Source organism: Brasilonema octagenarum UFV-OR1 (genome assembly GCF_963888615.1).
In the GTDB taxonomy this organism is placed as follows: domain Bacteria; phylum Cyanobacteriota; class Cyanobacteriia; order Cyanobacteriales; family Nostocaceae; genus Brasilonema; species Brasilonema sennae.
This window is the reverse complement of sequence record NZ_CAWPKW010000219.1, coordinates 1-57671: the sequence shown is the minus strand read 5'-3', so window position 1 is coordinate 57671 and position 57671 is coordinate 1. Positions and strand designations below refer to the sequence as shown.

Here is a 57671-nt window from a genome sequence, read left to right as displayed (position 1 = left end):
TTAGGTATTATGTGCGTCTATAAGATAGAATATCAGACTTACTTTTTATGTGTACCTATCTTAAGAAAGATATTGGGTATACACAAAAAGCAGTTTTTTTTAAAATCTCATACCAAAAGAGTATTTTAGATATATTCAGTCAAGTATTTATGACTAACAAACTATGAGTATCGGAAGAAAGCGCCGGAAAAATGTCTGGAAAAACGAGATTAATGACATTATTCGGGGTGCTTGTGGAGGCTTTTTATTTGGTATCCCTTTGCTGTACACAATGGAGGTTTGGTGGATAGGATCACTGGCAAAACCATCAATGATCATGTTGGCGATCGCCTTGATGTTTCTGGTAGTTTTCTTGCTGAACCGGACAGAAGGTTTTCGTAGAAGCAAACGAAACTCTCCACCCTATGGATCACTCACAGATACTATAGAAGCAATGGGAATTGGATTGGTTTGCTCCGCCTTCATGCTGCTGTTAATGCAAGAACTAACACCTGAAACTTCGATGAAGGAAGCTTTGGGTAAAATCGTCTTTGAAGGTGTACCATTTACCTTAGGCGTGGCATTGGCAAACCAGTTATTAGGAGACACTCGTGATGGTGATGGGCAAGGGCGAATAGGTGATTCAACAAGCGACGGAAGCCGAAGGAAACCAGATGAGTTACACGCTACCTTTGCCGATGTAGGTGCAACCTTGATTGGTGCAACTGTCATTGCATTTAACATCGCGCCAACAGACGAAATTCCTATGCTAGCAGCAGCGGTAACACCGCTCTGGCTTTTGGCAATTATTGCGACGTCTATACTTATTTCCTATGGCGTTGTGTTTCAGGCAGGTTTTTCAGATCAGCAAAAGCGCAGACAGCAACAAGGAATTTTTCAAAGACCATCTAGTGAAACTATTATGGCATACTTAGTGTCGCTAGTAGCAGCAGCTTTTATGCTGTGGTTCTTTCAAAAGGTAACCTTTAGCGATCCCTGGACAATTTGGCTGGAATACACTTTGCTGCTGGGATTACCTGCGAGTATCGGAGGTGCAGCAGGACGGTTAGCAGTATGAGTCAAGCAAATGAATCTAATGATCACAAAAAAGAACAACAGCAACCGAAAAGAACACTTGCAGAATGGGTAACTTTCGGTGCTGCTTCATTGATCCTGGCAGTTATTGTGAGTTTGGTAGGCTATACTTGGCTCAACGAAAAACATCAACCTCCTGTCCTTGGTGTTAGTAACAAGACAATTCGGGAAGCTGATGGACAATTTTATATTCCTTTCGAGGTAGTTAATACTGGAGGAGAAACAGCCGAATCTGTTCAGGTTATGGCCCAGTTGGAAATTAACGGCGAAGTAAAAGAAACGGGGGATATACAGATTGACTTTTTATCTAGTGGTGAAAAAGAACGAGGAGCGTTTATCTTTAAGCGTGATCCGCGCCAAGGTCAGTTAACAATAAGAGTGACTAGTTATAAATTACCTTGAAAAGTAGGTTAAACTCAAGAGTCAAAAGTCTAGAGTATTTTACTCATGACTAATGACTCATAACTATTTGCTAAACAGTTGTTTTTGCCTTTGACCAGACACCATTTTCATCTTCATCATATTGTTGATGAATAGTTTCCCAGGCTGCTTGTTCAGCCTTAGATTCATCATTTGTCTCTTTTATTGCAGTGTTATAACGTTCAATGAATGTACTCTGAGCTTCAGCAGAAAGATGAGAGCGAATTTCTGGAGATAAATCCTCTGGACCGTTGCAGCCAGCAGTACAAGCACGAGGTAGCGCTTGTTCAATTGTGTTGACTTCTTCACCACCAGCACTTTCAATTAGGATTTGGTATTCTCCAGAGCGATCGCCAGGCACTTCTGCCATCAGTAAGAACTCACCAGCCTCTAAGCGGGTTTGGTAAACTGCTGCTTTGTCTTCTGGCATTCCCAATGTGGTCAAAACAGATACTAAACCTGCGCCTGCACTTCCGGCGATCGCACCACTTGCAGCTCCTAACAGCACTGCACCAATCGGCCCTGCTGCGACAATTGGACCGACAAAAGGAATAAACAGTACGCCTACACCTGTGAGCAAGCTGAGGAAGGAACCGAATAAGGAACCAAAGATTGCTCCGCTTCTCAAGCCTCCCAGTATGACATCTCTTTTGCTAATAAAACCAGCAATTCGGGTTTCTGATTGAAAATTTCTGCCCATAACCGAAATATGGTCTCTGGACACACCCCGGTCTAATAAACGCCGAATTACATCATCGACTTGCTTCTGTTCTTTAAAAACAGCTGAGATAGTACGCTCTGCCTTATATGCTTCCACCACTTGAAGACTCCTTTTTGCTTTTCCAGTTGGCAGACTGAGGGGGTAGATGCAAGGAATTTATTCATACCTCAATCTGCCAATTTAAACTCACACCTTAGATTTAACAGTTATTAGTAAGCGAGGGAGTAAACGTATCTTCACTCTATCTAACAATCTGCATTCATTGCAGCAGATTGTCTCACAATACGCCGCAAAACTCTTCACTGTTCACTGATTTATGCTAAATCTGCCAACACAGATTACACACCTACAGGAGTTTTTGTTTGTCCTAATGCTTGTGAACCATCTGGCTGTAGGTCTTGCCCTTCAATAAATGAGCGTAGCATCCAAGCCATCTGTTCATGCCCTTCCATCAATCCAGTTAGGAAGTCAGCAGTTCCCTCGTCATGGAATTTCTCACTCGACTGATCTATATGCTCCCGCAAGTTGCGAATTACCTGCTCATGGTCTTCCACTAGTCGACTGACCATACCAGTTGCTGTGGGAACGGTACCACCTTCTTCCTTGAGACTGGCAACTTTGAGAAATCCTTCCATTGTGCCAATAGGATAACCGCCCAAAGCACGCACTCGCTCAGCTACAGAATCGATATTTTCAGTCAGTACTTGGTAGTGCTCTTCCCAAAGCTGGTGAAGGGAGCGGAATTGAGGCCCGACCACGTCCCAGTGGAACTTTTTAGTTTTTACTAACAGAAGATAGGCATCTGCCAAATCTTTGTTCAACAGATCAATTACACCTTGACGCTGTTCATCTGTCAAACCAATGTTTAACTTGCGCATAACTTTAAGTCCCTTAGCTCGCTTCTTCATTAACCTTTACAAATTAAACTCGTACCATCATCAATCTAAGGAAAGATTGTTTTTTCTAACTAAATATAAATAGACATCTCAATATACAAATCGAGATGTCTACCCAATGGTGAAATCAAAAATGAATTGCTCAAAACCCCAGAACATTGAGCAATAATTTACTTTTTACACCCAATTTTAAAAACTACACCTTGGTTTAATGAAAAGGTATGGAAAGTAAGAAATATTGCTTACTTGTTACCTGTGATTTTTTCCAAAAAACTCTCAACTTTATCTTCTGCTGAAACTGCACTCTGGGAATTTTCAGGACGATTCATTTTATTCAAATCTGCAGCTCCCTGAACTTCGTTCAGTCCCTCGTTTGCTTTTCTTGTTGTCTCTTCCAATCCAAGAGGTGGTTTTGCAGTAGCTTTGTCAGTTTCCTTCTGAGTTTCTAGTAGCTGATCAGTAGCTTTTTGCGGACTGCTCTGTTTGGTACCAATTGCAGCAGCAGGAAACGCATTAGAGAAAATCAGCAAGGCACAAGTGAATACAACAATAAGAAAGCGTACGGGACGCAACACAGATAAACCAAAACTAATATTCTTCATTGAAACTCCTCCAAAGTAATCGTTATCCAAAATACACGCGTAGTTTTAAACATTGGCAGGGTAGCATTATAGACGCAGCCTGTCATGAATCTTCGATACACTATAGCTTACCTGATTTGGTATCTATCGAAAAAGTTTTGAGCAGTGGTTGCAAACCAATCTTAACTTTTAAAGAAAAGCCTCTGCTTTAACTTAGCCCAACAAGAGTGTCAAAAAGTAGCTGTACTTGTGTCTTTCAAAGCTTGATTGCAACCACCATTTCAATTTCGTCAAGATTCAGCCTCATACTTTTTCTACTTTCAATACCACAAAGATGAATCGTCCTGTGGGCTGAAATCTTTTTTTAGATTAAATTATCTATGATCAATCTACAGATAGATAAATTTTTTACTTTTTTGGGAAGTGAAGCAATAATGGTTTGGTGGATTAGCTGTGAATTATTCTTAATATACTAATTATTTTTACAATTAACAAAATGTAAGAATTCAGGTGTTTAAAACCTAGTCACAGAGCCAGTTTCAAAATAGACTTTGGCTTATTAATATACCTTTAGTCGCAATAAAGTACGAAAATATAGGCGTCATGTAATTTTTATTGAGAATATGAAGTTTCACATGGCGTTTTTTGGGGTACGGCATACTGTTCAGATTCAAGTATTAGAGGTTAGGAAAGGTTGCCAGTATATCAGTATTAGATTGGAGTAATTTGCTACATATGATATTTTAAGACAAATCAGCAAAGCGCTTTATTGGTAGTTGCTCCCCCACCAGAATCACTGCTGGCAACGCACTATCTCTTGTTAACTCTTGACATAACCTTTAATCAGCATGATTTTTTAGTTAGAAGCTCCTGCCAAAGGAAAAATGATTTCATCCAAAGTTTTCAGTAATTCTTGCTCATTGTAGGGTTTGGAGAAGTAGGCTCTAGCACCTAATTGCATTGCTAATTGACGATGTTTATCGCTACTGCGAGAGGTTAGCATAGCGACTGGTATATTTCTAAAGTCAGTATTTGATTTGATCCGACCTAAAAAGCCATAACCGTCAACACGAGGCATTTCAATATCACAAATAACAGCCTGAACTCTTAAACCACCCTGAAGTTTTTCGAGTGCATCTTGACCATCTTTAGCTTGCTCTACTTGATACCCTCCTTTTTCTAGAGTCAGGGCTAAGAAGCGCCGGACATTAATTGAGTCATCTACAATTAAAACGGTACCTTTTTCATTAATTGGCAGCAGTGATTGGTCATCAGCTGGCGTCAGGAAAACGGTCTTTAACCTTGGCGATGGTAGTTGATTTGTTTTAGGCGTGCGTTGGTTGGTAACAATCCAGTAAAGTAACTCGCTGGCATTGACCAGTGGGACTACCCGACCATCACCCAGAATCGTACAGTTGTTAAAGCCACTGGGTAAAGGTATATTTCCTTCAACTTGACGGATAGCAACTTCTTGCTCACCCCAACAACGATCTACTTGCACCGCCACTGGTTGATTGCCTTGGTTGACGATAAGTATACTAGCAGCATTAATTGCAGGGGGAGTTTCTAAATTCGGGTTGTCGTAGCGGGGGCAATTAAACTCTAAATGCCGACCCAGACGAACCAACGGTAACATGTTTCCTTGCCAATTAAGGACTTCGCTGGTTGCCATTGTGAACACTTGCTCATGATTCAGCAAGAATATTTCTGAAACCACATCTGTGGGAAATGCTAAAAGCATTCGGTTGCTTTCTATTAGTAGGACTCTTGCTACTGACAGTGTAAACGGCACTGATATAGTATAAGTCGTCCCTTTGCCTGCTACCGTATCAACTTTGATATCTCCCCGTACTTGTTTGAGGTTACTGCGAACCACATCCATACCAACACCGCGACCGGACAAGGCTGTGACTTGCTCAGAGGTGCTAAATCCTGGCTCAAAAATCAGCGATAGCAGTTCTTCATCAGTAGCTTGTGCTATTAGACTAGGCTCTAACCCCATAGCTATAGCACGAGTACGGATTTTGTCTAATGGAATCCCACGTCCATCATCTCTGAGAGTAATGATTGTCCGATTGTCTTGATGTGTGCCTTTAATCTCAATTAATCCTTGTTCTGACTTACCGGAGGCGCGACGTGTTTCTGGATCTTCCATACCATGATCGAAGGCATTTCGCAACATATGCATCAAAGGCTCATTTAAAGCCTCCAAGATGTTACGTTCAATTAAGACACCAGCACCCTCAATTTTCAGTTGGACGTTTTTGCCGTACTCTACACACAGGTCGCGCAAAGCCCTGGGAAAGCGATCAACAATATCAGATAGCGGACGCATCCGTACTTGAGTCAGCTTTCTTTGCAACTGCTTGGATGTTTTGGTGAGTTTGCGGGCAAATAAATCTGTATCGTCAAGACCGAGTTGAATGTCACTTGTGACTTCTTGGACTTGAACGATGGTTTCCATCACTTCTTGAGATAGCAGGTTTAATTCGTTATAGCTATCCATTTCTAGAGAATCAAACCGGCGTTGTGTCTGGTTGTCATCGCCAAATCCGATGAAATCGTCCACGTTTTGACTCGGTGGCAATGCCAGGAATGGAACACTAGATGACATTACACTCTGAGTTGATATCCTGTCATAAGCTGTACGTAATTGCTGATTTTCCCTGCCGAGAACTTGCACTCGCTGATTCAAATTACGAATCAGTTTGCGTAACCTTTCAAGTTGTAGATTTAATCCGTTGCGCTGAATAATCAGTTCCCCGAACAAATCATTAATTTGCTCAAGTTGCTTGCTAGGAACTCGAACTGTATTTTCCTGAGGTTCACTCTTATTGTTGTTACCAACAGTTTGTTCCGCTTTCGGTTCAACAAATTTGTAATTTGTTGTGGGAATTTCTTGAGCAACAACTGGTTCCGGATTTTGTGGCACTTCAACTTGAGCGTTACTCTCATCCGCAAAAGCTGCCTCTAAAGCTTCAAAATCAGCTGCAATGATTTGACGATCCAACCAAGTTTCTTGTGTTTCCTCTGATTGCAGAATGTCTGTTTCAAAAACTTCTGTTTCTGGATCTAGCAGGGGTGCTACTTCTACTTGTAGCAGTTCTGTTTGAGTATATGCTGCAGCTTCAAAAGCCAAATCCTCTAGCTGAATTTCTGTTGGTAAGCTATCTAGTTGATTTGTCATCACCAACGCTTGCGATCGCCGCCATGCTTCCAATGCCACACGGGCAACTGTTTCAATCTCAGAGGAAGGAGCTGCTTCTAAGTGGTTTGCCACTGATTCGCAAAGTTGAGTAAAAGCTGGTAATTGCAGCATTTCACCCAAACCACCTAACTCAGCTGCCATAATCGCAACTTCTTCTTTTAAACAAGGTTGTTCGCTATCTGCCAACACGGATTCTAAGCGTTGCAAACATCCTTCTACTTCTGTCTGAAACAGTAAAGGAATGATGTCTTGCCCATCTTCGGGAGACAGCATAGTTGCTGCATCCTCAGGAGTTGGATCACCCAAACGCGCATGCAGTTCTTCAAAAACTGGATAACAGAAAGTCGATAACCACTCCTCCTCTATAACATTGCCTTCTGATAAAAATTCCACTATCTGACGTAGCCAATCTACTCCAGATAACAATAAACTTTGTAACTCCGTGTTAATTTCTAAAGAGTTTTTTCTAGTTTTTAAAACTTTAAAGGAATCTTCCAGACGGTGAGCCAAATCACTCAGGGCGCGAAATCCCATCATGCCTGCACCACCTTTAATTGAGTGGGCAGCTCTAAGTGCGGCATTGATTTTTTCTAGAGAAATACGACTGTTGGTATTGAGTTCCAGCAATATCCCTTCCAGGGTATTCAGGTAATCAGTCGCTTCCTCCAGAAACTGCATCTGGATTTCTAATTCTTTGTCTTGTGACATAATATTTGCTATCAGTCATGAGTCATGAGTCATTAGTACTTACGAGGCAGTGCGCCCTTGCGGGTCACCCGCGTTGTAGCATCAGCCGTTCATTAGTCATTGATCAGTTAGACACAAATGACATGGACGCCACGGCACTTACTCAAGTTGTGAAACTATGTACGACAGTCGCCTATCTTCGAGCTTACCTTCCAAAAAGCGGTGCCTCACCCTGGTGCTGCCTGTGTAGGGCGTCTTTCGGTAGAGTTAGACAAAAAACTGATGACTAATTCACCTTGAAAGTACCAACAGTCGCTTGCAATTGCTGGGAAATCTCCACAGTTTCGTGCAAAGATTGGGAAACCCTCATAGAAGAATCGCTTGTGCGTTGTGAGCTAGCAGCAATATCTTTCATCAATTGGCTGACTGTTTGCGAAGTTTGCGCCTGTGATGCTGTGGCGGTCGAAATCGACTGCACCAAAACGTCTATCTGACGTGAAATCTCCAAAATCTGAGCTAGATTTTGCTTGGCATCTTCGACAATGCGTGTGCCTTCGACAACAGTAGTGGTTCCCATCTCCATCGCTTGTACAACTTCGGTTGTTTCGCGTTGGATGTTCTCGACTATTTGTTCAATTTCTGTGGTGGCGGCGGCACTGCGGGCTGCTAATTCCCCGACTTCCTCTGCCACAACAGCAAAACCTTGACCTTCTTCTCCTGCACGTGCGGCTTCGATTCCAGCGTTGATCGCCAGCAAGTTGGTTTGCATGGAAATCTGATTAATTAATGCTACTACACGCGAGATTTGTTGGGTTGATTCTCCCAAGCGCTTGACTTTCTTGGCGGTTTCGCCGACTGTTTCACGCAAATACAAGATGTTTTGCACTGTCATATCCATTGCTACGCCGCTCTTTTTGGCAGTTTGGGCGGCGCTATTGGCAATGCTCGCTGCTTGCTGGGCGCTATATGCGACTTGTTGAATCGATTGACTCATGTCATCAACTGCATAGAGTGTGCGGTTGATTTCTTCGGCTTGAATCAGTGCTTCCTCTGTCAGTTCACCGATTGCTCCAGAGTTTGTCCAGATCGCCTGATTCACCTGGGTAGCAGTTTGTTGAACTTGAGTTACAATCAAGCGCAAACTTTCAACGATAGAGTTAAAAAAGTCAGCAACTGTGCCAATTTCTCCTGCTGTTACTTCAGCACGCACTGTTAAGTCACCACTGGCTGCACCTTCTACTTCACTAAGAAGTTCCAGAAGTTGCGTTTGTAGAGTTTCTTTTTGTTGGCGTTCGTCTTGTGATACTGTTTCTGCTACTTGCCGTGCTTTTTCTACCTCTTCAAGAAGTTGGGCTTGCTCTAGAGCATAACCAACTTGAGTGGCGAGTTGTCTAAACAAATCTATCTCAGTTTGTTGCCAATTTCGGGGACTGTCACAATGATGAGCAATCATCAAACCTATCAATTGCCCCGCGATAATAATTGGTGCTACCAAATTTGCCTTGACTGCAAATTTCTCCAACATTTTGGTGTAACAAGCTGCATTGCTCAGACTAGCATCTTGATAGATGTTGGATATTGCCCGCACTCGACCATCTTTATAACTTTCTGCATGACGTTCTCGAAAACACGGGTCGTCGATTTCCACGCCTAACATTTTTGGTAAACCAGCTGTGATCGATTCCGCGACTACATTTCCATCCAAGGTTTCTAAGTTGAATTTATAGATGATAACCCTGTCTGTCTTCATTGCTTGACGAACTTCTCTAACAGCTGTTTTATAAATGTCCTCAACTTTTAGGCTTCTACGAGTACGTAGGGTAATATCTGTAAGTAGTTTTGCCCTTTGCGTGTCGAGTTCTTGATCTTTGATTAGCGCTTGGAGTTGCGACGCCATTTGGTTGATGTTATGACTCAAAATGCCGAGTTCGTCTTCTGATTGCACCTCCAAACGGGTATCAAGTTCTCCTAACCCAAGTTTTGCTACTGCTGTAGTTGCTTTGACAATTGGTTGTGTGGTTCGTTTGGCTAACCACACAGCAATCAGGGCGACAATTAATGCTGTCAATCCTGTCCCGACAGCAACTGTTAGTAATAATTGTCTTTGAGGTTCAAATGCAGTTGCTGTATTTGTTGCTAGAATGAATCGCCAGTTCAAATTGGGCAATCCATCTTGCGTTCTGGATGAGTAGCTAACAAGTTGCTGTTGGTTATCAGCTTGATTAACACTAATAAAAGAATCGTCTTTTTTTTGTGCTTGCCGTTGTGCTAAGCTCGGAAAAGTTGCTATGGCACTTCTAGTTATATCTTTATTATCCGTTGCCAAGAAGATTTTTTCGGAACCATCAGTCAGATAGTATTTACGCCCTGATTCTGCATAATTTTTGACGATATTATCTAGAGCTTTTACAGCTATCCTAGCTTTGACTATGGCAAGAGTCTGTCCTGTGCTACGTTTAATAGGTGCTGCGATAATAACCGTTGAATTTCCTGTATTTTTTGTGACTTCTGGTTGACTGATATAAGAACGGTCGTTTTGCCGTACTGCTTTAAAATCCTGACTATTGCTTTGATTGGGAATTGAATTTCCCTGAGATTGTGCAATAACATCACCATTTAAATTAAGTACAGCAATGCTATCATAGACTTTGTAAGTATCTACTTTGTGAGTATCTACAAATTTATCCAGCAATTCTTGTTTCTGTTTTTGAGAAAAAGTGTTGCTAAAATTAGGATCTGTAAAAATTGGTAGACTTGATATAAGTTGAATATTGTTATACCGTTCTATCATGAAACGGTTGACTTTGTCAGCCAGACTATTGGCTTCTGCTTGCTGAATTTGAGTAATTTTATTAGTTAAGGAATTACTGGCCACTAAGTAAGCAAGCGCTCCAATTGCTAAGACTGGAAGTGTACCAATGGCGATCGCAACTAGTGTCGCTTTGGTTCCTAAACTTAACCGCTTCAAAGTTAAAGATGCAGGATATTGTGTATATTTCTCACGTCTTTCAGTATATCCTTTTGTAGGGTTACTTTCATCTGTGAAATCTTCCGATGAAGAAACAGATGATCCATTTTTAGTATCAATCTTCTTCCTAGCTGCATCAGCTTTATTAAACATAAAGATATTCTCCTAAGGTGGTGAATGAACATATGAAAAATCAGTGTTTTCTTTTGAGTACACTCTAATCACAGCGGAGAATAGAAGACTGTACAATTGCTTGTGCATCTAAAACAAGCAACATTTCTTTTTGTTGAAGAACGCAACCACGTAGATAGGGAGTTAAGCTTGATGCAACTTGTCCCATGGGAGAGCGAATCTCATCAGGCAAAAACTTAGTTGTACCTTGTATTTCTTGTACAACTAAGCCTAAAAGGACTGAATCTACCCGGATAATTATCACATTATACATCCGTTGCCTATTATCTAGATATTCAAGATTGAACATCCTTGGTAGATCGATCACCCAAACTATCCGACTGCGCCAGTTTATCAATCCTATGATACAGGCAGGCATATTTGGCATCGATGAAATCGTTTCAGGTGGCACAACAATCGCTTCTTGCGTGTGCCTCATAGGCAGGGTGGCAGCTGTATGTCTATTTAGCCTAAATCTAAGATAGCCATCCCCCAAGCTATTTTGATTTTGTTTTATAGAAAGTGCTAATTTGGATTTATTCATTTGATTCAAATGACCACTGATTTAATAGCTCGTAGGAGCTGCTCCCGAGTGTAAGGCTTTGTAACGTATGCATCAGCGCCTTGTCTCATTGCCCACAATCGGTCAATCTCCTGATTTTTAGAACTGCAAATAACAATTGGCACTTTTTGAGTAACCGGATTCCTCTTAAGAGAACGACACAACTCAAAACCGCTCATTCCTGGCATAACCACATCGGTAACGATAACGTCTGGGTTTTGTGATTGTGCTTTTTCTAAAGCTTCCTTTGCACCAGTGGCTTGAATAACGTTATAACCACTTTCTACAAGATAATGGCTCATCAGTTCCAATTCACTTAGAGAATCTTCAACAATCAAAATTGTACCAAGTAAAGTAATACTCACTTATACGTCTCCTTTATCAGTAAATTGTGTTTATCAAAATTTGTGACTCTTCCTATACATTTACCTCAATTATCAATATGTTTAAACACCATTTTCAACAAATCTGATTGAGAAAAAGGCTTCGTCAAATAGCCTGAGGCTCTTACCATTTTTGCTTTTGCTCTGTCTATCAATCCTGTTCTGCCAGTCACCATAATAATAGGGAGATTTTTAAAAGCTGAATGCCTTCGTAACAAAGAACATAGCTCATACCCATCTAAATTTGGCATCTCTACATCTAGCAAAATTAAGTCAGGTTTGCTGCGGAGAATTTGCATCAAAGCTTTAACAGGATCGTTGATCATCACAACAGAAAATGTACTTTCATCCAAAAAGTGCTTGATAGAATTTAATACTGTTGGACTGTCATCTATACAGGCAACTGTGTATGCACTCTTCTCACGAGATTGGTAAGAATCTTTGTTGTTCTTAATATCAGACGTTTCAAAATTATTCCGTTTTGGCAATTCTTCTGCTAGCTTGACTTGATGCCCCATTGGCGCAACCTCAGTGGTAGACTCGAAATGAGAGGCAAGTTGCTTATCAACGGTTGATTGGGTCTGTTGGCGATGGCGTAACTGCTTTTGACAATTTTCTACAAGTAATCTCAAGTCCAAACGACAGAACTTTGGTAGTTCATTTAAGAGAGTTTCACTCTTAAATTCATAACTACCTTGCTTTACAATTAGAAATGACTCCAGTACTTCTCTTGCCAATTCATCTATCAGAACTGCGGCTTGGGGAGGAGTGATGTATTCTTCGTTTACTAACCAGCAAATCGCCTGATAATCTGGTTGTGGTGTTGACTGATGATCTTTATTTTGGTCAAATATCAGTCTTACTCGCATAAGAGATGCACTGTTGAGAGTATGTGTTTGCTGCCTCAAACGCCCCAAAATATTTTCAAGCCGTTCAAACATTTTATCTGAAGAGGCATAAACCAGTTTACCGTCATCTAAATAGATTGACCAAGAAGCCGACTCTGTAAATACTTGTAAGCAGCCTGTAGCACGCCGACTTGTTAATTGTGCTAATAGAGATAGCGGATGTAGTTTCTGAAAAAACTTGTAGCTACCTAGAGGAGTTGTGCTCATTTTGCTTTTACTTAGGCTAAATTCTTGCTAGTGTGAGCTAAATTTATGCAGGGTTTTCCACAAGTCCGTTGAAACGGTTTATAGCTTTTGTTATCAAAAGTACAAAAGTCTAGCCTTAAGATTTGTTGGAAAACTCAGCGGCAGCACCCTTCTATCAAGATAGAAAAAACCTCAGATAACTCGCAAATTCCAGTTAAATTTACTAACTTATACTGAGATTAGCAGACATCTTTACATAACAAGTTAAAAAAATGTAAAGACTAGATGAAGCAAATCACCTCTAAGTAAGCCTTGTTTAATGCCAACCGAGATAATACTGCTTTTTATTGCCAGAGGAACCCTGCTATCTTTAGTACTCGTACCTAAGTATAATACGGTTTTTGGAACCGAGGTAAATCTCAGGTAAATTTTGCTAAAACGACAGTGTTTTTACTTGTAAAGTGTGTAAAGTTAACATAAATATCCGGGTAACAGAACAGTGTCACTGTCTGTTATATACCCCAAAAGTGAAATCTGCCAATCACATTCTTAATACAGCTTTGACATATGTACTTGTATGAATTATAACTAAATGATCAAGAAGAGAAAGAATGAAAAAAAATTGTAATGACTGTTGTGTATAGTGTACTGTCTCAACTGTCATTGTAGCGATTTCTACTTATAGAGATTCTTTTGTAGTACAAAAAAGACATTTAAGACAAGTGCCGTTTTAAAGAAAAATTATAGTCTCCAAACAAAGAGCAAAAAAATCTCTCATATCATTTGACGAAATGCTTGATACAAATAATTTTTCTACAATTATTTCCCCCGGTAAGAGACTACCCTCCACAAGATCCTGCCCATTTGTATCAACCTTAAAGTGATACGGATTATCACCTTTTATTTTTGCTAGATATTTTTATACTTTGATAAATTAATGTTTTCAGTTAGCAGTCTACATATTTCCGACTTTTTGGACAAATTCCTTGTGTATAGAGGCAAATACTGTATATATCTCCTCCACAAGATACCCTGGTTGGACTCGCGTTCGCTTAGCCTGAAGCAGGCATACACTCTCGCGAACGCATTGGTGAGGCGTATCTCACAATATACTTAGCCTCTCCAAAAAATACACGTTTTAGCGTAAACCTTAACAGCACTTCAGGGCAATAGGTTAGCGATCCGCGCTCCCTTGCGATCGCTCTCAGGCTATTCATAGGGGATCATAAAAAACAATTCCCCAACACCCTTAATCAATTCAAAATTGATCAGGGGGATTGGAGAATTAAGACTTACACATAACACGGGTGATAAAAAACACCTGCGAACATAATTACTCAATTACCATTCTTTTATAGTGCGGATGAAAGGACTTGAACCTTCACACCTTGCGGTACTAGAACCTAAATCTAGCGCGTCTGCCAATTCCGCCACATCCGCATCAGTTAGCTACTATATCATAACAAAGTTATGTCTTGCAATATCTAACGCTTAATTATTTCGTGGTTAGTTGTTAGTTGTTTAACTACCTGCTAAGGGGCTTGTGTCGGAATTAGCTAGGTCATCGCAACACGAGGCAAACGGTGCTTAAACCCGCAGAGAATTTCCCAAGAAATTGTATTTAACTGATTTGCCCAATCTTCAGCAGTAATTTGTTCTTTTCCCTCAGTTCCAAGTAGGGTGACGACTTCGCCTTCTTGCACATCTGGTAATGCACTCACATCTAGCATCAACTGATCCATTGTAATTGTGCCAATCTGCGACACCCGTTGACCGCGAATTAAGACTTGCATTTTGTTGGAAAGATTGCGAGGAACTCCATCTGCGTAACCAATTCCCACCACAGCAAGACGGAGTTCATCTGAGGCAATAAATTGATGACTGTAGCTGACGCCAGTTCCAGGAGGAATGGTTTTGACTTGCGTGACTCGTGCTTTGACTTGTAAAACGGGTTTCAAGTCTATGTTTAAGCGAAAATGAGCAGCTGGGTAAAGTCCGTATACAGCTAAACCCACACGCACAATATGGTAGTGCAATGCTTTATCGCTCAAGGTAGCAGCTGAATTTGCTAAATGTAGACAAGGCGGTTCTATCCCTACTGTTCTTAGTTGAGCAATCACTTGCTCAAATCGTTGTTGCTGTTGTTTCATTGTTGTAGGGTCCAGACTATCTGCCGTTGCTAAGTGAGAATATATACTAGCGATAGTCAGATGAGGTAAGCGTTCCACAAGCTGAACAAACTCAGCAGCCTCCTGCCAATTTGTTCCTAACCTGGACATTCCCGTGTCTAATTTAACGTGTACAGGGAGTGGAGTCTTACAATTGATGGCTTCTAGAGTATTGGAAAAAACTAAAGCTTGTTTGGGAGATATTAGTGTTGGTTGAAGTTTCCATTGAGCGATCGCATGAATTTGCTCTGGGGTATGGGTTGCACCTAGTATCAAAATTGGAGCTTTAATTCCTGCTTCTCGCAATTGAATTCCTTCGGGAACTGTAGCGACTCCTAACCAACTGGCTCCCGATTCTAACGCAGTTTGGGCGACTGTAACTGCTCCATGTCCATAAGCATCGGCTTTTACCACTGCCATCAGTTGGGTGTGCGCTGACAGTATCCTTAAAACCTGCTTGACGTTGTACGACAATGCTGACAAGTTAATTTCCACCCAAGCACGTTGGGATAACCAGGGGTAGGTATTTGACTCCTGATTAGAGGTTACACTGGACGTTTGCTCGTGGCTCAACATCTTGAATGACTCCTATCACACCAGTCTTTGGCTTCTAAATCATTTAGATCATTCTCACTCCTAGAAGCCTAATCGTGATTAATCAAGAAGTTTACCTCTGATTTCGCAATTGGCACAAGATCATGAACACGAGAATTAGGTAAAAAGGAGAATTCTTTTTAGATCTTGACTTTTTATTATTTGTAGTTTTTACTATTGGGATAGTATAATTTTTTTTCATCACCAAAGCTGAATATAATTGTGTTAATATATGTAAAAATAATAGCCTGAGCGCCTATCAATGGGGAAGGTTTTAGTTTTAAACGCCTCTTACGAACCGCTCAATATCACGAGCTGGCGGCGAGCTGTCGTGTTACTGATTAAAGGCAAAGCAGAGCGAGTAGAGTTTAATAACACGCAACTCTACTTAGACTTTCCGCTTCCGACAGTCATAAGGTTACGCCACTATGTGCGCGTTCCTTATAAGGAGATTCCTTTGACTCGTCGAAATCTACTACATCGCGACAGTCACACTTGTCAGTATTGCGGTTACACAGGCGATGATTTAACTTTGGATCATGTCATTCCACGATCACGTGGAGGCGGCGATACCTGGGAAAATATTGTTACAGCATGTGTCCGCTGCAATGTTAGAAAGGGTAGTCGTACACCCAACGAAGCTCACATGAACTTACGTCATAATCCACGCCGACCTTATAGTAGTCTTTACTTTGAGGTCACCAAGCACCTAAAAAGTGGTACTCACCAAGAATGGCAAAAATACGTTATAGGACTCTGACACCTTCTGCGAAATCTAAACAAGGCAGATAATTGTCAGTTTTTTTGGCTTTGCTTGATATTTGAGCTTGTTTACAGAGCTTTACATATCTCAACCTAAAAAGCTAACAAAAAAGCAGCAGTTAAGCGGTTTAATTGCCAAGGTCACTTTTGCTAGAATAACACATATCAACACCAAAAACAACAGGGTGCGTTCTAAATCTACCAAAAAATCAGGGGTAGGTATTAAAGGCGTTTTCCTGCCAAGTTAGCAACGATAAGTTCTTGACAAAAAAAGAGGCTCAGAGATAATATGTCATGCTCTGATATTTCTGCAAAGATCGTAATGTGTGGCTGAAGTGTTGAAATACAAACTGTAGTATCTATTGATGAAAAAAAGGAGCCTCACACTTATAAAAACGTTTCGTATGCACTTTAATTCTTCTGTGACTCAGATTTCGAGTTTGCCATTAACGGGTGATCCTACTCCAAACGATTTTGAAATAGACAACAAAGATTTAGCAGAAGTTCCACTCACTAGACACTCAGGTACAACATTCGTAGGTGATGGTTCTTTTGTGGGTCTGCGTAACAATTCATTGGTAAATCAAAAATCAGAAGAGCTGCACAACACGTTTCTTGCGCATAAACAAGAACGCCAGTTAATTATTCTTCAAGATTTTCCAGATCCTGACGCTTTATCGTGTGCTTGGGCTTACCAGCTCATAGCTCAGCAATATGACATCAAATGTGACATCGTTTACGCTGGTGCTTTGAGCCACCAAGAAAATATCGCTTTGGTCAAGCTGACAGGCTTACCCGCGCAGCGTTGGACAATACAAACACTAAAAAGCAAGGACTTATCTTCTTACCAAGGTTTTGTTCTTATAGACAACCAGGGAACGACTTCTCAGCTAGTACCTGTTGTTCAAGAGGTAGGGATACCAATAGTGGCGGTTATTGACCACCACAGTTTACAGAGTGACATGAAATCAGATTTTTTTGATGTTCGTCCCTCTGTACGAGCAACAGCAACGATTTTCACTCAATACTTACAGTACGGACTACTGACTCTAGATAGCAGTATAAATCAACATGTAAAATGCGCGACTGCCTTGATGCATGGCTTGCGATCGGATACTAATAGACTGATGCAAGCACAGGAAGAAGATTTTATGGCAGCAGCGTATTTGAGTAAATTTTATGACGCGCAGTTGCTGAACGCAATTCTACAGGCAAATCGTTCTAAGCGAGTCATGGATGTTATAGAGCGATCGCTCAAAAACCGCATCGTGCAAAATAACTTTTCTATTGCTGGTGTTGGTTACTTACGCTACGATGACCGCGATGCAATACCCCAAGCGGCAGATTTTATTGTGACAGAAGAAAACGTCCACACAGCTTTGGTGTACGGTATTGTTCACGATGAAGATGAAGAACTAGAGGTGGTGATTGGTTCTTTAAGAACAACCAAACTAACCCTCGATCCTGATGAGTTCATTAAAGAAGCCTTCGGTCAAGATAGCAGCGGACGCTTTTTGGTGGTGGACGGACAAGCGCAGGTGGGTTTGAAATTCCGATGGGTTTCTTATCAGGAGGTAATGAAAATTCTGCTTATGCGAAGATGAAATGGGAAGTTTTCGATTCTCAGATTAAGCAGAAGCTTTTAAGATTGGTGAATCCGAAAGATAATCCAATACAGTCGGAGTAGAATCATCAGGAGGCAGTGCTACAACGCGGGTTAAGCGCGTTATAGCACCTGCCATTCCTTAGTCCTTAGTAACCAAAGACAAAGGACTAAGGACTAAATATCCTTGGGATATTTCCTCCACTGTATGGGTAAAACACCACTTGCATCGACGAGCATTTATTCGCACTGCCTCGCCTCCAAACAGCTTACGCTCACAAAGGACATTCCGCCGTGGAACTGTATTTAATCCGTCATGGTATAGCTGAAGAAAGGCGACCAGATCTTAAAGACGAGGAACGCTCACTGACAAAAGAAGGTCGAGAAAAAACGGAGAAAGTAGCCCAGCGATTGCGAAAGCTGGGTTTGCATTTTGATTTGATTGCGAGTAGTCTCTTACTACGAGCTCGCCAAACAGCAGAAATTCTTATAGCCGCTGGACTGAGTTCCAAGGTTGAGGAATGTTCCTATCTCGCTCCAGATGGTCGGATTGAAAATTGGGCTGTAGACTGGTTGAGTCCAAGAAATTATTCACCCCAAACCCAACTTGCTTTGGTTGGACATGAACCAGATTTGAGCGCTTGGGCAGAAATTCTTTTATGGGGACAAGCAAAAGCAACGTTAGTTTTGAAAAAAGCGGGTATGATTGGGGTAAAACTACCAGAAAAAGGCTCCCCTCTGGGTCGTAGTCAGATGTTTTGGTTGACGCCACCCAAGTACTTGCTCTAACAGTAGAGTAACGTTTCTGAAAGAATTTTTAGGAGAACGGATACTGTTATGGTGATAACAATTTCTGGTAAGTTAGCCTGAAAAGATCTTTCAAAAAAAAAGCAGATGGTGTTGCCATGATGGTGTGCGAATATAAGCCTGGTTTGGATGGCATTCCCGCCGCTCAATCCAGTATTAGCAATGTTGACGGACAAAAGGGAATACTAGAATATCGTGGCATCCGGATTGAGGAACTAGCAGAAAAAAGTACATTTTTGGAAACTGCTTATCTGCTAATTTGGGGTGAGCTGCCTACATCGAAAGAACTCGCAGCATTTGAGGATGAAGTTCACTCTCACAGACGGATCAAATATCACATTTGCGACATGATGAAGTGCTTTCCAGAAAGCGGTCATCCGATGGATGCACTCCAAGCCTCAGCCGCAGCATTAGGCTTGTTTTATTCACGTCGTGACTTGAATAATCCTGCTTACATTCGGGATGCTGTCGTTCGCCTCATAGCAAAGATTCCGACAATGGTGGCGGCGTTCCAGTTAATGCGAAATGGGAATGATGCAATACGTCCCCATGCGGACTTAGACTATTCTGGCAACTTTCTGTACATGCTGAATGAGAAAGTACCAGACCCATTGGCGGCGCGGATTTTTGATATCTGCTTGATACTTCACGCTGAACACACAATGAACGCCTCCACCTTTAGTGCAAGGGTTACAGCGTCTACTCTAACTGATCCATACGCAGTGGTAGCTAGTGCGGTGGGAACGTTAGGAGGACCGCTACACGGTGGAGCGAATGAAGAAGTCGTTGAGATGTTGGAAGACATTGGCTGTGTAGAAAATGTCCGTCCCTACATAGAAGATTGTCTAGAACGCAAAGCCAAGATTATGGGTTTTGGACATCGTGTCTACAAAGTGAAAGACCCACGCGCCACGATTTTACAGAACTTGGCAGAACAGCTGTTTACCAAGTTTGGGCATGACAAGTACTATGACATTGCCGTAGAAATGGAAAGGGTGGTGCAGGAAAAACTCGGTCACAAAGGAATTTATCCCAACGTTGACTTTTATTCTGGTTTGGTGTATAGGAAGTTGGGAATTCCTACAGATCTGTTTACGCCAATATTTGCGATCGCCCGTGTAGCTGGTTGGTTAGCACATTGGAAAGAACAGCTAGAAGAAAACCGGATTTTCCGTCCTACCCAAGTTTACGACGGTAAGCATGACGTTTCTTACACTCCCATCGACCAGCGGTAGAGTGATCAGGGGATTATGAGGGAAGCAGAGAATTTTCCTACACTCCCTCACTCCCTGACTGCCACACTCCCACCACTAAGGGTTTTCTTCGTAAATCCCAATCCTTACCATCAGTAGAAATTCTCGTCTGGATAAAGGGGCGAAAACCATCCAACGATATACTAGGCATGGGAATTGCAAAAAATCTTAAATTTTGCATGATTTAGGCAGAAATATTAATGAGCGAATTTACAGTTATTAACAAGTGTGGATAGTTGTAAAGGACAATGATCTAAAGGACTTGAAGAGCAAAAGACATGAATTCAGGAATTGATCTGCAAGGAACTTTTATAGAATCCCTCATGGATTTGGGACTAAGCGCTGGTCTAGCCAAGTCAATTTGGATGCCAGTGCCGATGATACTAATGATTATTGGTGCTACAGTCGGTGTCCTAACCTGCGTTTGGTTAGAGCGGAAAATTTCTGCAGCCGCACAGCAGCGGATTGGTCCTGAATATATTGGTCCTTTAGGTTTGCTAGCTCCAGTAGCAGATGGTATGAAGCTGGTTTTCAAAGAAGACGTTGTGCCAGCTAAATCCGACGCCTTACTATTTACCCTTGGTCCAATTATCGTTGTGTTGCCAGTGTTTCTGTCCTACCTGATTGTGCCATTTGGACAGAATCTGGTGATTACAGATGTTGGGATGGGCGTGTTCTTGTGGATTGCTTTATCTAGCATTCAACCTATTGGCTTGTTGATGGCTGGTTATGCATCCAACAACAAATACTCTCTCCTGGGAGGGTTGCGGGCAGCAGCGCAGTCAATTAGCTATGAGATTCCGTTGGCACTTGCAGTGCTGGCGGTCGCCATGATGTCCAATAGCCTCAGCACCATCGACATCGTGGAACAGCAATCCGGTTATGGCATTCTTGGCTGGAACGTATGGCGTCAACCAGCTGGGTTTATCATCTTTTGGATAGCAGCCCTAGCCGAATGCGAACGATTACCCTTCGACTTACCCGAAGCAGAAGAAGAACTGGTTGCTGGTTATCAGACTGAATACTCTGGTATGAAATTCGCTCTTTTCTACCTGAGTTCCTACGTTAACCTGGTCCTTTCTGCCCTGCTAGTATCAGTTTTGTATCTGGGTGGTTGGGATTTTCCGATTCCCATTAACCTGATAGCGAGCACTTTGGGAGTCAGTGAAACAAATCCCGTGTTGCAGGTTGTAACCGCCTCCTTGGGAATCACCATGACTGTACTCAAAGCATACTTCCTGGTCTTTCTAGCAATTCTGTTGCGCTGGACAGTACCACGTGTTCGTATTGACCAATTGCTAGATTTAGGATGGAAGTTCTTGCTGCCTGTTGGTTTGGTTAACTTGCTACTAACTGCAGCCCTGAAACTTGCCTTTCCCTTTGCCTTTGGTGGTTAGTCATTAGCACGAAGGACAAATGACGCTGATAACTTCAAAAGAGAGAGACACAATATGTTGAAGTTCCTTAAGCAAGTTGGTGATTACGCCAAAGAAGCGGTGCAAGCTGGTCGCTATATAGGTCAGGGTCTTTCTGTTACCTTTGACCATATGCGGCGTCGTCCAGTCACCGTGCAGTACCCTTACGAGAAACTGATTCCTAGCGAACGATTTCGCGGTAGGATTCACTTTGAGTTTGATAAGTGCATTGCCTGCGAAGTTTGTGTTCGGGTTTGTCCGATCAACCTGCCAGTAGTGGATTGGGATTTCGATAAGGCAACCAAAAAGAAAAAACTCAAACACTATAGCATCGACTTTGGAGTTTGTATCTTCTGTGGTAACTGCGTGGAATTTTGTCCCACGAACTGTTTGTCAATGACAGAAGACTATGAACTTTCTACTTATGATCGCCATGAATTGAACTATGACAATGTGGCGCTTGGTCGTTTGCCCTACAAGGTCACTTTAGACCCAATGGTCACACCTTTGCGTGAGCTCGTTTATTTACCGAAGGGTGTTACTGATCCCCACGGTTTGCCTGCTGATGCACCTCGCCCTGGTGCGCGTCCAGAAGACCTTGTAGAGCAGGAAAAGTAAAGGTAATTAGTCAAGAGTCAACAGTGCATAGTTTTTGACTCTTGACCTTTGACTATTAACTTTTAAGTGAGGACAAAAAACGGTGAATCTTGCGGAAGGAGTACAGATTGTTTCATTTGGCATACTGGCAGTGATGTTGATTGGAACAGCACTCGGTGTGGTGCTGTTTGAAAACATCGTCCATTCAGCCTTTTTGCTAGGAGGCGTATTTGTTAGCATTGCTGGACTATACCTATTGCTAAATGGTGACTTTGTAGCAGCAGCGCAATTGCTAGTTTATGTTGGCGCAGTGAACGTGTTGATTTTGTTTGCCATTATGCTGGTAAACAAGCGGCAAGCTTTTGCACCCTTCCCCACTGCTTGGGTACGCAAAGCACTCACAGGTGTAGTCAGTTTGGGATTGTTTGCACTTTTAAGTACGATGGTGTTAGCAACTCCTTGGTCACTGTCTACTGACATACCTCCAAGCAACACTATTGTTTTAATCGGTCAACATTTCTTCACTGACTTTTTATTGCCTTTTGAACTCGCTTCCATTTTGCTGTTAATAGCAATGGTAGGCGCGATAATTTTGGCACGTCGCGAGTATCTGCCTGAACAGACCATTTCTTCAGAACAACAGCAAGTTTTGACGTTACCAGAACGTCCTAGAGAATTGGTCTCAATCGGTGAATCAAGCCGCAATATTCAGTAAACAGTTATCACTGTTCATTGATAACTGATAACTGACAACTGATAACTGACAATGGGGGAACACCAACATTCATGCAGCTCCAATACTTTTTACTACTTGCAGCAGCTTTGTTCTGCATCGGTATCTATGGCTTAATTACTAGCCGTAATGCTGTCAGAGTGCTGATGTCGATTGAGTTGCTGCTTAATGCCGTTAATCTCAACTTAATGGCATTTTCCAATTACCTAGACTCAGTAGCAATAAAGGGTCAGGTATTTACCGTATTTGTTATTACCGTAGCAGCAGCTGAGGCGGCGGTAGGTTTAGCGATCGTGCTTGCCATTTATCGTAACCGCGACACTGTTGATATGGAGCAGTTTAATCTCCTGAAGTGGTAATTCTGTGGAGCTCAAACAGGTCATTATTGCTTATAAAGCACGAGATTCCCAAAGTAAACGCTGGGCAGAAATTTGTGCAAAGCAACTAGAACATCGCCAATGCCAGGTTTTGATGGGACCAAGTGGACCCAAAGATAACCCATATCCGGTATTTTTGGCTTCAGCTGGACAACCCATTGACTTGGCTGTGGTACTTGGCGGTGATGGTACTGTTTTAACTGGTGCAAGACATCTAGCCCCGGCTGGCGTCCCAATACTAGCAGTGAACGTGGGAGGTCATCTGGGGTTTTTAACCGAGTCTGTAGACGAATTTCAAGACACCGAACGAGTTTGGGATCGACTCTTAGAAGATCGTTACGCTGTGCAGCGGCGGATGATGTTGCAAGCCTCAGTCTTTGAGGGAGATAGGACACATTTGGAACCAGTGTCTGAACGCTACCTGGCTTTAAATGAAATGTGTGTCAAACCCGCTTCCGCTGATAGGATGATTACCTCAATTCTAGAGATGGAAATTGATGGTGAGATCGTCGATCAATACCAAGGGGACGGGTTAGTTATTTCTACTCCCACTGGTTCTACGGGTTACACCGTTTCTGCGAATGGTCCGATTATACATGATGGTATGGAGGCGATTACTATCACTCCCATCTGTCCGATGAGTCTTTCTAGTCGTCCCCTCGTGTTACCCCCTGGTTCTGTCGTCAGCATTTGGCCTTTGGGTGATTACGATTTAAGTACCAAGTTGTGGACTGATGGGGTGTTAGCAACTTCGATTTGGCCCGGACACCGTGTTGATGTGCGGATGGCAGATTGTCGGGCTAAGTTTATCATTTTACGGGAAAACAACTCGTATTATCAGACGCTGCGAGAGAAGTTGCTGTGGGCAGGAACAAGAATTCGCTATAGTAGTGCGAGTCATGCGAATTGAGAGTTGTTTTCTAGTTTCTCAATAGACTTTTTGATCTCAACTACCAGACGAAGCCTGCTTCTGCAGGCTTTGTTTGTTTAGATAAGGCAGAACTGGCAGCAGAACACGGTTAAAGTCACAATAAACCCCTACAACGATATCACTGTTTCTGCTATTTGAGTTCCCGCATGACGGGGGCGAAGCTGCAGGGTGATTTCGGTATCGAGGCGCTTGAGGAAAATAAGCAGCTTACCCTCACTGAACTATTGAAACTCTCCTCTCATCAAATACGATACTTCTGGCTGGGGAATCCCAAGAAGTTTGCTGATTTCCCGCTGTTTCAGGTTACGTTGTTTTAACAGGTTAAGTACCACAATCCCAATCTTGCCACGGGTAAAAAGTTCTTCTGCATCCTCTAAGCCAAGATCAGCAAAAACGTTACCACTACTTTCTTCAAAAACGCTTTCTTCTGTCATGGTTGTTCCTCCCGTGCGTCTGTTACCAAATTTACAATTCAACAAGCGTTAGTCAAATTATCAATAAAACTTTGCTAAATTCTCTCCAGGCTAGATAATAGTAAAGTGCTTATTGCTAAGTTATGCACAACTTCATCCAGCTATGGCAATCCTAATTGAGTTGTGTTTGCGTAAGCGTACGCTGTCTTCGCTCAATTTTCTTAGTTTTCTGCCTTGTGTGTCCTCTGCGGTTCCTTATAAAATAGAAACCAAATTATGCGCCATATCAAACTCGCTCCAAATTGGTTGCGGTTTCTCATTGTCGTGGTGTTAGTGGTGGGTGTGTTTTTTCGCTTCTTCAATATTGATGGCAAAGTTTACGGACACGATGAAACTTACACCTCATTGCGAATTTCTGGATATACAAAGACAGAAATTAGACAGCAAATTTATAATAATCGTGTTGTTAATAAAGAAGCTTTTGCTAAGTTCCAGCGTCTTAATCCTGAAAAAAATTTAGGTGATACACTGAAATCTTTAGCGATTGAAGACCCTCACCATCCTCCGCTTTATTATGTCATAGCACGATTGTGGGCACAAATCTTTGGCACTTCGGTGACAGCCATCAGAAGTTTGTCTGTCATTATTAGCTTGTTGGTATTTCCTTGTGTTTATTGGCTGTGTCGAGAATTATTTAACGTACCTTTTTCAGTACCTTTTTTGGCGATCGCACTCACAGCAATCTCCCCAATTCATCTCATCTACGCTCAAGAAGCACGAGAATATATTCTTTGGGTTGTCACAATATTAATCTCTAACGCTTCTTTGCTAAGAGCTTTACGATTAGAATCAAAACCACAAGTAAGCGATCATCGCACTGTCACATGGGCAGTTTACACGTTTGCTTTAGCGCTCAGTCTTTATACATCTTTGCTCAGTGGATTTGTTGCGGTTGCTCATGGAATTTATGTCATGACAATCACAGGATTTCGCTGGACTAAAACAGCCAGACTTTATACAACAGCATCACTTTTGAGCTTTTTAGCTTTTACGCCTTGGATTTTAGTTATTCTAACCAACCTGTTGCAATTTCATCGTGGAATAACAGAAACAACAGGTAAATTGTCACCATTTACTTTAATTCAATCTTGGCTACTCAAGCTAAGTCAGATGTTTTTTGATTTCGACTTTGGCTTAGAAAATCCTTTCAGCTATTCCATAACCTATATTTTTTTGATTTTAGTTGGATATTCAATTTATTTTGTTTGTCGTACAACTCACCCAAAAATTTGGTTATTCATCGTGTTATCGATTGCTGTACCAGCACTACCTTTGATGCTTCCAGATTTATTTTTTGGAGGAACGCGGACAATAGCATATGAGTATTTAATTCCTTCTTATTTGGGAATTCAACTAGCAGTTGCTTACTTCTTTGCTTATCAGCTCTATGATGGGATTCTCGCACTCCGGAGAATTTGGCAAATAATATTTGTAGTAGTTATTGTCTGTGGTGTGCTTTCTTGTGCTGTCAGTTCTCAAGCAGAAACTTGGTTGAGTAAGGGTGTTAGTTCTGGGAATCCACAAATCGCCAAAATCATCAATCAGGCTTCTCGTCCGCTTGTGATCAGTGATTCTTTTGGAATGCTTCCTGGAAAGGTCTTTTCTCTGAGTTATCTTGTAGAACCAAAAGTACAATTTCTGTTGATGAAGGACAAAAATATTCCTAAAATTCCCAATGGTTATACTGAGGTATTTTTACTGAATCCTTCAAGCACTTTGCGTCAAGGAATCGAAAAAAAATATAAGTCTAAACTATATAAAGTTTATAGTCAAAAATATGACTCACTATGGAAAGTAGATAAAACTTCAAGGAATCAAAAATTTAATTAATATGTATCAATAAATACTAATGTATATTTTGCTGTGATGATTATCATAGAAAACGGAGGCTTACTGACCTGGATTTGGTATTATATGGACTCAGCTTAATTACTTAACAAGTATTCAAATTTATGATCTGAGCCTCCAACTAGCAGGTTCGGAGCCAGCAAAATATGACAGAAACACCTTTTTCACGCCAGATACCTACGGAGGGAGACCCTCCTACAGTACTGGCTCCCTTACACCCCTGTGCTTATTGAAACTTATGGTATACTATTGTAACACCAATTGCGTATTTGGAGCGATTTTACAGCCTAGATAAAGCTCCTAGTCATACTACTGGTAGTAGTGGTTTGGATTGATCGATAGTCAGCCAATTTTGGATTTGGGATTTGGGATTTTGGATTGACTCCACCCTAAAGGTGACTCGAATTTTGGATTTTGGATTCCCGAATTTTGGATTTTGGATTTTAAATTTTGGATTAAGGAATTGAAGAATTCCCGGATTAAGGGACTTTTTTGAGCCAACCTCAATTCTTTAATCGGCTTTTCTTTAATCTAAAATCGACGGATTAAGTTAACTCGTGGGACAACGAACCAACCCAATCTAAAATCTAAAATCGCAAATCTAAAATTGACGGATTGAGGAATTAATTCCGTCCTAGAAGGACGGGGCTTGTACCGACCAACCCCCAATCTAAAATCTAAAATTTAAAATCTAAAATCGTCCCGGTCAAGACTCTTGTTGAAGGGATGGGGAGTCGTGTGAAAGTCCGCTCCAAATAAAGACAGGGGAGGATTTTTAGTGTAATTTTAACTCTTTACTTGCAATTCTTGGTTGGAAATGGGATTATTGCTAATATTATCGTAATTCTTGTTTCGTTTTATTGACAAAATGACATATTTAGCCTATGGCATACTTTATCCTATAACTGCATGATAATATCCACCTAAAAACCAGCTTTCGAGTGTAGGGCAATACATAACTTCTTCAGAGAATTCCTTCAAAGGGAAGATACTTTGCTATGGAGAATCAGTATTAAATCAGGTTATACACTCAGTCCCTGTTGATTGATTTAACTTAATTTAGGTTTTCTAGGTGCATAACTAGTCCTTCAACTTCAATTCGTAGTAATAATTATTGAACTGACAAATGACACAAGAAATCGCTATCAAGAAAAAATGGGCAGTCAAACGAATGACCCTAAATTTGGCATCAACCGAAGCCGAAAAACTTCAAAAGTATTGTGATGAAACAGGAAGACCTGCAACAGATGTGATTCGAGAACTGATTCGAGGGCTGGAATCAATAGATCATTAGTAAGCACTTGACGGGTAAACTCCCCTTCATTTTTACCTACGGTAAATCTGGGCAAGCGTATCCAAAATTGCGAGTATTTAACGAATAGATCCTGTGGTTGGTGAGGGTATCACTACTCAAAAACCTACTCAACTACACGCGCACGTCACGTTACTCAGCAACGATTGTCCAGATTTTTACTGCTAATGGCGATGCATGACAAGGAGCAACCATTGGCGATCGCTAACTAATCTAGCTTATCAATGTAGTCACCTTCGCAGTTGGTATATACAACTTGTAGCGCTCCATTAATCGCCGTTTAACAGATGTCAGTTTACCCAGTTTACCCTAAAAGGGACTGGCGCACCAAAAGCCGTCAGACAATTTTGGATTTTGCGAAAAGTTTGAGCGGTGAGTCCAGCCCCCGTCTTGGTGAGTCCACTTGCCGTCTTGGTGAACCAGCACTGCGGGAGGGTTTCCCTCCGCAGGTGACTGGTGAACCCCGTAGGGGCGGTTCCCGTCACGAACGCGAGTGCGTCTGGTGTAGGAGTTTGGCAAAGTGGCGAACCCGTTAGCGTCCCTTGCGCGTGTCCCCTTGGGACTCAGCGTGCCCGCAGGGCATAGGGCGGTTTCCGTCACGAACGCGAGTGCGTCTTTGCAGGAGTTTGGGGGACTGGCGAACCCGGAGGGAGGTTTCCTCCGTAAGCGCAAAGCGCAGGCAATCATGCGTTCGCCGTAAGGCGTGCCGTTAGGCATACGCGCAGCGTCTCCAGAGGAGACTCAAAGCTTTTCAAGACGGATTAAAGAATTGATTCCACTGACGGGTGCGGAGGCTTGTACCATCAAGAAATCATTGGTCATTCGCGCGCGCGGCTTTACCATCATTCGGAGTCCTTGTTTCTTCTGGAGGGAAATAAGGACTCTGAACTGATCGCTGTCTGACTACCTACGTGGACTAAGAGAAAACCAAGAATTTGGAACTGAAAAGGTACGTTTTACTTATATAGCTGAGGATGTCAAATCCCTTCAGTACGAAAAATTCTATGTGCAACAAAAATGTCGAAGAAATCGTCCGGAACACTGTAGCTGGAGTTTGTAGTAATGAGTGTTCCCAAACAAGAGAACAAAAAAGAACTGCATAAGACAGACAACTGCTCCCTATAGATATATAGGAAAGGGTTCAAACCCAACAAACAAGACCAACTTTGCAACTATCAAGTGATGGTAATTCATTATGACTAGCTTTACTCAAGTCCGCCCACAACACGACCTTCTGCAACCTGTTCGTCAATGGCTTGATTCAATAGAAATTCATAACGCAAAATTAGCTCATTCACTCTGCAAACTAATTCCTGCTCAATGTCCTTTTGAACGTGACATTACACTATTTGGTCGCAAGCTATTTCACATTCCGCCTATGTGTAAGTTAAATCCTCTTTATGAAGAAGTGGTGACCTTGCGTTTCAAAGCTTTGTGTTATCTTGCTGATGAATGTGGTGAAGATGTAACAGCCTATTGCTAATAGTACGCCTGCTAGTTATATTATGCAGTTACTATAGATGATTGCACGCTGCTCGTGGTACTTTGCGCAAGATTTAATTTTATCAAAAGCTCTCCACTATCAACTTCCAGAATGTATTTGGTAATAGCAAGTCCGAACCCAGTGTCAAAATATTTTGTAGAGTAAAATTGCTGGGTTAGGTCGGGTAAAATCTCTGGAAAAATAGGTTCAGTGCCATTGTCAACATGAAAACAGACTTGATTGAAATTGGTGTTACTCTCAATTTCAGATTTAACAGTCTCTGCTTATGGAATTGCTTCAAATACATTCCGCACAACATTAATAAATACTTATTTTCATTTCTCTTTGCTTCTTCTACTTTCACCTCATTCATTGCTGGTTCAAAATCAACTTTCCGTCCTATAGCCCATAACATATTTTGCAGCAAGGGCAGAATTTAGGTAATGAATTCATCAATGTCTCTTTTTTATAACCGCAACATCTGCGGTTTTGTACATAGCAAGATTTATTTTAAGAACCTTTATAATCTGTTAGCTTCATCTAGTGCCAAATATAATCGCTCTTTTGGTGGCGTAAATAAATCAAGTTTTTGAAAAAAGTTTAACACAATTTTGATTGTTGTGTTGTGAAAGGGTTATAACGACTGCACGAGAGTCTCATCCAGATTTAGTAATATTGGACTGGATGCTACCTGGTTTACAGCATCAATAAGTTTTACATTCGCGACTTGCGGCTGAGATTGGAGGCGAATGAGGAAAAGCGTCTCATTCAAACTGTGCGTGGAGTTGGTTACGCACTACGAGAATAATCTGAACGCCCCATACTGCATTTGCTAGATAATTAAATTACCCAATTGATATGAAATTACCGATTTAGTTCCCGCTACACTTAAAGACGGTAGTCAACATCAGCGAGTGCAATGAGTTATCTTGAAACAGCGGCGCAGTTTTACAGTGAAGTCGCCCAAACACCGCAAGTCGGACTTTGTTGTGTGCAAAGCACACCCTTGCAATTACCAGGCTTGAAAATTCCTCGGAAAATGCAGGAAATGAACTATGGTTGCGGGACGACTGTTCATTCCACCGAACTCGGGAATCAACCCACGGTACTGTATGTTGGAGTTGGTGGTGGTTTAGAAGCTTTGCAATTTGCCTATTTTTCTCAGCGTTCTGGTGCTGTTATTGCGGTTGATCCAGTAGCAGAAATGCGTCAAGCTGCTGTACGTAACTTGGAAATTGCTGCTCAAGAAAATCCTTGGTTTGACACCAGCTTTGTAGAAATTCGTGAAGGCGATGCCTTTAACTTACCTGTTGGTGATAATTCTGTTGATATCGTCGCCCAAAATTGCCTTTTCAATATCTTTGAACCAGAAGATTTAACTCGTGCTTTGCAAGAAGCATACCGGGTGTTAAAACCAGGTGGAAAATTGCAGATGAGTGATCCAATTGCGACTCGTCCCATTCCACAACATCTGCAAAAAGATGAGCGACTGCGAGCAATGTGTTTATCAGGCGCACTCACTTATGAAGAGTATATTCAGCGTATTATAAGTGCAGGCTTTGGGCAAGTCGAAATTCGCGCCCGTCGCCCCTACCGTTTGCTCGATTCCCAAACTTATGACATAGAAGAGAATCTTCTTTTAGAAAGTCTAGATTCTGTCGCTTTCAAAGTTATCATTCCTGAAGATGGCGCTTGTGTTTTTACAGGAAAAACAGCCATTTATGCTGGTTCAGAACCATTTTTTGATGATGATGCGGGTCATATTCTTCAGCGTGGAATACCAGCATCAGTGTGTGATAAAACTGCAGCAAAACTTGCAGCGTTAATGCCAGATAAAATAATGATGACTGATTCAACTTGGTATTATAACGGTGGTGGATGTTGTTAATTTTAGCGTGTGTTTTATCTTTCCTCGTTTTTCGTTCCCATGCTCTGTATGGGAACGAGATAAACGAGATAATAGACAAAATCAAACACATATTTTATCTATAGAAATGAGACAATGATTCAAACAGCAATCACACCTTTCAAACAAAAACTCGCCTCTCCTTTAACAAAAAAAGAAATCACAGTTTTACAAATTAACTTAGGTAAGCGTTGTAACCTTGCTTGTAGCCATTGTCATGTAGAAGCGGGACCAAAACGCACAGAAGAACTTTCTCCAGAAACTTGCCAACAATTGATTGAGATTATTCAGAGATTTCCTCAAATTCAAATTGTTGATTTGACTGGTGGCGCACCAGAAATGAATTATGGTTTCAAACCATTGGTAGAAGCAGCAAGAGCAACAGGTAAACAGGTTATTGTCCGGTCTAATTTGACTATCTTTTTTGAAGATGGCTTTGCTGATTTACCAGAATACTTTGCAAAACATAAAGTTCGTGTTGTTGCTTCTCTGCCCTGCTATTTGTCAGATAATGTCGATAAAATGCGCGGTGCTGGTGTGTATGATGGCTCCATTAAAGCACTGCAATGGCTGAATCAACTAGGTTATGGGAAAGAGCCAGATTTAATTGTGGATTTAGTCTATAATCCACAATTACCGAAAGATGAGAAATTTTCCCTAACTCCAAACCAAACAAAGCTGGAAAGAGATTACAAGCAATATTTACAAGAGAACTTTGATATTACTTTTAACAATCTATTTACGATTACCAACTTACCAGTCGGGAGAACAAAACTGTCTCTAGAAAGAAAGAAACTCTATACTCCTTATTTGCAGTTTTTAGAATCTCACTTCAATGCTGGTACAGTTGAACATTTGATGTGTCTCGATGAAATTTCAATTGATTATCTGGGTAATGTGTATGACTGCGACTTCAACCAAATGATGAATGTACCTGCAAAAACTCGCGACGGGGAAAACCTGACAGTCGCCAAGTTGCTAGAAACTGGTTCTTTGGACTTGATAAATCAGGTACAGACAGCAGCTTATTGTTATGGCTGTACAGCTGGTACTGGTTCGAGCTGTGGTGGCGCTTTGGTGTAAATTTCTTGCATGATTGTCTGAGAAAGGCTTGAACAACTGATTTGTGCGGCTTCAAAATAATCTCGTTACCAAAACTGTTACGAGCGCCTAACCAAGAGTTGAATAAGTTTATGATGATCCTAAGTTAAGTCTCCTCACACCACATTTATAGCCGTGGACTAATCTCAGCTTCCACGGTTATTTATTTTTTGATGTGTAAACAGAAAGTCACCCCATCTGAGGATGGTACGCAAGGGTGTGAGTTCACCACAGGCGAGAAAGGTTGTGAATACTGGCAGAAAAATTTCTGTTACCAAAATTGTTACGAGCGTGTTTATACTTGTCAGTTAGCATTATGATGATAGAAAGTTTAGCTCCTCACACTACAACAAAAGCCGTGAAATTGAATGTTTCACGGCTTTTATTTTTTTGGGATGGATGCGGAGTTGAAATCTCCTCACACCTGAGATGTTGCACCTTGACTTTAGTACGCCTTGAACTTAAGTTCAAGGCTCATAGCCAAAGTCCGTTAAAACGGACTTAAACTCTTAGCCTCAGAATTTATTTCTTGGCGGACGAGAATTATGGTGCAAGATCTGAGACACCCTAGCGAGCGCAGTACGAGGCGCGGTTCTTGATAGATAGCCGATTAACCAGACTTCATCATTACTGCGTACAATTGGGGTTACTATCGGGGGTAGCATCAGGATAGAAAGTGCGAATCCCGCCATCTCTCCTCACAAACACGGCTGTAAATGTTTTACCCTCGTCAGTTACGCTCAAATTACAAACCGTGTTAGTCGAGGTGGTATTTGGGTTGTTCTTGTAACCTAGAGATGCTTTCGATAGAATCTCTTCAGCGTTGAGGGTGTAGGGATAACCTTTGATAGAAGACTGAGCAGTACCACTACCAACTTTCATCACAACGCCCATAGTGTAAATTGTACCGGGAACAACCTCTTCTCTGGATGTATTGTTGTCTAACCGCCCAGCTAAACCCTTCTGCTGAAGCTCTACATAACGAGCGACAAAGTGGAGTCCCCCAATTGAACCGCCTTGAACTGGTTCCCCGCAAAAGATATGATCAAAAGCCTGCGCATTAAACCAGACATCAGTCAAGTCATCCAAGAAAGCTGCATCTGTGGTGCGTCCTGGTTTAAGATATCCTCCCACAGATTGCTTGATATTTGCCAAGACAGTAGAGTTGTTCTGCATCATAGACTGGAAACCCGCACGACTGACGACTGTACCAGGTGCTCCACAAAGATTAGTCACTGCTGTATCAAAGCTGTTTGGTACTGGCGCGGGAGGTGTGACATCGGCTGGGCTACCGTAAGCTAAACCAGAGACAGGGTTGTTGATATTGTCAAAGAATGGTACAGAACCGGGAGGTAGAGAGGAAGAAGGAGGAGAAGAGCCATAATCGGTAATTTCAATGTCATCAATATTGGTTCTGTTTGAACTTCCATCAGTTTTGCGGACTTCACAGCGAACTGTTCCAGAAAGATTAGGAGCGAAAGTTGCTGTTTGAAGTGATGTAGAGCTTGTGGTAATTGTCGAACCTATTTTTGCCCATGAAGATCCGCTATTGGTTGAACACCACAACTCCCAAGTGGTGCTAGCATCAGAACCAAACTTGGCATGTTTGATAGTAACTGTACCAGCACCCGTACGATCAAATTTCATCGTCACTTTGCCGTTATTGCGAATGCGAGCAGATTGTGTTCCGCTCTTAACATCCGTTGAAAGATTACCGATTAGGGCATCATTAAAATTCCAAACGCCTGTACTCAGGGTGACATCACCTGCTGTATAACTGCCTTTCGTACCGTTCTCAAATCCCTCTGAAATAGTAACACTATTTACTCTAGATGAAAAAAAGGAAAGGAGTAAGATGGCTCCTCCTGCTATCTTCAATGGTAATGCTAACTTAGACATATTTAACAGGGTTAATGCTTAATTCATTACTCATTGAAATAGGAATTGATAGTTATAACGTTATCAATCATTTATTGTTTGATTAATTGTTGATTAACAAGTTATTAACCATTTCAATGCTAACTTTTCTTGAATTGATCATTTCAATATGGTTCAAATCAGATAATTTGCACAAACGCTCATCTATAGGAATCCTATTTGAGTTGTAAAAATTATCGAACCGCCAAGACGCAAAGAGGAGCCGCTTTCGCCTGGGCGGGTTCCCCGACTTGAGGCGACTGGCGTCGCCAAGACAAGAAACAAAGAATTTTATGAATCATTTAGGACTACTATATGTAGAGACGTTGCATGCAACATCTCTACACGTGTGAGATTTTTAAAAATTTTATGAGTTCAATCGAAGTATACTCTCCTCCCCCTGCCCGCTGCTCGGGTGCTTCCCCACTTCTTCACTGACTTCTGCTTAATCTTCATCTTGAACCCAGAGAATACCAATTCGTCTATCACTGACAACAATAATCCCTGTGTCGAATGTGGCTTTTGTAATTGAATCCCATCCACTGATGCCAGAGTAATTGTTCCGAAATGATGCATTGGTGAAAAATTTGCAATGCTCTGGGAAAAATTCAAATAATTTAACAATAATGTTCTCTGCTTCTTCTAAGCTCATTAATTGCACAGAGTAAGCCAAATCTTTCGTCATAATAAAACTTAGGATTTTTTGCGCATCTTCTTGATTCACTTCTTTCCAGCGCACCCCAAGACCAGAATACCCGAATTGGCTCACAAATAAATCAAGAATTGCAGTCATGTTTTTAGAGGTTTCAAGAGTTTCATCTGAAATTATTTTTTGGATTTCAAACAAAACCTCTCCACAATTACGTTTTGACAAAACTTCTGCTCTGAGTTGTGTTATTTCTAAGCTATTTTCAGTTTCGTAAATAATTCTAGCCATTTTTTTATGTTACTATAAGACTCCTATTTGATTTTCGCTCAACTAGGTAAACCTTTTTCCCTATTCGCTGTTAAGAGTTTCCACAAGTGATTCTCAAAAATCAAAGCGGAAAATAAATCAAAGGATCAACTTAAAATAGAAACAACCCTAGCAACGATAAACCACAGCTATATAACTGGAGTTATTCAATGACTCTTAGTCAATCTCATCCCTATCTTTCCCCAGAACAGTACTTAGAAACCGAAAAATCTAGCCCGATTAAACATGAATATATTCAAGGGCAGATTTATGCAATGTCCGGTGCAAGTGATGCCCATGTAACAATTACAGCTAACTTACTTACCCTGCTAAGAAATCACATCCGAGGAACAGGGTGTCGTGTTTACGTCGCTGACATGAAAGCCCGCATTGAAACACTGAATATTTTCTACTATCCTGATATCGTGGTAACTTGCGACCAACGAGATACAAAATTTGAATATTTCAAACGCTATCCCAGCTTAATTATAGAAGTTTTATCACCATCGACAGAAGCTTTTGACCGGGGCGATAAATTTAGTGACTATCAAGAATTAGAAACATTGCAAGAATATGTCAAAATCCGTCAAACTCGCCAGCGTGTTGATTGTTTTCGACGCAATTCTGAAGGAAGATGGGTGCTTTACAGCTATAGAATTAATCAAGATTTAGAGTTAACGAGTATAAATTTTTCCTGTTCACTCGCAGAGGTTTACGAAGATGTTTTATTCTCGGAAATATAGAGATGCTTAAGGTTGGATAATCAAAGGATTAATAATCCTTTCTATACATCAACCCACAGCCGTAATAAAGCTTCGATTTTTATATATAAAGTAATACATGAATTTTGTAGAACAAGCGTACTTGTAGACCAGATTTTGAATTTTGAATTCCTCATAAACTGTCGCGCTTTTAATCTGCATATTTTTAACTTTGAACAAAAACGTCAAACCCTATCCCTCACTCCCTCACTCCCTCCGTCACTCTCTGGTTCCCTCACTCCCTCACTCCCCTTTGCGCTAAATTGTCAAATGCAACTACCTTTAGCACAGAGGAAGAAATCATGAAAGCAGTTTTAATGACAGCAGCTGGCGATCCCGAAGTTCTGCAACTGCAGGATATACAAAACCCTGGCGTTCGTTTAGGAGAAACTGAACTTCTGGTAGACTTACGAGCAGCAGGCATTAACCCTATTGACACCAAACTTCGTAAACGTGGCACTTTCTATCCCGATAAAATGCCCGCTATTTTAGGATGTGATGGTGCAGGTGTTGTCGAGGCTGTGGGTGCTGGCGTTCAGAAGTTTCGCGTCGGCGATGAAGTCTATTTCTGTAATGGTGGCTTGGGCGCACACCAAGGCAATTATGCTGAGTATACAACTATTGATGAGCGATTTGTTGCTCGTAAACCCGCTTCTGTATCCTTTGCAGAAGCAGCAGCAGCACCGTTAGTGTTAATCACCGCCTGGGAAGCTTTATACGAACGGGGACGCTTGGAACCTGGAGAACGAGTACTGATTCATGCTGGTGCTGGCGGAGTCGGGCATGTAGCCATTCAACTGGCAAAGCTCAAAGGTGCTGATGTTTGCACGACTGTAAGTACTCAGGAGAAAGCAGATTTTGTTCACAAGCTGGGTGCAGACCATGTTATTTTTTACAAACAGAGAGACTTTGTGCAAGCCGCACTCGATTGGACAAACGGGGAAGGTGTAGACTTAGCTTTTGACACTGTAGGTGGAGAGACTTTTCATAAAACTTTTCCAGCAGTACGAGTTTATGGTGACATAGTCACAATACTAGAACCAGATGCCAATACCGTTTGGAAATCTGCCAGACAACGTAATCTTCGTATTGGTTTAGAATTCATGCTGATACCAATGTTGCAAGGAATTGTAGAGGCGCAGCAACATCAAGCAGAAATTTTAGAACAGTGTGCGAAATGGATTGATGCAGGCAAATTGCAAATCCAAGTTAGTCATACTTTTTCGCTAGAAGAAGCAGCAAAAGCTCACCATTTGCTCGAAACGGGGTCTGTAACAGGTAAAATTATCTTACTAGTAGAAGATAAATGATACGAACATTCTTTTGAGAAATTTTTATTTCCTTGTTCTCTGGTTCTACCAGGGAATTAAAACTCGGAGGTTTTACCTCCAGTTTTATATTATGACGAGGCGGAGCCTCTTTGAATGCATTACCAGGCAAGAGCCTGGTAACGAGGTTATTTGGGTAGATTGGATCAAAACGGCTGGCTGGTTGATCAGTCTATGTGCGCTGTTGTTGTTTTTACAACCTTCACCCGCATGGGGTACACCTGCACGAATAGAACGTACTCCTTTAACTCCAGAATTATTACAAGAACGGCTGCATACACCCATTCTTCGTGAAGGTAGTGTTGTGGTAGATTTACGGGAAATGGTGATAGATTTAGGACCAGAAAATGCCAGCTTTCGAGATAATTTTTATCAAATTTTGCGAAAGGAATTGCAAAAAGCAGGCTCAAAACCTTTGGGTTTAGACTTAAGTCGTTCTCTGATTCAGGGAGATTTTATTGGTAGTAATTTGAGTTTGAGAACGCCTTTGTATACTCAAGCGGTCGCCCCCATTTTGATCTCAACCGAACAAGAACAATTAGAACGTCTACGCGAAATTTGTTTGCAGTCACTTGCCTTGGCTTTTCCTAGTTCTAAAGATTGTAAGTCGCTTTTAGCAACTCAGTTACCTTTATCAAGTGAAATCAGTGTTTTTCGTGGTTCGCTGACACTGCTGGAAACTCGCTTCGACGGAATTGTACAGTTTGCGAATACATTTTTCCTTCAGCCTGTGGATGCTCAAGGTGCTATTTTTAATCAGCAGGTAAATTGGACTGAAACAAGATTCAGCCGTCCAGCTAGCTTTGGCAGTGCAATTTTTAAGAAAGAAAGCCAGTTTCAAAATAGTATATTTTTTGAGAAAGCTAATTTTAAGCAAGCGCAATTTCAGCAAAGTACGAATTTCCAAGACAGCACTTTTGAGGATATAGCCAATTTTACTCAGGCATATTTTAAGCAATTGGCTAAATTTAGTCGTGTACAATGGCAAGGAAATGCTGATTTTTCTAATGCACATTTTGCGATCAAGCACAGTTTACAAAAGCTATGTTCAGACAGTTTCTCTTTTTTGTAGAAGCAACATTTGAGCAAGCTGTCACTTTTGTAAATACACAATTTAACAAATATGTCAATCTGCAAGGTGCTAATATTATCAACTCTGCAGATTTTAGTGATGCTGGATTTGCAAAAAGTGCTTATGTGAATGTCTCCAGTCTCATTTTTAACTCTAACCAAGCAAAGATTTTAGGCAATCCAGGTCAAATTGGTAAAAAGCTTGTGGTATCTGGATTACAAGGAAATCAAAGCGTCTTGCGGAATTTAGGAGAAAATTTCCGTCAGTTACAGCAAATCAGTGATGCTAATGAGTTTGAGTATAAAAAGCAGCGTTTGCAATTAGAAGATTTAAGCCGTCGTCTGATAGGTACGAATATAAACACTGCTTCCCAAGAACGTTTGATGAATCTGGGTTTTTCAAAAACTCAAGCAACAGCGCTCGCCACCCAACGTTTTCAACAACTATTTCATCACAAAACTGAGTTACTCACTTTGGCTGATATGGATTATGACACATACACGCGAGTCAGTTCACTGTTAATAGTTGATGAACCCCTTTCACCATTTAACTGGTTGCTGCAAGCACGGAATTGGTTAATGTTGAGTTTACTGCTGCTGCTTTCTGGGTATGGTACAGATTTTTGGTTGGTGATTGGTGTGGGGTTAATTGCGATCGCCTACTTTGGATTCCTATTTTGGCTTCTTGATCGTTTCCGTCGCCTGCTTCCAGCACCAATTCTTCCCACAAGTTACGATACTTTTTGGATGCTAAGTAGTTTCAGTCTTCTTTCACTCTTTGGTATCCTAGCTATCTTTTGGAGTGGAGAACAGCCTTGCCTCACACTAGGGTGTGTTTTCGTTATTATTGTCCCCTTACCAATAACTTTATTCTTCCGACTTTACCAACAAGGACGCTACCATAACTTAATGGACGTTTCCTACTTCAAAGAAGATGGAACTTTGCGACAGTTACGATTACTGATTGGACGTTTGCCAGTCATACCTAGGTATGAAATGTTTCGTGAGCGATATTTGCCTTTGTTGTGCGATCGCCGCTGGAATTGGCTTAACTATTACGACTTTAGCCTTAACAACTTACTGAAATTAGGCTTTAATGATATTCGTTTGCGAGATGAACACCTTCCAGGCATCATCACCACACTTGCCTGGTATCAGTGGATTTTGGGTATACTCTACATCACGCTACTTTTGTGGACTCTGTCTCGGACAATTCCGGGATTGAATTTGTTGATTTATCTCAAGTAACGTTTTTCAGCGATTACCAATTTTCCATTTCTGTGACTCTACAGTGTTCACTGCTTCTGGTTTAGTAGTGCCTTCTTGCGTGTTACACATCCAACAAGGATAGTAGATCATAATAAAATAACTCTAGATTCAAGCCAGAGCAAAGCGAGGAGTTATCAAGTAGAACGTTTTATATTTCATTAAGTGAACTTACTTATATTATAGTCATTTGTTCATAGTTAATAAGCACCTGTCTTTGAAATCACAACTTTGATAGTTTTCAATAAAATTATCAAATCTAGCCAAACAGACCAATTCTCAATATAGACAATATCTAATTTTACTGCATCTTCAAAGTTATCAATATTAGAACGACCAGAGACCTGCCACAATCCCGTAATACCAGGCAGAACTTCTTGTCGGAGTAGGTGAGACGTTTGGAACTTTTCTACGTCCCTAATGGGCAGAGGGCGGGGACCTACAAGACTCATCTGCCCAAGTACAACATTAAAAAGTTGCGGTAATTCGTCTAAACTGTAGCGGCGGAGGAATTTACCAACTCGTGTGACGCGAGGGTCTTCTTTCATTTTAAATAGAACCCCATCTTTGATTTCATTCTTCGCTTCTAGGTCTTTTTGCATTTTTTCCGCATTGCTAACCATTGTACGGAACTTCCAAATCTTGAACTTCTTAGAATGCAGACCAATACGCTCTTGCCTGAAAAAGACCGCACCCGGAGAATCTAACTTGATGAGCAAGGCAATCACCAGATAGACAGGTAAAATAATGATTAACAAAATAGTGCAGCAACATAGGTCAAAACTTCGTTTTACCCAAAAACTACTACCTACAATAATTGGTATTGGAATTGTCAGACAGGGAATTTTAGCAATCCCAATGATCCATGACATGGTTTTAGGATAACGAACTATACTCTCGGTTGGGAGTATTCTTAGGATAATGCCGGCTGTCTGAAAACGCCAGCAAACATATAGACGATTTTTAACTGCCTTCCAAGAAACAAAAGCCTCTACTATCCCTTGATTGCGAAGAGATTCTAATGTTACTTCTCTGTTAGCTTTATCAAGACAGGTAGAGTCAGCAATCCCCTGTACTATGTAGCAATTTTCTTGTTCTATTAACTTAATGTAATCCTCTTGAGCTTCTGTTTCAGCAATTAAAAAAACGGGATAGCGAATTGCTCCTTTCTGACGCATCAATTTAGTTATCACATCAAAAATAGTCCGCCCAATACAAATAAGGGCTATGGAAGATAACCAAAATAGTATAAAAGTTGAGCGCGAGACATAGCTATCTGGTTCGTAAAGAAAAGCAATTAGTAAGAGGAAAACTTCTGACAGCGAAACGGCTTTGATTAGACCAAAATAGTTACGACGATGAATACCAGCTTTATATAAACCCTGTACTCCAATGACGCCTATCTCAATTGTGATAATTAGTAGTAGAAAAGATGTTTTTTGTGTCCAAGGGGAGTCTAATGAAGTTCCATAAAAGACTGCAAACTTCCATGCTAAGCTGAGAAAAATAATATCTAGTAATACAAGTGTTACTATTCGTAGTAATCTTATAGCTATTCCTCTCTGTATTCTTACGTCTCCTGACCTTAAGTCTCGTTGAAAAGTCACTCCAGGTGAAATATTTCTATGAGACATAATTCTCATTTCCTTTGTATGTATAGATCTGGGGTAATTTGAGATTCAACAGATTAGTCAAACATCGTAGCTTGACGAAGCGATTGGGATTGCTGTAAGTTGCTCCTAAAATCTTCATAAGATAGAATTATTGCAAGCTAGCTTGAAAGTTGAATAAACGCAGGAGCATTTCCCTCTTGCACCAAGAGAAAAAAATAGAATAATTTTGTGTGAAAAAATCAACGTTTTGGAGCGTGGTCAAACGCTCTTGCCATAGCATTCCATGCTAATTTGGGTTTGAAGTTTGAGTCTAGTGGCAAGGTACGCACTGGCAGACCATCTGAGCGAGGCTCATACGTTGCTAACCAGGTGTAGCGATCGCTTCTTTGACATTTAAAGCACCAATTAAACCTGTGCTGGTTTTATCTATATCCTTGAAAGTTCTATCTTGCTTGATCGTAAGAAGCCCACATTTCTCGCAAGAATAGTCTGGCTACAAACCAAGGCTCTAGTAAATACCGCCGCCAGAGTCTTTTTGGCTCACTTAACAAGCGATAAGACCACTCCAAGCCTAACTTTCCCATCCAGCGAGGTGGAGTTGGAACCACTCCAGCTACATAGTCCATGCAAGCACCACTAGTCAAAATGGCATTGGCATGGATATGCTCTAGGTTGTTTAAAATCCAGTACTCTTGGCGTGGCATGCCCATTCCCACCATCAACACATGGGGTTGATAAGCTTTTATGGCTGCCAAGGTAGCAAGGTTGTCTTGGCTATCTTTTCGCATATCAATATAGCCGTGGGCTGTTGCAATCTGCAAAGAAGCAAACTTCTCGCGCAAAATCCTCGCTCCTCGTTCCGCAACTCCTGGCTTTGAACCAAGGTAGAACACCCGCCAACCCTTTTGAGCAGCCTCTGACATTAGAGACCATACCCAGTCAGCATAGGTGACTCTTTGCTCTCGCTTTAATGCAAAACCAAGCAATCTCCCAAGAAGGATTAAAGGCATACCGTCAATATGCGCATAGTCTGCCAAGGCATAGAAGGAGCGCATTTTAGGATCATGATGGTAGATATGAAGGCTATGTAAGTTGTGATTGGCAATTATCCACTTTTGATTTCGCTTAATGGATTCTGCAATTAACAAGTTGAGTTCAGAGATGGAGAGTGCATCGACTTGAACACCAAGAAGTTTTAATGGTGTTTGCTTCATAAAGGCTGCTCCTAAGTTGTTATTTAGTAACCACAAAATAAATTCACCCTAAAAGACAGAAGCTACGATCAAAACTTCGCTTTCAGGGCTAGCAAGCGTGACTATGTAATGAATTGGCTGGTTCTAGCTAATGCTTTACTGTTTTCATCAAAACTTCAGCAACTATCTGCGCTTTTGCACTCCAAGAGTATTTGTCTTGAATCAATGTATAAGCTGCTTCTGTAAGTGGCTGATATTTCTTCTGGTTTAAGGCGGCATCAAGCACTACATTTGCAAATTCTTCAACCGAGAATCCTGCTATTAAGAGATGTTGTTGATGATGAAATTCCTCTAAACCTCTCAAGCCTTCAGGTGTTGATACTACCAACTTCCTACTGGCGAAATAATCTAGTGCCTTATTACGAGCTCCACCTGCAACCGCCTGTTTTGGGAATGGAAGAAGACCTATGTCTGCATGCCTCAGATAAGCAACAAAATCTTTTCTTTCTGGCACAAAACCAACAAAAGTTATGTTCGATGGTAGTGTCTCCTGGATGTCGTTAGCATCACGACCAATAACGAAAAAATGTACTTTTTCCTGGTGAGATTCAAGGTACTTAGCTACTTCAATAGCCATAGATACAGACATGTCGTTAGTGGGAAACTGAAATGTTTTAGGAGCCACAACAACAGCGATCTTGGCAGGTCGTAGTGCCTTGTAAAGGTCTATACCTAGAGGTAACTGAGCATTCAGAAAGTCTTCAGCAACTCCATTACCTACGCAGTAAATATTGTGTGGCTTCTTGCCGTACCACTGCGATATGAGTTGGGGAGTTAATTCACCGGCAGCAATAATTGGATTACCAGAGAATGTCAGCACTCCCTGAGCAATGTATGTCTTAATAAATTGCAGAAATTCCTTGAACGGATTTGCGACAGACGACAAGCGACTCCAGTATTCAAAGGCAGAAAAAGTGTGAAAATCTAATACAAGAGAGCATTTTTTCTGTTTTATGAGTGGGAGTGCAATTAGAGCAGCTAATCCAGGTAGCGTTTCTTGAGCGTATACGATATCGGGACAGAACTCCTCTATACACTTTTGAACAGCCTGAATATATGAACGTAAACTTCTTGAGCCAAGAGATACAGAAGGTGCATAGTTAACTGCTGAACAATCCAAACCTAACTGACAAACATCAAAATATTTGACCAGATATTTTCCAAGATAAAACGGTCTAGTAAACGCACCGAATGGTTGAGTTGAATCAAGAGTAGAGACGAGAAGTAAGCGTTTACCCATAACATATTTGTGGATAGATTTGCAAAACTAGCTAATGAAAACTGAAATTTTTTAAACTTCTTCCCACGGTAGTTCACCTATATATGGAAAGTTATATTGATTGAGCGATTTTGAACAATCGTCATACAATGAGAGACAGCTATCAACACTTACTTCTGGCAAAATATCTATACCCACATCATTCCTGATGAAGAAAGCATTGAACTGTCTTGTATTTGAACCAACTAATCTATAACCTAATTTATTACCTAAATTAACAAATGCTCTCAACGATGCTCCACAGTAGTATGCACCGTTAATCACTTTAGCTCTAAAGTTTGAGTCATAGGGGACAGTAACAGATTTTTCTGCTCCCCAATAAGTGTTGTATTCAAGGACAACAACTCTGGGTTTAATACAATTAAGTGACTTCCATAACCAGTAGTCTATTCCGTCTAAATCCAGTGATAAAAGATCTATTTCACCTTCAAACCCGTGATTAACTATAAGTTCATTGACATTTTCAGCCGTTATCCAGGCTTGTACCAGTTGAGGAGGATTGTTACTTGTAGTTTTTATGAAGTTATATATTTTCCTACCGATTTTTAGCTGTGCTGCATCTCCATCAAATAACAGCCCTTTCCAACCATGATTAATGATGAGATTTGCTGCATTACACTCAACACCATCTCCACAACAAACTTCTACTACTTTTTTATTTGTCGTGCCAATAATAGAAAATATATACAGCAAAAAACCATCTTCATCAGTTTGTGAATAGGTATGAAAGCCTACTTCATGAAATTTTGGCAGAGCCTTTGCATCTGCCAGTTGTCGATACTGATTCATTAAAATAAGTTGGTCAATCTGTCGCGTATTGATTAGCTTTACGCTATTCAATACGCGATAAAATCTTTCCTTTGCAACAGCTTTTATTAATCTTTCTGTTTGTTTGAGCATTTGCTATCTTTCGCAGTTTTTACTGTACCTAAATCACTGTTCTTATGCTGTCAAATAAGCTAATAAGGCATTAAGGTGAGCTACATTTTTAAGTTTTCTCAGCAAAAGTGGGAGAGGCTGCTAAATTTTTGTAACCTATTACTGCACGTATATAAGGTAAGAACCAATAAGCGAGCCAGAATCGACCAGAGTGCCGACTACAAAATACAGTCCAAGGTTTGAATGGAAATGCTTTAACCTGAACTACCTTTTTCAAACGTTCTAACAGAGGCAAATCGGTATCTGCCCAGCTATTGCGGACTGAGTTCTTGGTACAGGTACCGACATAACCAGGTGCAACCCATATAGAACAGTCTAGTTTGCGTGCTCTTAGACCATAATCAAGATCCCCAAAGCTATGAATAAATGCAGCGTCTAAGTTTCCTACTTTTCTGGCTACAAACTGTGAAATCAACACACAATTACCGTACATAGTGTCGCATTCTTGGAGAAGCTCAGAGGGTTCTAAAAACTCAAACTTATTAGAGTACCAACGCTTTGACCTTACTGCGCCGCCGTACGTAGGTTTTCCTGTTAGTGGGTCTTTTGTTGAACCTACTACTATGGAGTTAGAATGACCATGCTCGGATAAACCTTTATAGATAGCTAAGAGATGCTCAAGGGTCCCTGGTTCAAGAATTGTGTCATCATTTAACCAAAGATAATACTCATAATCCCTTTGCATAGCTTCAGCGAATGCGAGTCTCATTCCTCCAACCCAAAACAAATTTCCATTACCCTTAAGAATGTGAACTTGTGGATAGGAAGCCTTAATCACATCTGAAGTGCCGTCAGAACTACCATCATCAGTTAAGTAAACATCAAAAGGCTTTATCTGTTGATACAATGCACGCAGACAGGCGAGAGTTATATCGCGCCTGTTATAACAGGTCATAATGACTGCTAATGGCTGCTTCATAAGTTATTAGTTCTCCCTTTACATCAAACCCCAACATACTCCGAATTTAAATTCAACTAATATTTCATTCATCTGCTGTTAGCTAGTTACTTTGGAAGCATCCCAAATGTTTAAGTCATATCAAACTCAGATGATTAATTGTCCGCAGCGAGCGTAACGGAGTGTAGACGCGTTAGCTCCGCGCCCCCTTAGGGGCGTGGCGTCAGCCATAGGGTAGCGAAGCAATTCCAAAAGTTTGCGATTGCTTCACTCCGCTTCGCAATGACAAACATATTTTTGCAAAATTGGGATGCTCCCGTTACTTTAGAGTTGAGCTACGCGTTCTATCCAATCACTTAAGTGAATATTCATCTTAAAAAAATGCAGGTTTTTTTCGATTTTTCTGAGTTGCAATATATATCGATGTAAAACTGGTTTAAATGGCATATTGTGTCTCATAACTCCTTCGCAGAGCCATTGATATTTTTCTGATTTTGTCTCAAGATTTTTTAAATTTAATAACTGTTTTTTCCAGTCATGATAATAAAACATATTAAAATAATGAATCGACACCATTTCATCAAAACTGTTTATTTGTGCTTGTTTAGATAAACGGTTATGTAATGGCAACGGGTAATTATAAGAAAAAGGTAAGTTAAATACGTTCTCTTCCAAGGAACATAAAGTAGCAGACAAGACTGATTGCTCAACATAATAATTTCCCTGAGTAGGGCTAAGCTTTAGGTACATTACTTTCTCAAAATTTTCCTTCCAAGCGCTAAAGATACCAGCACTTCTTCTCACAGCTACCAATCCAGCATTCCAGTATCCTCTAATTCTTTTGTTGCCAATAGGTGTGTTGACAAATATCTCACGCTTAACACCAACCACCTCATACAGTTTCTTCCAATATTCATCTTGAGGATCTTGACTCCCAGTAGAGCCAATACCTCTACCATACTCAGGACGTATAGCAACATTACAACCAGGTGGAAGTAAAAACTCTTTAGGCTCAGAGAAAAAGCATTTGTCACTATCTAGAAAGACAAGAATTTCTGCATCTATGGTTTTTTCTGCATAAGCGCAAACCAAAGGCTTATTTGCCAAATAATAGTCATGGAAATCTGTATTTATGGGAAGTTGTTGATGAATAACTTCCAAAGCTTCAAATGCTTTCCTAGTTTGGATAGAGATCGGTTCACCTATTCTGGGATGGAAACTGTATATAGGTGTATCTTTTAAGTTGCCGCAGTATTTACGAATACTTTCTGCTAAAAGTAGAGATTGACCTTCCAAACGACCAGGCTCTGTGCAAATTAAAAAAGCTATGCGTGTTGACATCTTTTATTTTTCCTGAATTATCGATTAGCTTATCCTGAATGAGCATATAATTTTTGGAAGTTGCGTTTTCTTCTCATTCTCTCAAATTCAATAGCAATTGATAGAGACGTTGAGATATAAATGCAACAATATGAACTACCTGCTGACATAATAAAGTTAGTATCCGCCATACTGGCTATACTAATAAAGATAAGTAATTGAATCTGCCAAATAAATTGTATTTCTTGAGTTGAACGTAACAGAATAAGTGCTTTTATCAATACAATTACTAAACTAATTGCATACAGGAACAAACCTATGAAGCCTAAATTCAAAAACAATTCTAAATAACTGTTATGAGAGTTAAAGCCTGTTTCACGTAACCCAGACCATGTATTAATCATGATGTAGATACCAGCATCTGAACTCCAGAAAGCGTTATACCCGTAGCCTAGGAAAGGTCGTTCCATTCCCTTCTCAATAGCCAATGTCCATATTGGTGTACGTCCGTTCAATTCAAGACTTTTTCCAAGAATATCAACTAAGATAGTTTCCAAATTACCTAAAATAAATAAAGCTGTACCTCCCACCAAAACGCATACTATGCCCAGAAAAATCACCCGCAGTTTATAGTGCTGTTTAACAAGCTGATAAAGAGGGATTAGTGACAGTAACAGTAATATGTTGACTAAACTACCGGAACTATGAGCCAGTATAATCAGGCTAATAGCAAGACCAAATCCGATCCAAGCAAACCAGTTTTGGCTTCGCTCTTTGAAAGCAGTCAGCAAAAAAAGGATGGCTGCTAGACTCATTGTGTAACCTAAAAAGTTTTTGTAAGGAAAAATACCTGTCCATCCTTCTTTATCTATTCCGTAACTTGGTATAGCTAAGGCAACTACTAAACTTAAAATTGCTGCTATGCCAAACACCCAAGCCAAAATTTTCATCTGCTCCTCAATACTATAGCGAGTAGCAAAGTATGCCCCAAACATCAACATACGCAACAAACCGCCAATACCTTTTAAGGTCATGTTCTGATCGCCAGACCATAAAACAGAAGCTAGAGCAGTTCCAATAAAGAGCAACAGAGGTATATCTCTAGTAGCAACATAGGGTAAACGCTTCCATCGTAAAATAACCAAAATAGCAATAATTGGATAGCTTAAAGCATTAAGCAATGTCGTGAAAAGTGATGGTAGCTTGACACCCATAAAATACAGAAGCCAGATAACGGAAACTCCAAATTCTAAGTTCCTCATCCAGCGATTCATCAATTGATTGTTCATTTGCATTTATTAGTAATTAAGATGATAAAAAATTACTAATATTCAGTGTTTTGATACCTCAGATTCCATCACAAGAGTTTTAAAAAGAGATAAGTAGCGACGTGCTTGGATTTCCAAGGTAAATTCTTGTTCTGCTTTCTCACGGGCGCGGTAAGAAAGTTTCTGATGCCGCTCTGTGTTCTCTAGCACCCAAGCAATTCCACCAGCCAAATCTTCTATTTTGTAAGGTTGAGCTAAGTAGCCATTTTTCTGGTGTTCAATCATATCTGGCATACCGCCAATGTGAAAAGCAACGCACGGTGTGCCACAAGCGATCGCCTCCAACACAGTATTTGGCAAATTATCCTGATCTGACGGTGCAATGAAAACATCTGCGGCTGAATATGCTAATGCTAAAGACAAATCATCCCCTAACATACCCAAATAATGAGACTTAAAACCGAAGTTAGTGGAACTTTCTGCCTTGGAAGAACCAAAAACAACCAATTCCAGTCTATCTTTCCACCCAGATTCATTCAATTCATTAAGTGCTGATTGCAATAGGTGAAATCCCTTTCTTTTATCGCTGGTTGCTTGTAGTGCCCCAAAAAGAAGAAGCTGTTTATCTTGAGGCAAATTGAGTAGCGATCGAGCAACCTGTTTGTTGATTGGTCTATACTTTTGAGTATCAAGACCATAGGGAATAACCTCAACTCGCCTTTCTTTCAATAGAGAGCTTACTTTGACACATTGAGCAAGCCAAGAGCTAGGAGTGACAACTGTTAGATTTAAGTTTTTCCATGCCTTAGCTTTGCGCTGCCATACCCAATGGGATAAATCCCAATTTTTACTACTACCAAGTTGAGGACAAGCACCACAAGACGCTGTGTAGCGATCGCAGTCTTGATTGTAGTGGCATCCTCCAGTAAATGCCCACATATCGTGAAATGTCCAGACTATAGGTTTATTAAATTTAGCGATTGTTTCAATCTGTAGGTAACCAGCACTCACCCAATGTAAGTTAATGATATCTGGAGCAAGTCGAGCAATTTTAGAGTGGATTGTGTCTGGAAGCCATTGAGGTGAAAAAGTAGTACTGACGCGATTGTCGTAAAACTTTAAAGGTAGTTGATCTAAAATCAATCTCAAGCCAGTGACAACTTGTCCGATTCCAGATACAGATCGTGAGCCAATGACTGCTTGATCGTCACTGTTTTTGACTTGCACTAGCATCTGAGAGTTAAAATTAATATCCTGAAGACCTTGATGCAGTCGATAAGTAGCACGAGCAGCTCCACCAGAAATATCAGAATTGCTGAGTATCAAAGCCTTCATGGTTTAATAACTTCCATAAATGGGGAATTAGGTTTACGAACTTTTCCCTTGTTACTTGATTGCTAATTACTAAACTAAAGAATTACTTCATCATCTTGTTTATAATTTTTCTACTTTTGTTAAAAGCACGCCAAAGTATATTTGGCTGATACTGATAATGAGTCTTTTGGGTAAAATCATCTGCTTGAGGATGGCGAATTAGAAATGGTGGATGCTGTAAGGGAAAACACATTTCTTGTGTAGGGATATTAGAGAGAGGGCTGGTGCTATCTTTTGTATTAGTCGCTTCTGAACCAAAACCAAGATTGGTAACTAAATTAACATCTGGAACGATAGAAAAACCATTATTAACCCAACAAGTCAATATCCACTGGTAATCCCAAGTACTAATTTTTTCCTTATAGGTTTCTTGAAACTTTTTGAACCAAAATTTCACAGTTTTAGGTTCTCGTAATATAAATTTAAGCCATTCATCATCCCGAATTTTTGGCCAAAACTTCATTTCAATATCATAATGCTGCCAAGCTCGTCTCCATGACGCCCAGCCCCAAGTATTGGGGTAGCGGGAAAAGTAATAGCTATACTCTGTACGTTTACGCCCAAACTGGAAGTTGTTTCCAGAAATGAGCATTACCCGTTCGTCATCGCGATAATAATCTAGCAACTCTTCACAATATCTAAAAAAAGTAGGATGTGGCAAAGTATCATCTTCGAGAATAATTGCTTCTTCAACAGTCTCAAAAACCCAATCAAATCCGCTAGCTTCACGCTTCTTCATCCCCATATTTACGTCGGAATAGTTTTTCAAAACTTCACAGTCCCAATCAACGCGATCAATAATTGCTCGGGTGGCAGCGCACTTGTCTGCTTCACCAGGTCGATCTGTGCGAGGTCCATCTGCAATCACCAAAAGCTTAGGAGGTTTTGCTTGGCGAATTGCTTCAAATACTCTCTCCGTAGATTCAGTCCGCTTGAAAATGAGAAAAGCAACGGGCGTTTTTAGTTGAAAATTATGCATTAGTTTCACTTTATTTCAAAGAGCTTTACAGAAAAACTTCCCCAAAATTGGTACACATATATAGGGATCCAGAAACGGTTACATCCTATTTCTTTATTAGTGTACTTAAAATTATACAAATAATCATATTAATAAAGTTGATATGATTATTTGTATAATTTCAGATATATAATCTACAATAGCTTTTTATCTCGCATTTCACTTAATAGAATATTTTCTATAACCAGGAAATTATGAATAATAGAAAAAGCGAAATTTTAGTTACGTGTTTGGGTCAACGTATGAATCAATTGAGATTTTAATAATTTCAGGATTGCTCTTACAACTGTTTCAAATGATTTATGACACTTAAGGACTTCATGAAACAGTTCAAATCCAGCACCTATATCTCCTTTGGATAACATTTGGCTTGTTTTTTCAATAGACCATAGTGCATAATTTTTTCTGGCTTTATTCAATAGTTTGGCAGCAGTAGACTGAGGAAGATAATTGGGCAAGTAAGATTGGATAATTTCACTAGCCATCCGCATATCCTGCATAATTTGCTGAATCCGCTTTGGAGTTAACGACTCTAAAGGCTTGAAGCGATATAGCGCTAATGGTTCAGGCTCATATGCTACTGGATAGTGAGCAGCAATGCGAACCCACATTTCCCAATCCTCACCACAGCAAACGATTCGACGGTCAAAACCTCCTAGATGTTCATAAACACTACGACGAACTACTATTGATGGTGTAGCAATGCGTTGTTCTATAGCAATTTGCTCCAACCAATTACTTAAAACACCACTTTCAGGTTTTTCTAAGCGAGAAATAGTATGCCAATGTCCATCTGCATCTATGTAAATATGTCGGCAAAAGGCAGCACCTATCTCTGGATTGTGCTCAAAGACTTGTTGCATTTTCCGATAAAAACCATCCTGTACACAATCATCACCATGTAGCTGGTGAATCAATTGACCACGTGCTCTTTGCAAGCAAGTCTCGAAATTTCTAATAAAACCTACATTCTGCGGCTGTTGATAGAAACCTACTCGTCCACGACCTACTTCTTCAACAACTGCTTTTGGATCATCTTTGGTTGAATGATCGTCAATCACCTCGATTTGCATAATGTCAGGACCAGGGTCTTGGTCTAACACACTTTTTAGTGTTTGGCGCAGATAGTTGGCACTATTGTAATTGGGAATCATTACAGACCATAAAGGTCGCGGTGTTCCATTTAGTATTGATGAAATAGTTGCACGATTTTGATATTGATCATTCATATTATTTTAACTCCAGATTAAATTTTATAGTAATCTTTTTGTTATAATCCTTTGCGTAAAAAAAGGTAGTTGATTAACGCATTATGAAAAGAGATTTCATTTGATACTGAAAGATTTTGTGAGTGCTAGGATGAATAGCATTGCTTAAAAATGAGGCATAGGCGTAAGAAATTACGGTTGCAATTGCTGCACCAACTCCAGCGTAGGAAGGAATAAGGAATAAATTCAACAGCACATTGATAATTGCTCCCATAAAAGTTATGTACATAGAAAGGTGAGCCAAACTCTCAGCATTAAACCAAGGTGATGTGGCAACCCCCATAAAGACGAACAATGCAGCCCAGATATGAATTGCCAAAATAGGTCCTGCTCCTGCATAAGCATTACCAAACAGCATAGAAGTTATTGTTCCTGACAAGAATGTCATCGGTAAGGCAATTGCTAGAGAAAGCAACACTAGTAGACGAAGTAATTGCCCTATGCGCCGATAGTACAAATCTTCATTTGTTTGCCTTGCTGTATAAATTGAGGGAGAGACTGAAGAAGTAATCGCTGTCGGAATAAAATACCAAACCTCAGAAATACGAGTGGCAGCTGAATAAATACCTACAGCATTATCCCCAAGCATTTGACCTAGCATAATTAAATCAATTTTCATGTAAATGAGAATGGCTAAACCGGAAAAAAGGTGAGGTAAACTTTCCTTGAGGAGAGCTTTAGCAAGAGGAAAACTCCAACGCCACACCCACAGTGAGTGACCCTTGACTTTGTAAGTGATCGCTAAACCCACAGCACCTAATCCAATCTCTGCCAAACTCGCCCAGGCGAAAGCAATCAATGATGCCTGCATCTTGAGTAAAGCAATTTTGATAAGAGTAATGATTACAAAAGCTGTATTTTTAGCAACTACTGTATACTTTGATTGCACTTGAGACTGAAACCAAAGGTCAATTGTGTCCAAAGCCTGAAAAATTCCTGCGGTTGCCAAAATCGCTACTAACCAGACAGTCGAGTTTTCATCCTGACGTATCAAACAGATGAAACCAACTGATAACAATACAGAGCCGACTCCACCAAGTAGTTTCAGCCAGAAAGTTGTCCCTAAAATTTGCTTCTTGTGCGATGAGTCTCTCACAAGATCGCGAACTACCACGTTGTCTAACCCTAAGGTGGCAAATGGACTGAACAGGGAGACAAAGGCAATTGCATAGTTTAAAAGACCATACTGCTGCACTCCTAAATAGCGTGCAATCCAGACTCCAACCAGAAGACCTACACCCATGCGAAGAATGCGGTCAGCAAATAGCCAACCTGTATTTGCAATAATCGCGCGTAGCCCAGAGTTAGATTTGAGAAGTGATAACTTCTGAATTTTGAACTTAGGTAGCATCAAATTTGTTGTAGTTTGTCAAAATCGTTGCTTTTTGAGCGTAAATACACAGCTAGCCTGTGCATTAGACATCCTCCTTTCGTATAAACCCTGATGTATTTATTTCTGTGAGTACAGAATTTCCAGGTGCAAAACCTGCCTCAGTCGAATCTTTCGTGTAATAGAAATAGCTGTCAGGTTCACGTTTCACATTCACCCCGTTAATCACCATGCCCAAAACATTTTGAGCGGACTGATTCAAAAACTCTTTAGCCGCATTGGCACTGACATAGTCACTTACCCCAGGACGAACTACTAATAAGATGCCGTCAGATAGCTTGCTTAAAACAGCAGCATCCGCTGTTCCTGCTAAGGTTGGGGTATCGAAAATGACGAAGTCGTATTCTTCTGCAAAAGAGGCGACTAATGCAGCCATCCGCTTGGAATCTAGCAGCGCTACTGGGTTAGGAGGCAAAACTCCAGAGGGAAGAACGTAGAGGTTGGGCATAACTTCCTGCACAGCTCTATCTATGGGAAGTTGCTCAACAATGATATTCGACAAACCCACTGCATTCGTCATCTCCCAGACATGATGCTGAACTGGATGACGCATATCCGCATCCACCAGCAGAACCCGACGCCCCACTTGAGCCATTGCCACAGCTAAATTTGCAGCCACCTCAGACTTTCCCTCTTTGGAGGCGGAACTCGTAACCACAATCGCTTTTGGCTTTTTATCCGAACTCAAGAACTTCAAGTTCGCTTGCAACATTTGGTACGCATCACCCACAGGAAAGTGAGGAATGTCCCTACCAATCACTTTGGGAAGAGAATTACTCTTTTTGCCACTCCTACTTACTGAAGGAATAACACCCAGCAAGGTGTATTGGAATAATTCCCTCGCTTCTTTAACCGTCTTAACTGAGCGGTCGATTACATCTAAACTGAAGGCAGCAATTACACCAAGCAAGATACCAGCAACTGCTCCACCGCCGATAATCAGTTTTTTTTGAGAACCAGATGGTAGATCGGGTACCAAAGCAGCGGAGATGACACGAGCATTTCCAATATTTTGATTCTCTGCAACCCGGACTTCTTGCAGTCTCGTCAAAAGAGTTTCGTAAGTTGTTTGAGCTGCTTTGAGCCTCCGCTCAAGCTGTCGCTGTGTCTGTTCTAGCTGAGGCAAAATGTTTGCTCGTTCTTTGTAGGCAGATCTCTCATTAGAAAGTGTAGTAATTTGTCTTTCTAAACCGACGCGCTTTGCCTCAGAGCGAGCAAAATCTTCAATTAGCTTTTGTCGCAGTTCTCCAATCTGTAAATTACTTATACTAACTTGCTGTTTACTGCCAACAACCTGCTCTGTCCGCTGTTGTAGCAAGCTCTTAAGAGCAGCAATTTTTTCTGACAAATTAATAATAGTAGGGTGTTCTGGCTGTAAACGGGTTTGCTCAACCGCAAGTTGGCTTTGAGCTTCCTGAAGCTGCTCCAGTAGTTTTTGAGTTCCTGGTATTTGACTCAACTGTGCAACGTTTACAGCTTGCTGGGAATTAATTTTCGCCTGATTCTGTAACTTTTGCGATTGAGCAGTAACATCAACTAGTTGAGCTTGGGCTTGAGAAATTTCCTCTTCTAACTTGGAAATCCTATTGACTGATGCAGTGGCTTCTTCTTGCAGAACGATTACTTTATTTTTCTCTTTGAATCTACGCAAAGCTGTCTCTGCTCTTCTTACGGCGTCTTCAGTATCGGGAAGCTGCTGCCTAATAAACTTGCCAGCTGAGGCAGTCTCAGCCCGATTCGCCTCTATATTATTCCTGATATAAATCTCGATAACTTTGTTGACGACTTCTGCAGCTAGGTTAGGATTTTTATCTGTATAGGAAATTTGCAGGATATCGGTTCCTTTTACACTTTCTGTCTTAAGTCTTTTAGTAAAATCTCGGATTTTAAGCTGTTTGCCTTTGTCATCTTTGAGAGCAAGTGAATGAATTGTTTCCTCAATAACTGGAACAGATGCAACTATTTTTGCCTGAGTATCTAACGGATTGTTTGTCAAACCCAAAGATTCAAGCCGTCCTATAGCTCCTATAGCTTCCCCCAACCCTGTTAGTGAGGAAGTTTGATTCGTCTTAATCAGAAGATTTGCCTCTGCCTTATATGTAGGTTTCAAGGAGAGTGCATTCAACGATGCAAGGGTAACAACTGCTCCAAAAACTCCTGCCCCTGGTATCCAGCGTCGTTGCAGAACCTGCAAATATTTGTGAAAATCAATTTCTTCAAATTTTGATAGATCATTCATATTGGCAGATATTAATCCTAGTGATACATTCAATTGCGATCGCCCGTATACGCCCAACCAAGCTGAGTCCTGCGGACACGCTCTTGCAACGCTTGGTTCCCTGAACGAAGTTCAGGGGAGGCACTTTGTGCCTCGGGCGTAGGGCGCGCGGCTTGGGCGATCGCAACTGGCTCAACCTCGAAATCAGAAATCCTTGCTGTTATATCCAGCTTTCCGTGCGTGTCGGCGGGTAAACTCACTAACCGAAGGATTTCCTTCGAGATGCATGACACCCACTGCTTGTCGCCAAAGTTCTGGCAATGCTACTGATACGTGATAGATACAACCCTGCTTTTTGAGGTGATACCACTTTGGTTTATTACACTGCTCACACCAGAATGCTTCTAACCATTCACATTCTAGGGAAATTGCAGTCTTTTTCGCCATTAACATTAAGGCTTTTTGTCTGCTAATTCCCCGTTGCTGTAGTTGTTCAGCCCGATCACTAAACAATGGATACTTTTGACTTATGCTGTTGAGATGGCATTGATGAGTTGGACAATAAATAGCCCGTTGCTTTGAACGTTTGCGATTTCGCTCACACCTTTTGTGCAATTCGATCACCCTTAAATGTTTCTAATTTCAGTGACACTATCTCCGCAATTCGACCTTCTTATCAGTGGACGCACGACAAAAAAGGTTACGTTGGAGGGACTGAGATCGCAAAGACCATCGAAGCCCAACTCCGCGCATGAATAATGCGCTGTTGAATTACAATGACTCCTGATATGACAAGCCTAGGAATCATGTCTTCATTTTTTCTTTTTATATAAAAGTGTTGAGACAATTGTTTCTAGTGAATTGATTAAACAGCATCTATGATCTATTTATCATGCTCGTTTGCACTGACTAATAAGAGTAGTCTGTAGGTAGACGTAAATGTAAAAAACCCTGGGTAGATAGACGTGAAGATAAAAACCCTAGTATTAAATCAATTACACAAGAAACAAAGCGACTTAACTAAAAAATCAACAGAGTCTAAGGTAGAGCAAGACCCATAAGTTTACTTCTAAGAGACAGAATAACTTTGTGTCTCTAAGTAGTCATATAATTACCATTGTAAATTGACCTCTTGAAGCATTTAAGCTTCCCAGAAAAGAGAATCATTTACTTGTTGACTGCTTGTAACCCTGGTTGAAAGTGCTGTTGTTAATTACAGCCATATGTTTAACTTACAACACTTTACTGTGTTATCAACACCACTTTAAGAAAAAATCAAATTTAATAACCGTGTTATTTACGTAGAATTTGACTCAGATGTATGCTAAACAGGCATTTGCTGTATTACGTCCTCAGTGATTTGACTGAATTTTATGTCAAAGAACTGTAAAGAACAATAAAAAAAAGGTTTTTACTGAATAGCAACAGTCAACTATCCCGCACCCTTGAGGAGTCGGATAGTTCTCCTGTAGGTTATGCTTCAAAAAAATTTTACAATTGCTTTATTTCTGAACCTTTGGATGCCTTCCTCTGGAAGCTTCAAAGGAGCTATTTTGCCCCAAAGCTTTTAGGGGCAGTTTGTTCTGGGAAGAACACAGTCACGCAAAACAACCGATGCTCCTAGTTCTTAGCTCCACAAGGGGCGATGTTGCAAAGCGTAACGTACGCGAATCGCCTTCTCAGGAAACCTTCGCTTCCAAAGACTTCAGCAACTCAGTATTTACACCAGACTCACGAGTTAAAGCAATTTTGCCGGTGCGAGCGATTTCTTTTAAGCCAAATTTTTGCAGCACTTGTACAATCGCCACCATTTTACCTGGATCTCCCACAACTTCGAGGGTAACAGAATCTTCTGCCACGTCCACGACTCTCGCCCGGAAAATTTGAGACAGTGCGACAATTTCTGAACGCGTGCTGCTGGTTGCATTCACTTTAAGCAACATCAATTCTCGTTCCACGCAAGGAACTTCCGTAACGTTCTGCACTTTCAAAACGTTGATCAGCTTATATAGTTGCTTGATGAGTTGTTCAATCACACGGTCATCACCAGGGACTACCATTGTAATCCGAGAAATACCTGATTTCTCAGCAGGACCAACGGCAAGGCTTTCTATGTTAAAGCCGCGACGGGCAAATAAGCTAGAAATACGGGAAAGAACTCCCGCTTCATCTTCGACAAGTACTGATAAGGTATGTTTCATCGTCGCCAACACAGGCTAGAGAAAGTAAGTTATAAATAACAGAGATATTCAGTGTGTAGTCGAGCTACATGCACTGTTGCATTCATACCTGTTACCCTCCGGGTATCTCCTGCGGAGACGCTACGCGAACGTAGTCGCCTAGGTCGGGAGAACGCCAGGTGCTACAACGGGGCGGCACGTTATGTTCCCCCGCTTCCCCCCAAAAG

The 57671-nt window shown here is 40.9% G+C and carries 45 protein-coding genes, 1 tRNA gene and 4 pseudogenes; 20 read left to right on the top strand and 30 right to left on the bottom strand.

Translation table 11 applies throughout. The features are described from left to right. Positions 1–163: 163 nt before the first annotated feature. Together AC5590_RS16830 and AC5590_RS16825 are read left to right on the top strand one after the other, a co-directional pair. Positions 164–1057, top strand: coding sequence for a TIGR02587 family membrane protein (locus AC5590_RS16830; protein WP_169264688.1), 894 nt, complete (start codon positions 164–166; stop codon positions 1055–1057). Further along, positions 1054–1476, top strand: a complete 423-nt coding sequence (locus AC5590_RS16825) for a TIGR02588 family protein (RefSeq protein WP_169264687.1) — start codon at positions 1054–1056, stop codon at positions 1474–1476. Before AC5590_RS16830 ends, AC5590_RS16825 begins: the two co-directional genes overlap by 4 nt. Positions 1477–1546: 70 nt before the next feature. Here AC5590_RS16825 and AC5590_RS16820 read toward each other — a convergent pair whose 3' ends face one another. From AC5590_RS16820 to alr, 10 genes are all read right to left on the bottom strand, one after another. Further along, complete coding sequence (locus AC5590_RS16820) at positions 1547–2314, bottom strand: ChaB family protein (RefSeq protein ID WP_169264686.1); 768 nt, start codon at positions 2312–2314, stop codon at positions 1547–1549. Positions 2315–2553: 239 nt separating this feature from the next. Continuing rightward, positions 2554–3093, bottom strand: coding sequence for a Dps family protein (locus AC5590_RS16815; protein ID WP_169264685.1), 540 nt, complete (start codon positions 3091–3093; stop codon positions 2554–2556). A 260-nt stretch (positions 3094–3353) separates the two neighbouring features. Beyond that, positions 3354–3713, bottom strand: coding sequence for a hypothetical protein (locus tag AC5590_RS16810; RefSeq protein ID WP_169264684.1), 360 nt, complete (start codon positions 3711–3713; stop codon positions 3354–3356). Positions 3714–4548: 835 nt separating this feature from the next. After that, positions 4549–7608 (bottom strand): hybrid sensor histidine kinase/response regulator, encoded by a 3060-nt coding sequence (locus tag AC5590_RS16805; RefSeq protein ID WP_169264683.1) that lies wholly within the window; start codon positions 7606–7608, stop codon positions 4549–4551. A 265-nt stretch (positions 7609–7873) separates the two neighbouring features. After that, on the bottom strand, positions 7874–10708 hold the full coding sequence (locus tag AC5590_RS16800) for a methyl-accepting chemotaxis protein (RefSeq protein WP_169264682.1): 2835 nt from the start codon (positions 10706–10708) through the stop codon (positions 7874–7876). 64 nt (positions 10709–10772) lie between these two features. Continuing rightward, positions 10773–11270: a chemotaxis protein CheW gene (locus AC5590_RS16795; protein WP_169264681.1), complete on the bottom strand. Its 498-nt coding sequence runs from the start codon at positions 11268–11270 to the stop codon at positions 10773–10775. Positions 11271–11275: 5 nt separating this feature from the next. Then, positions 11276–11653, bottom strand: coding sequence for a response regulator transcription factor (locus AC5590_RS16790; protein WP_169264680.1), 378 nt, complete (start codon positions 11651–11653; stop codon positions 11276–11278). A 65-nt stretch (positions 11654–11718) separates the two neighbouring features. After that, positions 11719–12786 carry a response regulator gene (locus tag AC5590_RS16785; protein WP_169264679.1) on the bottom strand — a complete coding sequence of 356 codons (1068 nt, stop codon included), beginning with the start codon at positions 12784–12786 and terminating at the stop codon, positions 11719–11721. A 1337-nt stretch (positions 12787–14123) separates the two neighbouring features. Beyond that, a tRNA-Leu gene (locus AC5590_RS16780) sits at positions 14124–14205 on the bottom strand. A 116-nt stretch (positions 14206–14321) separates the two neighbouring features. After that, a complete protein-coding gene (alr, locus tag AC5590_RS16775) occupies positions 14322–15509 on the bottom strand; it encodes an alanine racemase (protein ID WP_169264678.1) in 1188 nt (395 codons plus the stop codon). 280 nt (positions 15510–15789) lie between these two features. Between alr and AC5590_RS16770 the strand changes: the two genes are divergently transcribed. The 4 genes and pseudogenes from AC5590_RS16770 to AC5590_RS16755 all read left to right on the top strand — a co-directional run bounded on the left by AC5590_RS16770 (position 15790) and on the right by AC5590_RS16755 (position 19934). Continuing rightward, positions 15790–16287 (top strand): HNH endonuclease, encoded by a 498-nt coding sequence (locus AC5590_RS16770; RefSeq protein ID WP_169264677.1) that lies wholly within the window; start codon positions 15790–15792, stop codon positions 16285–16287. A 406-nt stretch (positions 16288–16693) separates the two neighbouring features. Beyond that, positions 16694–17976 (top strand): annotated as a pseudogene (locus AC5590_RS16765) (DHH family phosphoesterase). Between the two features lie 210 nt (positions 17977–18186). Then, entirely contained in the window at positions 18187–18681 is a 495-nt protein-coding gene (gene sixA / locus AC5590_RS16760; protein WP_169264676.1) for a phosphohistidine phosphatase SixA, read from the top strand. Between the two features lie 116 nt (positions 18682–18797). Beyond that, positions 18798–19934 carry a citrate synthase gene (locus tag AC5590_RS16755; protein ID WP_169264675.1) on the top strand — a complete coding sequence of 379 codons (1137 nt, stop codon included), beginning with the start codon at positions 18798–18800 and terminating at the stop codon, positions 19932–19934. Between the two features lie 37 nt (positions 19935–19971). Here AC5590_RS16755 and AC5590_RS16750 read toward each other — a convergent pair whose 3' ends face one another. Continuing rightward, a complete protein-coding gene (locus AC5590_RS16750; RefSeq protein WP_169264674.1) occupies positions 19972–20133 on the bottom strand; it encodes a hypothetical protein in 162 nt (53 codons plus the stop codon). Between the two features lie 97 nt (positions 20134–20230). Here AC5590_RS16750 and nuoH point away from each other — a divergent pair, with 97 nt between their 5' ends. The 5 genes from nuoH (at position 20231) to AC5590_RS16725 (ending at position 23984) form a co-directional block, all read left to right on the top strand. Then, positions 20231–21349: an NADH-quinone oxidoreductase subunit NuoH gene (gene nuoH, locus AC5590_RS16745; protein WP_169264673.1), complete on the top strand. Its 1119-nt coding sequence runs from the start codon at positions 20231–20233 to the stop codon at positions 21347–21349. A gap of 54 nt (positions 21350–21403) precedes the next feature. Further along, entirely contained in the window at positions 21404–21985 is a 582-nt protein-coding gene (gene ndhI / locus AC5590_RS16740) for an NAD(P)H-quinone oxidoreductase subunit I (protein WP_169264672.1), read from the top strand. A gap of 82 nt (positions 21986–22067) precedes the next feature. Beyond that, positions 22068–22679, top strand: coding sequence for an NADH-quinone oxidoreductase subunit J (locus AC5590_RS16735; RefSeq protein WP_169264671.1), 612 nt, complete (start codon positions 22068–22070; stop codon positions 22677–22679). Positions 22680–22750: 71 nt separating this feature from the next. Then, the gene (gene nuoK / locus AC5590_RS16730; RefSeq protein WP_169264670.1) at positions 22751–23056 is read left to right on the top strand and encodes an NADH-quinone oxidoreductase subunit NuoK; all 306 of its coding nucleotides are present in this window, start codon (positions 22751–22753) and stop codon (positions 23054–23056) included. 4 nt (positions 23057–23060) lie between these two features. Next, positions 23061–23984, top strand: a complete 924-nt coding sequence (locus AC5590_RS16725) for an NAD(+) kinase (protein ID WP_169264669.1) — start codon at positions 23061–23063, stop codon at positions 23982–23984. Positions 23985–24226: 242 nt separating this feature from the next. On the opposite strand, the gene AC5590_RS16720 is transcribed toward AC5590_RS16725, so the two are convergent. Then, the gene (locus tag AC5590_RS16720) at positions 24227–24439 is read right to left on the bottom strand and encodes a helix-turn-helix domain-containing protein (RefSeq protein WP_169264668.1); all 213 of its coding nucleotides are present in this window, start codon (positions 24437–24439) and stop codon (positions 24227–24229) included. A gap of 255 nt (positions 24440–24694) precedes the next feature. On the opposite strand from AC5590_RS16720, the gene AC5590_RS16715 reads away from it, so the two are divergent. Together AC5590_RS16715 and AC5590_RS16710 are read left to right on the top strand one after the other, a co-directional pair. After that, complete coding sequence (locus tag AC5590_RS16715; protein ID WP_169264667.1) at positions 24695–26308, top strand: glycosyltransferase family 39 protein; 1614 nt, start codon at positions 24695–24697, stop codon at positions 26306–26308. A gap of 1144 nt (positions 26309–27452) precedes the next feature. Beyond that, the gene (locus tag AC5590_RS16710) at positions 27453–27620 is read left to right on the top strand and encodes a CopG family transcriptional regulator (protein WP_169264666.1); all 168 of its coding nucleotides are present in this window, start codon (positions 27453–27455) and stop codon (positions 27618–27620) included. 327 nt (positions 27621–27947) lie between these two features. Here the strand turns inward: AC5590_RS16710 and AC5590_RS16705 are convergent, their stop codons facing one another. Beyond that, a complete protein-coding gene (locus tag AC5590_RS16705; RefSeq protein WP_169264665.1) occupies positions 27948–28355 on the bottom strand; it encodes a hypothetical protein in 408 nt (135 codons plus the stop codon). A 478-nt stretch (positions 28356–28833) separates the two neighbouring features. Between AC5590_RS16705 and AC5590_RS16700 the strand changes: the two genes are divergently transcribed. The 4 genes and pseudogenes from AC5590_RS16700 (at position 28834) to arsS (ending at position 32110) form a co-directional block, all read left to right on the top strand. Beyond that, a complete protein-coding gene (locus AC5590_RS16700; protein ID WP_169264664.1) occupies positions 28834–29121 on the top strand; it encodes a Mo-dependent nitrogenase C-terminal domain-containing protein in 288 nt (95 codons plus the stop codon). A 700-nt stretch (positions 29122–29821) separates the two neighbouring features. Beyond that, positions 29822–29929, top strand: a pseudogene (locus AC5590_RS16695) (winged helix-turn-helix domain-containing protein); the annotation flags it as partial. Positions 29930–30040: 111 nt separating this feature from the next. Continuing rightward, entirely contained in the window at positions 30041–31009 is a 969-nt protein-coding gene (arsM, locus tag AC5590_RS16690) for an arsenosugar biosynthesis arsenite methyltransferase ArsM (RefSeq protein ID WP_169264663.1), read from the top strand. 114 nt (positions 31010–31123) lie between these two features. Further along, on the top strand, positions 31124–32110 hold the full coding sequence (arsS, locus tag AC5590_RS16685) for an arsenosugar biosynthesis radical SAM (seleno)protein ArsS (protein ID WP_169264662.1): 987 nt from the start codon (positions 31124–31126) through the stop codon (positions 32108–32110). Positions 32111–32755: 645 nt separating this feature from the next. Here arsS and AC5590_RS16680 read toward each other — a convergent pair. Both AC5590_RS16680 and AC5590_RS16675 read right to left on the bottom strand, forming a co-directional pair. Further along, positions 32756–34027 carry an EndoU domain-containing protein gene (locus tag AC5590_RS16680; protein ID WP_169264661.1) on the bottom strand — a complete coding sequence of 424 codons (1272 nt, stop codon included), beginning with the start codon at positions 34025–34027 and terminating at the stop codon, positions 32756–32758. 463 nt (positions 34028–34490) lie between these two features. Next, the gene (locus tag AC5590_RS16675) at positions 34491–34982 is read right to left on the bottom strand and encodes a hypothetical protein (protein WP_169264660.1); all 492 of its coding nucleotides are present in this window, start codon (positions 34980–34982) and stop codon (positions 34491–34493) included. Positions 34983–35170: 188 nt separating this feature from the next. Between AC5590_RS16675 and AC5590_RS16670 the strand changes: the two genes are divergently transcribed. The 3 genes and pseudogenes from AC5590_RS16670 (at position 35171) to AC5590_RS16660 (ending at position 39408) form a co-directional block, all read left to right on the top strand. Further along, positions 35171–35743, top strand: coding sequence for a Uma2 family endonuclease (locus AC5590_RS16670; protein WP_169264659.1), 573 nt, complete (start codon positions 35171–35173; stop codon positions 35741–35743). A 320-nt stretch (positions 35744–36063) separates the two neighbouring features. Then, complete coding sequence (locus AC5590_RS16665) at positions 36064–37071, top strand: zinc-dependent alcohol dehydrogenase family protein (protein WP_169264658.1); 1008 nt, start codon at positions 36064–36066, stop codon at positions 37069–37071. A gap of 340 nt (positions 37072–37411) precedes the next feature. After that, positions 37412–39408 (top strand): annotated as a pseudogene (locus tag AC5590_RS16660) (pentapeptide repeat-containing protein). Positions 39409–39626: 218 nt separating this feature from the next. Here AC5590_RS16660 and AC5590_RS16655 read toward each other — a convergent pair. The 15 genes and pseudogenes from AC5590_RS16655 to ilvN form a co-directional block, all read right to left on the bottom strand. Then, positions 39627–41060: a sugar transferase gene (locus tag AC5590_RS16655; RefSeq protein ID WP_169264657.1), complete on the bottom strand. Its 1434-nt coding sequence runs from the start codon at positions 41058–41060 to the stop codon at positions 39627–39629. 218 nt (positions 41061–41278) lie between these two features. Continuing rightward, a pseudogene (locus AC5590_RS16650) lies at positions 41279–41422 on the bottom strand (endo-1,4-beta-xylanase); the annotation flags it as partial. Between the two features lie 60 nt (positions 41423–41482). Then, positions 41483–42253 (bottom strand): WecB/TagA/CpsF family glycosyltransferase, encoded by a 771-nt coding sequence (locus AC5590_RS16645; protein ID WP_169264656.1) that lies wholly within the window; start codon positions 42251–42253, stop codon positions 41483–41485. Positions 42254–42380: 127 nt separating this feature from the next. Then, positions 42381–43532 (bottom strand): glycosyltransferase family 4 protein, encoded by a 1152-nt coding sequence (locus AC5590_RS16640; protein ID WP_169264655.1) that lies wholly within the window; start codon positions 43530–43532, stop codon positions 42381–42383. 51 nt (positions 43533–43583) lie between these two features. Then, entirely contained in the window at positions 43584–44471 is an 888-nt protein-coding gene (locus AC5590_RS16635) for a hypothetical protein (protein ID WP_169264654.1), read from the bottom strand. 88 nt (positions 44472–44559) lie between these two features. Further along, entirely contained in the window at positions 44560–45429 is an 870-nt protein-coding gene (locus tag AC5590_RS16630) for a glycosyltransferase family 2 protein (protein ID WP_169264653.1), read from the bottom strand. A 303-nt stretch (positions 45430–45732) separates the two neighbouring features. Further along, positions 45733–46749, bottom strand: a complete 1017-nt coding sequence (locus tag AC5590_RS16625) for a GT-B fold glycosyltransferase domain-containing protein (RefSeq protein WP_169264652.1) — start codon at positions 46747–46749, stop codon at positions 45733–45735. A 29-nt stretch (positions 46750–46778) separates the two neighbouring features. Then, a complete protein-coding gene (locus AC5590_RS16620) occupies positions 46779–48017 on the bottom strand; it encodes an O-antigen ligase family protein (protein ID WP_169264651.1) in 1239 nt (412 codons plus the stop codon). Between the two features lie 42 nt (positions 48018–48059). Next, positions 48060–49331 (bottom strand): glycosyltransferase family 4 protein, encoded by a 1272-nt coding sequence (locus tag AC5590_RS16615; protein ID WP_169264650.1) that lies wholly within the window; start codon positions 49329–49331, stop codon positions 48060–48062. An 82-nt stretch (positions 49332–49413) separates the two neighbouring features. Beyond that, positions 49414–50349 (bottom strand): glycosyltransferase family protein, encoded by a 936-nt coding sequence (locus tag AC5590_RS16610; RefSeq protein ID WP_169264649.1) that lies wholly within the window; start codon positions 50347–50349, stop codon positions 49414–49416. Between the two features lie 257 nt (positions 50350–50606). After that, complete coding sequence (locus AC5590_RS16605; RefSeq protein ID WP_169264648.1) at positions 50607–51617, bottom strand: glycosyltransferase family 2 protein; 1011 nt, start codon at positions 51615–51617, stop codon at positions 50607–50609. 73 nt (positions 51618–51690) lie between these two features. Further along, the gene (locus AC5590_RS16600; RefSeq protein WP_169264647.1) at positions 51691–53007 is read right to left on the bottom strand and encodes a flippase; all 1317 of its coding nucleotides are present in this window, start codon (positions 53005–53007) and stop codon (positions 51691–51693) included. 64 nt (positions 53008–53071) lie between these two features. Further along, on the bottom strand, positions 53072–55285 hold the full coding sequence (locus tag AC5590_RS16595; RefSeq protein ID WP_169264646.1) for a GumC family protein: 2214 nt from the start codon (positions 55283–55285) through the stop codon (positions 53072–53074). A 183-nt stretch (positions 55286–55468) separates the two neighbouring features. Next, positions 55469–55879: a hypothetical protein gene (locus tag AC5590_RS16590; protein WP_169264645.1), complete on the bottom strand. Its 411-nt coding sequence runs from the start codon at positions 55877–55879 to the stop codon at positions 55469–55471. Positions 55880–56943: 1064 nt separating this feature from the next. Beyond that, complete coding sequence (gene ilvN / locus AC5590_RS16585) at positions 56944–57465, bottom strand: acetolactate synthase small subunit (protein ID WP_169264644.1); 522 nt, start codon at positions 57463–57465, stop codon at positions 56944–56946. Positions 57466–57671 lie beyond the last annotated feature (206 nt).

Coding starts and splice junctions, on each gene's coding strand:
- AC5590_RS16830 (WP_169264688.1), top strand. CDS start 164: ATGAGTATCGGAAGAAAGCGCCGGAAAAATGTCTGGAAAAACGAGATT.
- AC5590_RS16825 (WP_169264687.1), top strand. CDS start 1,054: ATGAGTCAAGCAAATGAATCTAATGATCACAAAAAAGAACAACAGCAA.
- AC5590_RS16815 (WP_169264685.1), bottom strand. CDS start 3,093: ATGCGCAAGTTAAACATTGGTTTGACAGATGAACAGCGTCAAGGTGTA.
- AC5590_RS16810 (WP_169264684.1), bottom strand. CDS start 3,713: ATGAAGAATATTAGTTTTGGTTTATCTGTGTTGCGTCCCGTACGCTTT.
- AC5590_RS16805 (WP_169264683.1), bottom strand. CDS start 7,608: ATGTCACAAGACAAAGAATTAGAAATCCAGATGCAGTTTCTGGAGGAA.
- AC5590_RS16800 (WP_169264682.1), bottom strand. CDS start 10,708: ATGTTTAATAAAGCTGATGCAGCTAGGAAGAAGATTGATACTAAAAAT.
- AC5590_RS16795 (WP_169264681.1), bottom strand. CDS start 11,270: ATGAATAAATCCAAATTAGCACTTTCTATAAAACAAAATCAAAATAGC.
- AC5590_RS16785 (WP_169264679.1), bottom strand. CDS start 12,786: ATGAGCACAACTCCTCTAGGTAGCTACAAGTTTTTTCAGAAACTACAT.
- alr (WP_169264678.1), bottom strand. CDS start 15,509: ATGTTGAGCCACGAGCAAACGTCCAGTGTAACCTCTAATCAGGAGTCA.
- AC5590_RS16770 (WP_169264677.1), top strand. CDS start 15,790: ATGGGGAAGGTTTTAGTTTTAAACGCCTCTTACGAACCGCTCAATATC.
- AC5590_RS16755 (WP_169264675.1), top strand. CDS start 18,798: ATGATGGTGTGCGAATATAAGCCTGGTTTGGATGGCATTCCCGCCGCT.
- AC5590_RS16750 (WP_169264674.1), bottom strand. CDS start 20,133: ATGCAAAATTTAAGATTTTTTGCAATTCCCATGCCTAGTATATCGTTG.
- nuoH (WP_169264673.1), top strand. CDS start 20,231: ATGAATTCAGGAATTGATCTGCAAGGAACTTTTATAGAATCCCTCATG.
- ndhI (WP_169264672.1), top strand. CDS start 21,404: ATGTTGAAGTTCCTTAAGCAAGTTGGTGATTACGCCAAAGAAGCGGTG.
- nuoK (WP_169264670.1), top strand. CDS start 22,751: ATGCAGCTCCAATACTTTTTACTACTTGCAGCAGCTTTGTTCTGCATC.
- AC5590_RS16720 (WP_169264668.1), bottom strand. CDS start 24,439: ATGACAGAAGAAAGCGTTTTTGAAGAAAGTAGTGGTAACGTTTTTGCT.
- AC5590_RS16715 (WP_169264667.1), top strand. CDS start 24,695: ATGCGCCATATCAAACTCGCTCCAAATTGGTTGCGGTTTCTCATTGTC.
- AC5590_RS16710 (WP_169264666.1), top strand. CDS start 27,453: ATGACACAAGAAATCGCTATCAAGAAAAAATGGGCAGTCAAACGAATG.
- AC5590_RS16705 (WP_169264665.1), bottom strand. CDS start 28,355: ATGCCTAACGGCACGCCTTACGGCGAACGCATGATTGCCTGCGCTTTG.
- AC5590_RS16700 (WP_169264664.1), top strand. CDS start 28,834: ATGACTAGCTTTACTCAAGTCCGCCCACAACACGACCTTCTGCAACCT.
- arsM (WP_169264663.1), top strand. CDS start 30,041: ATGAGTTATCTTGAAACAGCGGCGCAGTTTTACAGTGAAGTCGCCCAA.
- arsS (WP_169264662.1), top strand. CDS start 31,124: ATGATTCAAACAGCAATCACACCTTTCAAACAAAAACTCGCCTCTCCT.
- AC5590_RS16680 (WP_169264661.1), bottom strand. CDS start 34,027: ATGTCTAAGTTAGCATTACCATTGAAGATAGCAGGAGGAGCCATCTTA.
- AC5590_RS16675 (WP_169264660.1), bottom strand. CDS start 34,982: ATGGCTAGAATTATTTACGAAACTGAAAATAGCTTAGAAATAACACAA.
- AC5590_RS16670 (WP_169264659.1), top strand. CDS start 35,171: ATGACTCTTAGTCAATCTCATCCCTATCTTTCCCCAGAACAGTACTTA.
- AC5590_RS16665 (WP_169264658.1), top strand. CDS start 36,064: ATGAAAGCAGTTTTAATGACAGCAGCTGGCGATCCCGAAGTTCTGCAA.
- AC5590_RS16655 (WP_169264657.1), bottom strand. CDS start 41,060: ATGTCTCATAGAAATATTTCACCTGGAGTGACTTTTCAACGAGACTTA.
- AC5590_RS16645 (WP_169264656.1), bottom strand. CDS start 42,253: ATGAAGCAAACACCATTAAAACTTCTTGGTGTTCAAGTCGATGCACTC.
- AC5590_RS16640 (WP_169264655.1), bottom strand. CDS start 43,532: ATGGGTAAACGCTTACTTCTCGTCTCTACTCTTGATTCAACTCAACCA.
- AC5590_RS16635 (WP_169264654.1), bottom strand. CDS start 44,471: ATGCTCAAACAAACAGAAAGATTAATAAAAGCTGTTGCAAAGGAAAGA.
- AC5590_RS16630 (WP_169264653.1), bottom strand. CDS start 45,429: ATGAAGCAGCCATTAGCAGTCATTATGACCTGTTATAACAGGCGCGAT.
- AC5590_RS16625 (WP_169264652.1), bottom strand. CDS start 46,749: ATGTCAACACGCATAGCTTTTTTAATTTGCACAGAGCCTGGTCGTTTG.
- AC5590_RS16620 (WP_169264651.1), bottom strand. CDS start 48,017: ATGAACAATCAATTGATGAATCGCTGGATGAGGAACTTAGAATTTGGA.
- AC5590_RS16615 (WP_169264650.1), bottom strand. CDS start 49,331: ATGAAGGCTTTGATACTCAGCAATTCTGATATTTCTGGTGGAGCTGCT.
- AC5590_RS16610 (WP_169264649.1), bottom strand. CDS start 50,349: ATGCATAATTTTCAACTAAAAACGCCCGTTGCTTTTCTCATTTTCAAG.
- AC5590_RS16605 (WP_169264648.1), bottom strand. CDS start 51,617: ATGAATGATCAATATCAAAATCGTGCAACTATTTCATCAATACTAAAT.
- AC5590_RS16600 (WP_169264647.1), bottom strand. CDS start 53,007: ATGCTACCTAAGTTCAAAATTCAGAAGTTATCACTTCTCAAATCTAAC.
- AC5590_RS16595 (WP_169264646.1), bottom strand. CDS start 55,285: ATGAATGATCTATCAAAATTTGAAGAAATTGATTTTCACAAATATTTG.
- ilvN (WP_169264644.1), bottom strand. CDS start 57,465: ATGAAACATACCTTATCAGTACTTGTCGAAGATGAAGCGGGAGTTCTT.